The following is a 55632-nucleotide window of genomic DNA, read 5'->3' as shown; positions in this document are numbered from 1 at the left end:
TCGTCACCGATCGCCCGATCGCGCCGTAGCCCGGTCTGGACTCCTCCCCGGCGACGCCGAACGACAGCGACGTGACGATGTCGCGAACGTCGATGTCGGGTGTGTCGACGCCGTCGACCTCGCTGGCGTCGACATTGCTCAGCATCGGGCCGACGACGATGTCGTGGAACGCGGCGGCGACGTACTCGTTGTACTCGCCGAACTCGCCGCCCGCCGAGTCGAGGTACGAGATCCGCTGGTTGTCGACGAGGACGATTCCGTCGACCTCGTCTTCGAGGCGGTCGAGCCCGTACCGGGCGTTCCACGCCTGACGGCCCGCGCTGACCTCGCCGTCCGTCTGGTCGTCCTCGACCCCGCCGCGGGTGTTCGGGAGGACGGTCACCGCGACGACCTTGGTCCGGTCGTCGGTGAACTCCTTGATACCGCGGGCGATGTGCGGGCTGATCCCGCACCCGGTGCCGCCGCCGAGCCCGACGAACAGGAACGCGAACTGGATCGCGTCGGTGTCGGTCGCCGCCACCTCCTCCTCGTCGGCCGCGGCGGCGGCCCCCCGCCCCCCGAACTTCGATTCGAGGGTCGTCTGGAGCTCGTCGGCGTGGTCCGCCATCACCTCGTCGGCGTCGACGGGGTTCCGTCCGAAGCCGCCTGTTACCATCTCCTCGAAGCCGGGCTCGGTCCCTTGGACGAGCCCGTGCTGCTGTGCGACCCCGTACTGGTCTTCCGCGGGGACGTTCGAGAGGTTCTGTAAGTCCCGCATCGTCGAGTTGAACACCAGCGGCCGACCCAGCGTCGAGATGTCCGTGGACTCGAACAGGCCGAGCATGGAGTCGTCCGTGTACTCGAAGATCGCGTCGACGATCGCTCCCCCCGCTTGCCCCGCGCCGATAAACAGATACGTCATTTAGCTGGTGGTTCCTTGGTACGCCTGCTCGGGAAAATAGTTATCGAACAGTACATGTCTCTACGACAGATATTACTGGAACATCGGATTATAAAGATGGTGGACGTACCAGTACACGGACAGGCGTCAGCCGCGCAGCCGACGAAGCATCACGCTGTACTCGTTGCGCTCGTATAGCTCCTCGACGTGGTCGAGGAGGTCGCTCGCTGCGGCGAGCTGGCCGGCCGCCTGATGCGGCTGTTCGTTCCCCATGCGCCGCGCCCGGTCACAGAGCGTGTCGGCGAGGTCGAGGAAGTGCTTCGGGATGGTGTGGTTGTGGTCGGCGCGCACCGAGACGTACTCGTCGTTGACCGACGCGATCCGGTCTTCGATGTCGCGCGCCCGTCGAGCGACATCGACGCTCTCCGAGGAGCCGTCGGACCGCGAGAGTCGGGGGACGAGCGTCCGGTCGTAGAAGGTGCACTCCTGATAGATGGCGTACAGCTGCACGTCGTCGACCCCCTCGCCGACCATCGCCTCCAGCTCGCGGACGCGATCCGCGAGGTGCCGGTACACCGTCCCCTCCTCGCGTTCGAGTTCGCTGTCGAGCGAGTCGAGCCGGCGGCGGACGTCGCTCGTCCCGATATCCGCCACCGCCGCGCGGAGCTCGGCGTACTCGTCGATGGTTTCGACGGTCGATTCGAGGGCCGCGGAGAGCTCGTCGTCCGCCCAGTCGGAGCCGCCGAGCGCCGCGAGCAGCTCCCGTGACTGCGCCGTCTGCGGCCGGAGCGTGTGCTCGACCTCGTCGACGATCGGAGCGAGCTCCCCTCCGGGGGTGTCGAAGACGATATCGCCGTCTTCGAGCGCGTCGGCAAGTTCCACCAAGCGGTCGTCAGTGTCCGTCGTTCGGAACGAGAGCGCGTCCGTCCGAGCGGCCTCTTGACAGACGCTCCCGGCCGCCCCCTCGATCCGGTCGTAGCGCTGTTGGTACCGGTCCAGTTCGGCTTCGAGCTCTTCGATCTCCTTCCGGTGCTCCCGGGCGTGGTCCGTACCGGAGTCCGCCTCGGACTTCGCCTGCGAGAGGTCGCCTTCGAGCGTCAGTATCCGATCGAGCGCCGATTCGACGCCCTCGGCGAGCGGCCCGTCCTGGCGGCCGACCGAGCGCTGCGCCGACTCGACCCGCCGCTCGTCCGGCGAGCGACCGAGGTCCTCGACGGCGTCTGTGACGGCACCGGCGCGCTCCAGCCGCTCGATCACGTCGGCGAGGACTTCTTCGAGCCGCTCCTCGTCGGGCGAGCCGTCGGACAAGGCGCGACACAGCTCGGCGGCCAGCGGATCGCTCGGTCGGGTCCGCGAGGCCATCTCGTCGGCGACCGTCGTCACCGGGTGGACGGCCGACGTATCCGTACCCTCGCCGGAGGCCGAATCGCCGCTCGGATCGGTATCAGCGTCGGTCTCGGTGTCTTGCGCCGCGGGGGACGCGGTGGACGACTGCGTCGCCCGATCGGACGCGCCGGACGCGCGTCCGGGATCGTCGCGGCGGTCCCGGCGACGGCTCTTGGGGTTCTTGATCTCGCGGACGCGCTGGCGCACTTCCGAGACGACCTCGTCGACGGTGTCCGTCGCGGCCGAGCTGATCCGGGTCGATCCCCCGCCGGAGGTCTTGATCTCGAGCTCGGTGAACGTGCCGTCTTGATGCGACTGCACGCCGGTTACCTGATCGTAGTATATCTCCTTGTTGGTCCCGCCGCCGACGCCCGACCGGGACTTCATGTCGTACTCCGCGCCCTCGTTGAGGTTGATCGAGGTCTCACTGACGACGATAGTCGTGTTGTAGTAGGTGTCGGACGCTTTGACTAACAGGGGAGAGCTCCCGGAGTTGTACGTGAGGTTGTACAGCTTCGCCTCGTCGAGGTCGATCCCCCGCTTCGCGTTGCGTTCGGATTCGCCGATGAACTTCTGGACGAACGACCGGTAGTTGGCGTTGATCTCGCGGACGCCCCAGTACCACGTGATTATCCCCGCAAAAATCCCGAGAACGAAGAGCAGTCCCGGCTGATCCACGCCCGCTCCGATCAGCGTAAACACGATCGTGACGCCGATGGTGACGGCCCAGGGAGACCACCCGATCTTCCACCGGACGTTGTTGACGCTACCGTCGTCTGTCATGAACAGTACATGCCCTCACGCCGTGATTAATCTTCTGGACTGATAGGTTACCGCTCCGAGCAGTTCCCGACTCTCCGGGGCGGACGCCGCCTTCCTGTCAGCGGGTCGATCCGCGGATCGAGACCGCCGACCGGGAACATCGCCAGAATCCGACACGCGGAAGCGACGCAGCGCGGCCCGCGGCGGGGGACCCGATCTCACGGAGCGATCGGAGCGGGAGAGGCGAGGCGGTTCAGGCCATGTTCTCGCGGCCGAGACACGAGAACAGCGCCTCGACCTCGTCCCACACCTCACGGACGTTTTCGGCCTGTTCGCTGTTCCCCTCCTGTTTGAGCGTCAGCGCGTGGTCGTACATGGCCTCGATCGACGGCATCTCGGGGTTCCACAGCGTCCCCCACAGGTACACGTCGTCGAGGTACGGCGTCACGAGCTGTTTGATGTGGATGTCCACCGACTCGATCCCGGTCGAACGGCCGGCGTCGAGGAACTCCTCGTCGCCGATGATGCTCGCGAGGGTGCCGTCGCCGATCAGCTCCGAGACCTCCCGCATCTTCCCCTCGGGACCGTACATGAGGAAGGTCCCGCCCCACGCGGTCGTCGGGTCGAACTCGGCGAGCTTGTTCTGGAACAGCGCGTTCCGGACGAGCAGCTCCAGCTTCGACTCGTCGAACGTGTTCGCTCGCGAGCGACCGAGCACCGGCGCGAGCACCACCGCGGGCGAGAAGTCCCGGTCGGGGTCGCGCTGGTACTTGTCCTGGACCGGGCGGAAGCTGTCGGCCGGATCGAACACGTCGCCTTTGATCGACATCGTCGCGTCCCGGTCGAGGAACTGCGGCACCGACGACATCGTGAACGCCTCCAGAAAGGCCACGAGCGGCTTGTTCACCTCGACGTACTGCGGGGGGTTGTACTCGCCGAGCCGGTCGATCCGGGGGCGAATGTCGGCGCCCACGTCCTCCAGCCGCTTGTTGTCGAACGGGACGATCGCGTCGACGGTCCGGGAGGTGCGGGCCAACCCGACGACGCCGTTCACCTTCGCGCGGCCGCCGAACTCCGAGTACTGGGTCCCCTCCGAGGGGATCACGACGCTGCTGAACAGCGGCTTCGAGACGATCCCGTCGTCGAGCACCTTCTCGCGGAGCTTCTCGGCGAGGACGGGAGTCGCGCCACAGCCCGTCCCCTTGGTGACGCTGTGGACGAACATCACGGCCTGCGAGTCCCGGAGCCGCTCGCCCTTGAGGTCCCATCGCTCCCGGAAGGGGTCGGCGTCGTCGGCGAAGTCGGCCTCGATCAGGTCGCGTCCGAGGTCCCACCGGTAGCCGGCGCCGGCGTAGTCGTGTTCGCCGAAGCCGATGATGCAGTTCGGGAGGAGGTCGTTGCGGCTGTACCCCTTCTCCTCTTGGGCGTAGTAGGTCTGTTCGAGCTCGCTGACGTTGGTGTTCAACAGCCCGTACCCCGCTAACCCGCCCTGCCAGATCCGAGCGCGACGCTCGTTGTTCTCCTCCAGCGTCGCGCGTCGGAGCAGAATCGCGTCGAGGATGTTGTTGCCCGCGCCCCCGACGCCGACGAGGTACCACTTCTTCCCGTACGCGTCGTCCATCAGGTCGTCGCTCGGCGTCTCGGCCCCCGAGGGCGCCGGCGTCGCCGCCCGACCGAACTCGTCGGTGTCGGCCGGGTCGGCCGGGTCGTCCTGACCGTCGGCGGCCGGGCCGCCCTCGGACAGCGCCGCCTCCTTGAGGTCCGGATACACCTGCTCGACCGATGCGGGCTCGTCCGCGTGGGCCCGGGACAGGTGTTCGACTAGCGACCCGCCCGCCCACTTGTTCGAGCGCTGCATACAGATCTTACAGATGTCGGTCATGTTCGGATACGGTAGTGGGGGTGACGGAGCTACATAAAACATTACGGACGCGGCCGGTCGCGCCCGATGTCGTTTTCGGAGCCTGACAGAAGTTCGTCAGCGTTCCCCGCCGCCTACCCGCCGTGTCGTTCCGTGAACCGCTCCCGGAGCGCGTCGAGGCCGGCGGACGCGGTGGTCCCCTCGCTGAACTCGACCTCGAAGAAGCCGGGCGGCGCGTTCTCCTGAAGCGTCACCGACGCCACGAGGTCCGTCTGTCGGCGGCAGAACGTCGCCAGCGGTTCGAGCACCTCACGGCGTGCCACGGCGTCGGGGAGCAGTTCGGTCTGGTACTCGACGGCGCCGGCCCCGCCGCGACCGTCGAGCTCCCGAAGCACGAAGAGGATCTCGTCCGCGACCGCGTCCGGCGTGAGCTGCTCGCGACCACCGCCTTCCTCCCGTCCCGATCCGGCCGTCGAACAGGCCGACTGCGAGGGACTGCCGGCCTCACGCCCGGGGTCGGACCCGTCGGCGCCGGGGGGCGATCCCTCTCCGCCGGCGGACCGAGCGGAGTCGCGCGCTCCGGCCCGCGACGACTCGCCGCCGGTGACGACGAGCTCGTCGCCGTCGAGCTCGACGTCGACGGCGTACTGCCGTTCGAGGATCGGCGCGAGATCGGCGACGAACGCGTCGTCCACGCCCTCCGGGATCCCGACACGACCGCTCCCGTGGTCGATCGTTCCGGTGACCCCGCCGAGGAAGTCGACCGCCATCAACAGGTCGTCGCCGGCCCGCTCGGCGTTGCGGATCACCCGGTCGGCGTCGTCGAACGCGCAGGCGTGAAGCGTCCGGTCCGCGTTGTCGATCCGGCGCTCGATGTCGCGGACCCCCGGGAGCGCCTCGTGGCGGCCGTCGACGACGAACTCCCGCACTCGGTCGGCGAGGGCACCGTCGAAGCGTCCGGTCATCTCTCGGACATCCTCGAGCGAACGCTCCGCCTCGCGTCGCGTCTCGAGGTACGACTCCTCGCGGCGCCGGATGTGCGACTCGATATCGCCGCAGTGGTCGTGGACCACCGCGGCCGTTCGAGCGGCCTCGTGGATGTCCCAGTCGGCGAGCGCGTCGCGGACGGCCCCCTCCAGATCCGCCACGTGAACCGTCTCTCCCCCGGGCGGAACCGTCAGTTCGCGGAACCGACCCGGCAGGTTCACCACGTCGTAGGTCCCGCCCAGCGGCGAGGTCACGGTCGGGTCGAACACTCCCCCGTCGACCGCGTCCTCGACCGACTGCCGGAGGTCACGCTCCATCGCGTCGACCGCGCTGGGCGCCGCGTTCCGATCGGTCGGGAGCCGGTCACGGACCTGCGAGACCGCGTCCGGCACGACCGGTTCGAGCCGGTCCAGGGTCCGATCGCCGATCCGGTCGTCGAACGCCGATCTCGTGTCGCCGGCGTCCGATCGGTCCGCCCCCTCACCGTCCGACGCGGTCGCGCTGCTCGTTCCGGGGCCCGCCCCCCCGTTCCCGTCCGCGGTGGCCCCGGCGCCGCCCGCGGAGCCGCCGCCGGTCGGAGACGCCGAAGCGCCGCTGGATCTGTCGGTGGTCCGGCGGCGGTACACGGCCAACGCTCCGACCGCGACGGCGAGAAGCACCGCGGCGCCGGCGGCGGCGAGCAGGGTCGACCCGGAGCCGCCGGTGACGCCGACGACGCTTCCGGCGGGTTCGACACTTCGGACGGCGTCGGAGGGGACCGCAGTCGCGCCCGGTTCGGAAGCCAGCTCGGTCCGCTCGGCGATCGCCGACCGGACTCCCTCGAAGCGGTCCACGTCCATACGAGCCATGTGTAGCTGACTGGGCTAAAGACCTGTCGCCCGCGCGAGAGGACCGCCGGGAGCGATCCGAGCCGCTAACTGCGCCGAGCGTCACGCCCGGGTATGGATCGCTTCCGGAACACGGGACAGCCGGACTGGGACTGGTGGGGTCGAGTGTGGCCGACGCCGGGCGCCACCCTCGATCGGCTCGGGCTCGCGCCCGGCGACCGCGTCGTCGAGATCGGCAGCGGAAACGGCTACTTCGCGCTGCCCGCGGCGCGGATCGCCGACCCGGCGACGGTGTACGCCGTCGATGTCGACGAGTCGCTGCTGGCCGAGCTCGACGCGCTCGCGGCCGAACAGGGGATCGACACCGTCAGCACCGTCAAGGGGGACGCGCGAGCGCTCCCGGAACTGCTCCCCGAACCCGCAGACTTCGCGCTGCTCGCGAACGCGTTCCACGGTATCGAAGACCAATCCGCGTTCGTGGAGGGTGTCGCCGCCGCGCTCGCCGTCGACGGCCGGTTCGCCGTCGTAAACTGGCACGACCGACCGCGTGAGGGGACGACGATCGGCGGCGAGCCTCGGGGGCCGCCCATCGACCTGCGCCTCCCGCCGGAGGCGACCCGCCGAGCCGTCGAGGACGCGAGCGATCTGCGTCTCGCAGAAGCGATCGAGCTCCCGCCGTACCACTACGGGCTGGTCTTCGAGCGCTGAGGTCGTCTTCGAGCGCCGCGGTGTCGCCGTCAGTCCAACGCCGCCAGCGCCTCCGCCGCCTCGCGGGCCGCCTGCAGGTTGTCGCGGGCGCGTCGCGGGTCATCCGTCTCCTCGGCCGCGCGGGCGAACCGGGCCAGCGTCCGCGTCAGCGACGCCCGAGCGTCGGCGACGGTTTCCGATGCGGCGGGCTCGGCCCGTGGGGTCGGCGTCGACCCTCCCGATCGCTCGGCGTGCGACGAGGGCGAGGCCGAGGGCGCGCCGGAGGCGGGAGCGCTCTCCGCCGGAGGGGACGTGGCGCTCGGATCCGTCGCCTGCCGGCTTCCGTTCGAGGGGGGCGACTGCCCCTCCGCCGCGGACGGAGAGGCGGCCGGGGCGTCCGCCTGCGGTTGGACTCCGTCCCCGTCCGCGGTTTTCGCCTCCTCTCGGGGGGGCCGTCCCGCCGTTTGAGCCGCGGTCTCCGCGGTTCCCGTCTCGTCGCTTCCCGTCTCGTCACTTCCCGTCTCGTCGCCCGAGCCGGTCGCCTGACACGTCGGACAGAACTCCTGTCCGTCGTGCCGGAAGATGGGGTCGCCACAGTCGTCGCAGTGGCGGTTCGTCATCGTCGCGCCCTGTAACAGCAGCTCGGACATCCGTTGGGTGTGCTCGCGCTTCTGTTCGTCCTCCGCGAACTTCTCGCGGAGCTTCTCGCGTTCGGCCTCTTTGTCGAACCCGTCGCTCATACGCGGACGAACGTGACTCACGAGCAAAAGTCCGGTGGGCTCGGGACGGTGCGGGGACGCCGGGAGAGACCGGGGAGCGAGGCTACTCCTCTGTCTTCGTGCGGTCGTCGGGGTCGAGCTCACCGCGGTAGATCTTCGAGCCGTCCTGCGCGACCTGCCGCCCGAGCACCGCGCATTTCACGCGCATCGGAGAGATGTCGACGCCGAGCATCTCGGTGATGTCGTCGGTGTCGAGGTCGTCGAGCTCCTCGATCGACATGCCGTGGAGGCGCTCGGAGAGCATGCTCGCCGAGGCCATCGAGATGGCGCAGCCGTCGCCGGTGAACCGCACCGCGTCGATCGTCTCGCCGGCGTCGTCGAGGGCGACCTGCATCCGGATCGTGTCGCCACAGGAGGGGTTCTCGCCGACGTGGGTGAAGTCGGGGTCCTCGAGCTCCCCGTAGTTGCGCGGGTTCTTGTAGTGGTCGAGGATCTGCTGCCGGTACATGTCCGAGCCCAGTCCCATATCGGTCTCGAGTAGGCCCGTGCAAGTCAAAAGGGTTCCGTCGATCCCGGCGGGCCGGAGCGCCGACGGCGAGCCGCCGACTACTCCGCCGAACGAGACGCGCCCGACGACGGCTCCGGGAGGTCCGGCGAGACCGGCGTCGGCGTGCGGAGGGTCCGAACGTCGTCGTCGTCGACGAGCCGACAGAGCCGTTCGAGAATGCGGTCGTACTGGCCGCGCTCCGGACGCTTCGAGAAGAAGCCGTCCGCGCCCGCGTCGAACGCCTTCGCCGCCGCCTCGTCTCCGCGGCAGGTGGTGTGGAACACGACCGGCACCTCGACGCCTCGCGTCCGGAGCCGTTCGATCAGGTCGACGCCGGAGCCGTCCGGGAGCCGCTGTTCGGTCACGATGCAGTCGGCCGCGTCGATCTCGCGTCTCGCCGCCGCCATCCCGTCGACCGACCGGACCACGAACCCGTCGGCGAACCGCTCCGCGAACACCGCCAGCAGCTCCGCGGAGCGCGCGTCCGGCTCGACGTGAAGCAGAACGACGGAGCCGCCGTCTTCCGTCGCGTCACCGGCGGCGCGGTCGTCCCGAGAGCGGTCGTCTGCCGTCCGCGATTGGTCTGTCATACTGATTCGGCGAACGCGGTGCGTACGGGTATAAAATGGAGATCCTCACCCCGAATTTGCCCGGATTAAGCCCGTTTAACCGTCGAGTGAGGCGGGCGTGTATCTCGGGACGACGACCACGCGCCGATGCGGGAACCTGCGGCCGAGAAGCGGCCTCCAGAGTCTGGCGCGCGGAGCGCGCCGCCGAGTCAGGCGAACAGGTCGCGGGCCTCGCCGACGGCCTCGACGAGCGCGTCGATCTCCTCGACGGTGTTGTAGAGGTAGAAGGAGGCGCGCGCGGAGGCGGCGACGCCGAGTTCGTCGTGGAGCGGCTGGGTGCAGTGATCGCCGGCGCGGATCGCGACGCCGTAGTCGTTGAGGATGCTGGACAGGTCGTGGGCGTGGACGCCCTCGACGTTGAACGCGACGAGGCCGCCGCGGTCGTGGCCCGGCGGACCGTAGATCTCAACGCCGCCGAGGGCCGTCAGCTCGTCGTACGCGTACTCGGCCAGCAGGTCCTCGTGGGCCTGCACGTTCTCCATGCCGATCTCCTCTAAGTACTCGATCGCTGCCGCGAAGGCGATCCCCTGCGCGATCGAGGGCGTGCCGGCCTCGAACTTCCACGGGAGGTCCTCCCACGTGGAGTCCTCGAAGGAGACGCGCCGGATCATGTCGCCGCCGTAGAGGTACGGCTGCAGCTCGTCGAGGAGCGCCTCGCGGCCGTACAGCGCACCGATCCCGGTCGGGCCGCACATCTTGTGGCCGGAGAAGGCGAGGAAGTCGACGCCGAGGTCCTCGACATCGACCGGGCGGGTGGGGACCGACTGGGCCCCGTCGGCGAAGACGTACGCGTCGTGGTCGTGGGCCATCGCCGCGAGCTCCGGGATCGGGTTGACGGTGCCCAGCGTGTTCGAGACGTGGACGACCGACACCATCTGCGTGTCGTCGTCGATGCACTCCGCGGCGTGTTCCATGTCGAGCCGACCCTCGTCGGTCACCTCGATGAACCGCACGTCGGCGCCGGTGCGCTTGCCGATCTGCTGCCAGGTGACGAGCGAGGAGTGGTGCTCCATCTGCGAGAGGACGACGTTGTCGCCCGGTCCGAGCTCTTCGAGCCCCCACGCGTACGCGACGAGGTTCATCGCCTCGGTGGTGTTCTTCGTGAAGACGATCTCCTCGCGGCCCGACGCCCCGACGAAGTCGGCGACGGTGTCGTGGGCCTCCTCGTAGGCGACGGACGCCTCCTGGCTCAGCTGGTGGATCCCGCGGTGGACGTTGGCGTTGTAGCCGCGGTAGTAGTCCGCGATCGTGTCGACGACCTGGTCCGGCGTGTGCGATGTCGCCGCGCTGTCGAGGTAGACGAGCGGGGTGTCGTCGCCCGGCCCCTCCCCCGGCATCTCCGGATCGCCGCCGACCTTCCGGTCGAGGATCGGGAAGTCGGCGCGGACGGCCTCGATGTCGAACGGGTACTGTTCCTGAACTCCCATTACCCGTATCTGGGCCCCGAGCACTAACACACCTTCGGTCCGGTACGTGTTGCCAGTACCGCGGAGGCTCCCTCACGGCGACGAGGCGCACTCGTAGAACCCTCCCGAGACAGCGCTCACGAGACAGCACTCGCGTGTACTCGTGCGGCGTTCGGGGGACGCGAACACACGAAGTTTAATAGACGATAGGCGACGCTTTCGAGTGGATGCCCTCCAACAGAAGCGGTACGATCGTCGCGGTACTCGTTCTGATCGGTGTCGCTGTCCTCCTGTACTCGACAGTTATCCTGCAACAGATCCTCCGGGGCGCGGGGGTCGCGGTGTCGGCCTTCGTCATCGCGGCGTTCGTGTATTACGGGGGTACCGACCGGCAGACGCTCACCCGGGCAACGATCGCTGTGACGGTCGTCTACGGCGTTTTTACTCTCCAGTTGCCCCTCGCCATCATCGCGGCCTGTGTCGTCTATCTCTCCGCGTGGCTCACCGGTTCGGACGGCCCGCTCGACGCACCCGACACCGAGATATTCCCGGTCGAACGTACGGATACCGATGAGCCCGAGGACGGCGACTGAGCGGCGCGACGGCGTCACGCCCGAACTAGTGCGCTTTTGAACGCGGGGGACCTCGGTTCGGGTATGACCGATACGCTCAGGCTCGCCACGCGCGGGTCGGACCTGGCGCTCCGGCAGGCCGGGACCGTCCGCGACGCCCTGTCGAGCCGCCGCCGCGACGTGGAGCTCCGGCGCGTCGAGACCCGCGGCGACCAGATCCCGGACGAGATGATCCACCGTCTCGGCAAGACGGGCGCCTTCGTTCGCTCGCTCGACGAGGAGGTGCTCGACGGCGACGCCGACCTCGCCGTTCACTCCCTGAAAGACGTACCCACGGAGGAGATGGGCGAGATGGTTATCGCCGGCATCCCCGAGCGCGCGCCCTCCGGCGACGTGCTCGTCCACCCCGACGGCCTCGGCATGGAGGACCTCCCGTCCGGCGCCGTCGTCGGGACCGGGTCGCTCCGGCGGACCGCCCAGATCAAGGCCGCGCGGCCAGACCTCGTCGTCGAACCGCTCCGCGGCAACGTCGACACCCGGATCGAGAAGCTGCTCGCCCCGCATCTGCAGGCCGACCACGAGCGCCGGCTGATCGCCTCGGGAGAGGCGTCCGCGGCGACCGCCGAGGAGGGCGGTGACGACGGCGGCGACGACGCGGACGCGGAAGACGAGATCGACGAGGAGTTCGACCAGACGGTCGAGGAGTGGTTCGACTCGCTCTCCGACCTGGAGCGCTCGGCGATGGAGCGCAAAGTCGAGACGGAGTACGACGCCATCGTGCTCGCGGAGGCCGGGCTCCGCCGCTCGGAGCTGTTCTACGACGTGCCCACGACCCGGCTCCCCCGCGAGGAGTTCGTCCCCGCGGCCGGGCAGGGCGCCATCGCCGTCACCGCGACCGATCCGGACGTGATCGACGACGTGCGCTCCGCGGTCGACCACCCGCGGACCCGAGTCGCCGTCACCGTCGAGCGCACGGTCCTCGGCGAGCTCAACGGGGGGTGCGTCGCGCCGATCGGCGTCTCGGCGCTCGTGCAGGGCGAACACGTCCACACTCGCGTCCGCGTGCTCTCGACCGACGGCACCGAGGAGGTGGCCGACACACGCGATCTCCCGATCCGGTCGCACGCGAAGGCCGCCGAGGAGTTCGCGGCGGATCTGGCCGATCGGGGGGCCGCCGACCTGATCGAGGCCGCCCGCGAGGAGGCCGGTGCCGATGAGTGACGGGGACTCCGTCGGGACGGTGTACCTCGTCGGCTCCGGTCCGGGCGATCCGGACCTGCTGACGGTGAAGGCCGCGGAGCTGATCGAGGCGGCCGACGTGGTGCTCCACGACAAGCTCCCCGGCCCGGAGATCCTCGGGCAGATCCCCGAGGGGAAACGCGAGGACGTGGGGAAGCGCGCGGGCGGCGAGTGGACCCCGCAGGAGTACACGAACCGGCGCCTCGTCGAACTGGCTCGCGAGGGGAAGTCGGTCGTCCGCCTGAAGGGCGGCGATCCGTTCGTCTTCGGGCGCGGGGGCGAGGAGGCCGAACACCTCGCCGAGGCCGGCGTCCCCTTCGAGGTCGTCCCCGGCGTCACCTCCGCGATCGCGGGTCCGGCGGTGGCCGGGATCCCCGTGACCCACCGCGATCACGCCTCGTCCGTCTCCTTCGTCACGGGCCACGAAGACCCGACGAAGGAGGAGTCGGCGGTGGACTGGGACGCGCTCGCCGCGACCGGCGGCACCATCGTCGTGCTGATGGGCGTCGGGAAGTTGCCGGCGTACACCGCGGAGCTCCGCGACGCCGGTCTCGGCGGCGACACCCCGGTCGCCCTGGTCGAGCGCGCGACGTGGCCCGGCATGCGCGTCGCGACCGGCACCCTCGACACCATCGTCGACGCGCGCGACGAGGCGGGGATCGAGCCGCCGGCGATCACCGTGATCGGCGACGTGGCCGCGACGCGCGACCGGGTGCTGGCGTTCCTCCAAAACGGTGACGGGCAGGGCGACGGCCACGGCGATCGAGGGGGTGACGACGCGTGAGCGACGAGCCGGACGCGACCGACGCCTCCGGCCCCCCGAGCGTCGCCGTCTTCCGCCCCGCGGACGAGCGGATCGAGGACGCGGAAGCGCTGTTGGCGTCGCTCGGCGCCGACCCGGTCGCCGACCCGATGCTCGCGGTGGAGCCGACGGGCGCGACGCCCGGCGAGGCGCCGTGCGTCGTCCTCACGAGCAAGACCGGCGTCGAGCTCGCCGCCGAGGCGGGCTGGGGCCCGGGCGACGCGACCCTCGTCGCCATCGGCCCCGCGACCGCGGACGCGGCGCGGGCGGCGGGGTGGACCGTCGACCTCGTGCCGGACGAGTACACCTCTGCGGGGTTGGTGGCGGCGCTGAAGGGCCGCGTCGACGGCGAGCGCGTCGAGGTGGCGCGCTCCGACCACGGCAGCGACGTGCTCCTGCAGGGGCTCCGTGACGCCGGCGCGAACGTGACCGAGACGGTGCTCTACCGCCTGACGCGCCCGGAAGTGGCCGGGGAGTCCGCGGCGCTGGCCGCCGCGGGCGACCTCGACGCCGCCGCGTTCACCTCGTCGCTCACGGTGACTCACTTCCTCGACGCCGCGGCGGAGCGCGGCGTCCGAGAGGCGGCGATCGCGGGGCTGAACGACGCCGTCGTGGGCGCGATCGGCCCGCCGACCGCGGAGACGGCCGCCGACCACGGGATCGACGTCGACGTGGTCCCCGACGACGCCGACTTCGAGGCGCTCGCGCGGGCCGTGGTCGACGCGGCCGCCGGCAGCGGAGAGGGCGACCGCGCGGAGGCCGACGACGGGACGGCGGAGCGCCGTCGATAGCGGCCGGGACGCTCACCGGACGCCGAACGGTTGTGGGCAGCCGCGGACGGGGGATCGCCGATCGGGAGTCCAAATTGTCAGATTTTTAATACTTCGGTGAATATCACGTTCGATATCGGGGCGAGTCTTGACATCGTCTTGCGAAAACGCTCAGGCTCAGCTTAAACCCCCGGTTAAAACCTGTTTGCGAACCCTCCGGACGAGCCCTCAACCGCTCTGGTTATCAATGGAAATAACCAGTACGTCACAGTTATCCGCCGACACGTGAGAGCTGATACCATGGAACCGAGCGAGCGGTGGTCGATCCGAGTCGACGACGGGGTGATCGTCGTCGAGCTCCCACACGGGACGGGGCTCTCCCCGTCGGACGGCGAGCGACTGCTCGACCGGTGGCAGACGCTCGTGGCCGATCGACGGGTGCACGCCGTCGTGCTCGTCGTGCGGACGACGCGCCCCTGCTCGGACGCCGGTCGCCGGACGCTCCGGCGCACGGCGCGGGCGGCGGCCGATCGCGGCGTGACGCGGTTCGCGGTGGCCGCGGAGCGTCCCAAGCGGCAGTACCTCGAACGGACGATGGACGTCGAGGGGATCGACCCCGAGCCGTTCAACGACGCCGCGGCCGCGATGCGCTGGGCGAAGTGCCCGTCCGAGCCGACGGTGTCCGCCGTCTCCGAGTGAGTGGTCGCCCTCTCCGAGTAAGCGGTCGCCGTCTCCGCTCGAACTACCCGTACCCCTCTTACCGCCCGCTCTCGACGGCGACGTACATGTCCGTCGCGAGCCGTTCGGCGCGGTCGGCGTCGGCGGACTCGGCGTAGATCCGGATCTTCGGCTCGGTGCCGGAGGGGCGAACGAGCACCCACGCGTCGCCGTAGTCGAGCCGGTAGCCGTCGGTCGTGTTCGGCTCCGCGTCCGCGGTCTCGACGTAGGCGCGCGCGGCCGACAGCATCTCGTCGCGCTCGTCGTCATCTGCGTACTCGACGTTACGCCGAACGAAGTGGTAATCCTCGTAGGGAGCGACCGCCTCGCTGACCGGCGCGTCGGCGGCCGCGAGCAGTTCGAGGAACCGCGCGCCGATGTACGCGCCGTCCCGCGAGAGCCGGTACGGCGGGAAGAACACCCCGCCGTTCCCCTCGCCCGCGATGGGGACGTTGACCCCCTCCTCGTGGAGTTCGCGCGTCCGGGTGATGATGTTCGTCGCCCCGATGGGCGTGAGTTCGAGGTCGGCGTCGTTGGCGTCGCAGACGTCGACGAGCCGCTGGGAGACGTTCACCGCGCTGACGACGGCGTCGCCGGGGTCGAGGCAAGCGTCCGCCATCGCCGCGAACGAGGTGTCGCCGTCGACGAACTCGCCGTCTTCGTCGACGAACACCGCCCGATCCGCGTCGCCGTCGTGGGCGATCCCAACGTCGGCGTCGGTGGTCGCGACGAGTCGCTGGAGGTCGCCGAGGTTCTCGGGGACGGGCTCGGACTGCCGACCGGGGAAGTGGCCGTCGGGCGTCGCGTTCACGGTCAGCACGTCGCAGCCGAGTTCGCGGTAGATCCGCGGGGACGACACCGACGCCGCGCCGTGGCCGGGGTCGACCGCGACCGTGAGCCCCGCGTCGGCGATCGCCTCGGCGTCGACGGCGTCGACGGCGTCGATCAGCTGGCCGACGTAGTCGTCGACCGCGCCCTCGATCCGAGTCGTGGCGCCCGCGTTCCGCCAGTTCGCGTGGTCGTAGTCGTCGTCGAGGACCCGCCGCTCGACGCGTTCGAGCACGCCGACCGACAGCTCCACGCCGTCGTCGCCGACGAGCTTGATCCCGTTGAACTCCGGCGGGTTGTGCGAGGCGGTGACGAGGACGCAGGGGACGCCGGCGGTCTCGCAGTAGTTCCCGACCGCGGGCGTCGGGACGACGCCGAGTCGGTCGACGTCGCAGCCGACCGCGGCCAGCCCGCTGGCGGCGGCGTTGGCGAACAGCTCGCCGGTGGTGCGGGTGTCGCGGGCGACGGCGACCCGGTCGGCGTCCCAGGTCGTACCGGCGGCCTTCGCGATGTCGAGGACGAGCTCCGGCGTGAGATACCGGAGCGCGACGCCGCGAATGCCGCTGGATCCGAACAGCTCCATGGGCGGTCATGCGCCGGCCGACGGGAAAGCGGTTCCGAACCGGGCGCGCGCTGACGCGGGCGGGGGCGACGCGTGCGGTTCAAGCCGGCCGCGCCCGAACGGACTGCATGGAGCGCACGCGACGCGATCTGTTGGCGACGAGCGCGGCGACCCTCACCGCCGCCGGCTCGGTCGGGGTCGCGGGGTGTCTCGACTTCGCCGCGGGCGACGGGCCGCAGGGCCCCGAGGGGGTCCCGACGACGCTGACCTGCGAGGACGACGCGTTCGTCCGGCTGACGGCGCCCTTCGACGAGCCGGTCGAGGGGACCATCGTCGACGCCGCCGGGACCCGGTTCGAGCTGGCGACGGAGGGGAACGCCGAGACGTACGGGCAGTCGATGCGGCTCGTGTTCCGCAACACGGGCGATCGGTCGGCGACCGTCCTCGGCAAACACGCCTACTCGTTCCAGCGCGAGACGGGCGAGGGGTGGGTCGACGTTCGGGGATCGAGCTCGGGCGAGGCGGTCGAGCTCCCGCGCGACGAGGAGACGCTCGACCCGAGCGGCGCGTACATCTGGTCCATCGACCTCGAGGAGGCGGCGATCGCGTCGGCGGTCCCCGACCGGGACCTCGAGGTGTGCCCGCCGCTCGGAGCCGGCACGTATCGGTTCGTCTACTGGGGGATCCCCGACGCGCCGCCGCTGGGGGCCGAGTTCGACCTGGTCGGGTGAACGCCGGAAGAGGGCGGTGTGCTAAAACGAGATCCACTCCGAGGGTTGCCCGACCCGTCCGCGGACGCGGAACTCCCGGTCGTCCTCGACGCGGGTCTCGGCGATCACGTCGAACGGCTCGTGGAGCGTGTGGACCACTTGCTCGTCGTGGGCGGTCGAGTTGAGCACGCCGACGAACGGCCATCCCTCGCCGGACGTCTGGGAGGTCATCACGCGGGTGAACCGGTAGATCCGTTCGGGGTCCCAGTACATCAACAGCTGTGACAGCGAGTAGACGCCGACGGCGCGGTCGCGGCCGACCGACGACTCGACCACGTCGGTGAACTTGATCCCGATGTCGGTGAGGTTGCCGGCGCTGGCGACGTACTTCGTCATCGGCGTGTCGTCGCGTTTGTCGCCCTGCTCGTGGGTGACGCAGTCGATGACGACCACGTCGTCGCCGTCGTGTCCCGTGATCGACTCGTAATCCTCGCGGACCTTCTCCGCGGTGCGACCGGTGGAGATGACCACCGGCCCGGTCGACCACGCGGCGAGCAGTCGGTTGAACAGGTCGTACTTCCCGCTCATCGGCGGCCCGGTGACGAGCACGCTGTCGGCGTCGCGGACAGCGTCGGGAAGCACGGTCATGTGTCTGGCTTGAGGGGGTGTCGGGTAAAACCCTTCCGAGGGATCACTTCCGGAGCATCGACGGGAGGTCGAGCGACGACGGGGGGCCCTCTCGGGGGCTCCTCGTCAGTGTCAGTTCCGTTATCGCTCCGGGAAGCGCCGCCGAGACGGGCGAACCGCGCGGAGAGCCGGCGCCGTCGACGAGCTGGTCCCAGACCGCGTCGGGGTCGTCGGTATCGGTTTCGGCGGCGATCTCGAGCGCCTTGGTCCGGCCTTCGTCGTACGAGAGCTCGATCAGGCTTCGGTCGTACGCGTTCTCGAAGGCGTCCAGAATGCGGTCGAGCTCGGCCGGACGCTTGCTGCCGACGCCGTCGGCGACCCCGAGTGCGAACGCGCGCTCGACCGCCTCCTCGCGGTCGAGGTCGTCCCACTCCGTCCCGAAGGTCCGGTCGTACATCAGTGGCTCACCGTCGCGGCCTCCCCGACCCGGAGCCCGCCGTCGGTGAACTCGATGCCCTGAATGTCGGTGTCGAGGTCGGTCCCGCGCATCTTCAACACCTGAATCCCGCGCTGCATCCCGTCGTCTTCGAGGTAGTTGTGCATGAAGACGACGCCGTGCGCGAGGTAATGCTCCTCGGAGTAGGCGCTCGGGTCGGTCATCTCGGAGATGAGCAGGGTCGTCGCGTCGGTCCGCTTCAGCGAGGAGAGCAGCTGGATCATCGTGTCCTCGTCGTCGTCGAGGAGGAACCGCAACAGCATGGTGGAGTCGAAGACGACCCGGTCGATGTCGCGGGAGTTGATGAACCCCGTGAGCCGGTTCGTCACTCCCGAGTGGTCCCGTCGCTCGCCCGGCAGGCCGAAGAAGCGCCGACCGTCGGAGGAGAAGGAGTCGAGGAAGGTGATCCGGTCGGTGTCGAGGGCGCGGTCGAACCCGAACTCGTACCCGCTCATGTCGCGACGGATCCCCTCCTTCGTCTCGTGCATGCTGATGTACAGCACGTCTTCGCCGTTGCGGGCGCCCTGCGCGGCGAACTGCGAACAGAACGTCGTTTTCCCGCTTCCAGGAGGGCCGCTGACAACGTACAGGCGATTCTCCGGGAAGCCACCGTCGACGATGTCGTCGAACCCGGGAACGCCACTTGAGGCGCGCATACGGAGGAACGTGTCGGTTATCGGATAAGGGTTACCACCCAGTTCTCACGGGTGAGAACGATCGACAAGGATCGGTCCGGGGCGCTATGCGTCGTCCGCCTCGCCGTCGGCGTCGATGTCGGGGGCGTCGAGGGCCCCGATATCGTCGATGTCCGGCGAGACCCAGACCACGAAGCGGTCGTCGGATTTGACGATCCCGTTGACCCCCTCGTCGTCGACGGTCGTCGCCTGGTCGACATCTTCGGGCGCCACGTCGCGGACCTGAAACACCTCGTCGACCATCCAACCGACGGTGCCGCCCTCGTCGATCTCCTCGTCGTCGAACACGACGATCCGCTCGCGGGGGCCCTCCTCGTCGATCGAGAAGAGCGTCTTCGGATCGACGATCGTGGTCGTGCGTCCCCGGAGGTCCATCACGCCCTCGACGTGGTCGGGGGAGTTCGGAATGCGCGTGAGCTCGCCGGCGTCGACGATCTCGTCGATGACCCCGATGTCCAGACAGTACGTCCCGTCGCCCAGCCCGAACTCCAGCACCTTCGTGGGTTCGGCGTCCGTCTCCATGGCTGCCATGGACGTGTCTGCGGCGAAGAGGCCAATAACCGTGTCCCCTGAATTATCAGGCGTGATTACCGGGTCCGTGGATTTATGCTGATTCTGGGCCCGCTTCCCTACATGAGTAGGACGACGGATCGGCGAGACGATCGCGACGACTCCTTGCGGGCGGTCGTCGTCGACGACTCGCCGTTCATGCGAGGCTTGATCTCCGACCTCTTGACCGACGCGGGGGTCGCGGTCGTCGGCGAGGCGGGGGACGGCGCCGAGGCGCTGTCGGTGGTCGCCGAGACGCGTCCGGACGTCGTGACGATGGACGTCGAGATGCCGGGGATGGGCGGGCTCGAGGCCGTGGAACGGCTGATGGACGAGACGCCGACGCCGGTGTTGATGCTCTCGGCGCACACCGCCGAGGGCGCGGAAGTGACGTTCGAGGCGCTCGAACGCGGCGCGGTCGACTTCTTCTCGAAACCCGGCGGTGAGGTGTCGACCGGCGTCTCCCGCGAGTCCGACCGGCTCGTCGAGGCGGTCCGATCGGTCGCGGGGGCCGACCTCGCCGCGGCGACGCGCGACCGCCGCGAGCACGACGCCGCCGAGGAGAACGCGAACGCGACGGCCTCCCGAGCGTCGACGCCCGCCACGCGGACCGCGAGCGCCGACATCGACGAGCCGCTAACGGTCGTGATCGGGGCGTCGACCGGCGGACCGAACGCGGTCGAGCGCGTCATGTCGGCGTTACCGATGACCGACTGCCGGCTCGTCATCGTCCAGCACATGCCGGAGGCGTTCACCTCGCGGTTCGCCGACCGCCTCGACGAGGCCTCGGCGTACGACGTGCGCGAGGCGAGCGACGGCGCCCGGATCGGCTCCGGAGAGGCGCTCGTCGCCCGGGGCGGGAGCCACACCCGGATCGACAGCTACCGGTCGGGGCGCCTCCGCGTCAAGCTCGACGAGGACGACTCGCAGTCGGTCACGCCCGCCGCGGACGTGACGATGCGCTCGGCCGCCGAGGTCGTCGACGGCCCCCTCGTCGGGGTCGTGTTGACCGGGATGGGCGCCGACGCCTCCGAGGGGATCCGAGCGATGGCCGACGCGGGCGCGCGGACGATCGCACAGAGCGAGGACACCTGCGTGATCTACGGGATGCCGAAGCGAGCGGTGGAGACGGGCGGGGTCGACGAGGTCCACGACCTCGACGACGTCGCCGGCGCGATCGTTGGGGGTGGGGCCTGATGGACTCCCACCGCGCCGCGTTCGTCGCCGAGGCCGAAGACGGGATCACGGACCTGAACAACGCCCTGCTCGCCCTGGAGGCCGACCCGGAGGACGCCGAGGCGATGGACGACGTGTTCCGCGTCGCCCACACGCTGAAAGGGAACGCCGCGGCGATGGGGTACGAGGACGTTTCCGACTTCGGGCACGCCCTCGAGGACCTCCTCGACGCGGTGCGACAGGGCGACCGCGAGGTGACGCCGGAGCTGATGGACCTCCTCTTCGAGGGGGTCGACACCGTCGAGGCGATGGTGTCCGAGATCGCCGACACGGGCGACGTGTCGACCGACCCCACCGACTTGGAGAGTCGCCTCCGAGAGATGGAGGAGCACGGGACCGTCGGCGGTGAGGACGCAGACGAGGACGGGACCGCCGGCGCGGGCGATTCCGGCAGCGAAGCGACCGACGGGCCCGAGGCCGGCGCCGACACCGCCGACGACGCGACCGATGAGGGCGACGGAGACGCGGACGACATCTCCGTCCCCGATCTCCCCGACGAGGCGGCCGCCCTCGGCGAGCCGGTCGCGTACGCGGACGTGACGGTCGGCGAGACCGCGATGGCGGGCGTCGACGCGGCGCTCGTCTTGCAGGCGCTCGACGGCCAGTTCGGCGAGTTCGTCACCGTGCCCGGCCCCGAGGCGCTGGAGGACGGTGAGTACGAGGAGCGGTTCGACGCCTTCGTCGCCGACGCCGACCCCGCGGTCGTCGCCGAGGGGCTCGGCGCGCTCACGCAGGTCGAGTCGGTCGCGACGACGCTCGTCGGAGCGAGCGAAAGCGGTGGAGACGCCGAGGCGGACGAGTCGGGTGAAGCCGACGCCGACGCCGAAGCGGGTGTGGACGACGAGGGCGCCAACGCGGAACCCGAGGTCGAGGACGCCGCCGACGCGGAAGCGACCGACGAGGGTGCCACAGACGACGCGAACGCAACCGACGAGAGCGACAGCGGCGAATCCTCGTCCGGGACCAACTCCGGCTCCAGCACGGACTCCAAGTCCGGCGACGAGATCAAGTCGATCCGGGTCGACGTCGATCAGGTCGACGAGCTGTACGGTCTCGTCGAGCAGCTGGTGACGAGCCGGATCAAGCTCCGCCGGGAGCTGGAGGAGCTGGACGCGCAGTCGGACGCGTTAGACGAGCTCGACAAGCTCGCGTCCAGCCTGCAGGATACGGCGATGGACATGCGGCTCATCCCGTTCTCGCAGGTGTCCGACTCGTTCCCGCGGCTCGTCCGCGACATCTCGCGGGACCTCGACAAGCGGATCGACTTCGAGATCGAGGGCGACGACGTGGAGCTCGACCGCACCATCCTCACGGAGATGCGCGACCCGCTCGTCCACGTCCTGCGGAACGCGGTCGATCACGGGATCGAGTCCCCCGAGGAGCGCGAGGCCGCCGGCAAGGACCCGACCGGACACGTCAGGCTCACGGCCGAGCGCGAGCGCGACCACGTGATCATCGAGGTGGCCGACGACGGCGGCGGGCTCGACCCCGATCAGCTCCGCGAGAAGGCCGTCGACGAGGGCGTCAAAAGCCGCGAGGCGGTCGAGGCGATGGAGGACGGCGAGGTGTACGACCTCGTGTTCCACCCCGGCTTCTCCACCGCGGAGGAGGTGACCGACGTCTCCGGACGCGGCGTCGGGATGGACGTGGTCCGGACGACCGCCCGCGACCTCGACGGCTCCGTCTCCGTCGAGAGCGACCCGGGCGAGGGGACCACGGTGCGGTTCCGGCTCCCCGTCACCGTCGCCATCGTGAAGGTGATGTTCGTCGACGTGGGCGGCACGGAGTACGGGATCCCGATCAAGTCGATCGCCGAGGTCGCCCGCGCGGACGACGTGGAAGAGGTCCACGGAGACGAGATCGTGCGCCACGAGGACGACCTCTACCCGGTGATCCGGCTGAACGAGCGGCTCACGAACGGCGGCGCCGCGGCGGCCGGGTCGGGCGCCGGCGCCCCCGATGGTCCCGACGAGTCGGGCGGCGACGGGCCTGCGGAGGCCGACGCCGCGTCCGCGACGACCGACGGCGGCGTGACCGACGACGGGATGCTCGTTCGGATCCGCGAGGAGACCCGGCAGGTCGCGCTCCACTGCGACGCCGTGCTCGATCAGGAGGAAGTGGTCGTGAAACCGCTCGACGGGCCGTTGTCGGGGACGCCGGGACTCAGCGGCACGGCGGTCCTCGGCGACGGCGACGTCGTGGCCGTGCTCGACGTGGTGAGCCTATGAGCGGCGAGACCGAGACGGAGTTCGAGGGCGTCCTTAGGCAGATCGACGACACGGTGCCGTTCGAGCCCGGCTACTACAACGAGTCGTACCTCGACCGCCGGATCACCGCCCGGATGCGCCGCCGCGACACCGAGTCGCACGCCGAGTACGAGCGGCTGCTCCGAGAGGACGACGGGGAGCGCGAGGCGCTGATGGACGCGCTCACGATCAACGTGACGGAGTTCTTCCGCAACCCGGAGATGTGGGACGTGCTCCGCGGCGTGCTCCGCGATCGGACGAGCGAGCAGCGTCGGGTCCGCGTCTGGTCGGCACCCTCGGCCGACGGTCGAGAGCCCTACTCGGTCGCGATGTTGGCCTGCGACGACCCCGAGATCGACGAGTCGCGCGTCGAGGTGCTCGGCTCGGACATCAGCGAGGAGGCGCTCGACGACGCCCGCGAAGGGGTCTACCACACCACCCGGACGACCGACATCGCGGCCGAGCTCGAACCGCTCTCGGACCCGGACCGCTACGTCGAGCGCGACGAGGACGCGTTCCGGGTCCGACCGGCGGTCCAGCGGCTCGTCGACTTCGAGACGCACGACCTGATCCGCGACGGCGCTCGCGATCCCTTCGACGTGGTGTTGTGCCGCAACCTGCTGATCTACATCGACGTCGACCACAAGGGGTCGCTGTTCGACACGCTCGAATCGTCGCTCGCTGACGACGGCGTGCTCGTGCTCGGTATGACCGAGAGCGTCCCGCCGGACCGGTCGGACAGATACGAACCGATCGACAAGCGCCGCCGGGTGTTTCGGAGGGTCTGATGTCGCTGTACCAGCACGCCCGGGACGGGAACGCCGAGCGGCTCAGGGACGCCATGGGCAGCGACAGCGCCGCGGTTCGGAAGCGCGCGTCCGAGTTCCTCGGCGAGGTCGCCGACCCCGACGACCAGCCGTCCATCGACGTGCTCCTGCGCGCCGCGACCGGCGACGAGGACGCGCAGGTCCGCGGGGCCGCGGTCGACGCGCTGGACGAGATCGGCGAGGCGGCGCTCGAACAGCTCCTCTCGGAGCTCACCGGCACCAAGGGCTCCGAGGCGGAGTGGGTCACCGCCCGGAAGTTCGCTCGCGCGCTGCAGGCCGACCGCCCGGAGCTCCGGATGGCCGCCGCGAACGCGCTCGGCCGGCTCGACGACGGCAGCGGTCTCCAGCACCTCGTCGAGGCGCTCGACGACGAGGACCCCCGCGTCAGGCTCCGCGCGTGTCAGGCCTGCGGGACGTTCGCCGACCCGCGGGCGATTCCCGGGCTGACGGAGCGGCTCGACGACGAGCCGCGGGTCCGGCGGGCGGCCGCGAACGCGCTCGGGAACATCGGTACCGATCAGGCGCTCTCTCCCCTCCTGGACCTGCTCGACGACTCGGACGAGTCGCTCCGGCGCATCGCCGCCGGCGCGCTCGGGAAGGCGAACAACCCCGAACCGGTCGAACCGCTGGCGCGCGCGCTCGGCGACGAGAGCGCGGTGGTTCGGAACGCCGCGGTGTACTCGGTCATCGAACTGCTCTCGAACGTGCCGACCCAGCAGAGCCACGCGGTCCGCGATCAGGTCGTCTCCGAGCTGAAACAGGCCGACGACGCGACCGTCGTCGAGCCGCTCGTCGAGATCCTCACCGACGGCCAGCAGAGCCGCCAGCGGCGGAACGCGGCGTGGATCCTCGGCCGCGTCGCGGAACCGGAGTCGGCGGTCGCGGTCGAGGCGCTCGCTGACGCGCTCGCCGACGAGGACCCACAGACCGCGCAGTTCGCGGCCACCAGCCTCAAGAGCCTCGGCGGGCCGATCGTCGAGGACCGGCTCCTCGACCGGCTCGGCACCGAACATCCCGAGGACGCCCGCGCGAAGGCGGTGTTCGTGCTCGGACAGGTGGGCGGCCAGGAGACGCTCAACCGGCTCGAAGAGTTCACCGACGACGAGAGCCCCGCGGTCCGGAAGCGGGTGTTCTCGGCGGTGTCGAAGCTCCGAGCGGGGGGGCGGTAAATGTCGGGCGGGAGCAGCGAGTACAAGATCGCCGACACCCAGGCGCGGTTCGCGGTCGCCGTCCGCGAGGGGCGGAAGGTGAGCGACGTCTCGTGGACGCTGGGGCGCGTGCTCCTGTCGAACCGCCGGCTCATCTTAGCCGGCAACGACGGGAAGCGAACGGTTCCGCTCTCGAAGCTCGAAGGGCTCGGCGGGCGCCACGACGCCAACCAGTCGGTCGCGCGCGTCTCTAACTACGTCAGCTTCGACCTCGGCGATCAGGTGTTGCTCGTCGCCGCCTCGGAGCACGAGTCGTTCGAGCGCGACGTGTACCGAGCGCTGCTCGACCAGCGGACGGTGACGGCGAAACACCCCGCGATCGAGGGCGGCGTCGTCCAAGAGACGGAGTGGGAGCAGGCACGGGTGAAGATCGACGAGAACGGGCTCAACGCGGCCCTCGAGAGCGGCGCGTTTGTGAAGTTCGACCTCGACGACATCAGCGGGCTCGACGCCGCGAAACGCACGGTCAACGGCGAGAAGAAACCCGTTATCGAGGTGTCGCACACCGACGACGAGGGGACCAGCATCGAGACCCACATCGCCGGGGACCCCAACCGGATGCGGTTCGTCGAGGCGTGGCTCCGGAAGGGCGAGGAGCGGAGTTCGACGAACGTCGACCTCTCCAGCCGCGACCGCGAAGTGTTGATGGCGCTGTACTCCGGCGTCTCGCCGTTCGAGATCCCGTCGTTCCTCGGAATGGACGTCGACGCGGTCGAGGAGACGTTCGAGCGGCTCGTCGAGCTCGAAGTGGTCGAGGAGGTGCGGGTACGCCGCGAGGTGGCGCTGAACTCCCGCGGCCGCAACATCGCCAGCGAGGCGATGAACGAGCAGTAGCTGGCGGGCGATCGCCCGACTGAGGAGTGGCGAACAGCCGGCGCATCGGCGTCCCCGCTGCGGTGCGCCGGGCTCCCGCCTCGGCCGCCGCGGGCGTCGCTCACGTCACGAGCGGCCTGGCCGCGGTATCGGTCATAAGCGACCGGGTCGCAGGGGACGACCCGCCGCCGTCGAACCACTCTTAAGTCGGTACCGTGCGGAGTGGGGCCATGAGCTACGAGGCGGTGTTCTTCGACCTCGATAACACCCTGTATCCGTACGCCCCCTGCAACGAGGCGGGCAAGCGGGCCGCCCTCGCTGCGTTCCGCGATCGGGGATACGAGATGGACCGCGAGACGTTCGACGAGCTGTACGCGACCGCGCGGCGGGAGACGAAGCGGGAGACCAGCGAGACCGCCGCCTCCCACGACCGGCACATCTACTTCAAGCGCGCGCTGCAGCGCCGCGCCGGCGAGCACGACGCCGCCGACGCGCTGGCGCTCGGCGACGCGTACTGGGAGGGGTACGCGAGTGAGATGGCGCTTTGCGACGGGGTCGAGCGGGTCTTCGACGCCCTCGCCGCGGCGGGGACAGACGTCGCCATCGTCACGAACCTCACGACCCGCGTTCAGCTTCAGAAGCTCTCGCGGCTGGCGATCGACGAGCGGATCGACCGACTCGTTACCTCCGAGGAGGTGGGCCGCGAGAAGCCGAGCGCGATCCCCTTCACGACCGCGCTCGCGGCGTTCGACCGCCGGCCGAGCGAGGCGCTCATGGTCGGCGACAACATCGGCGCCGACGTGGCCGGCGCGAACGCACTCGGCATGGACACGGCGCTGTTCGTCGCCGACGGCGACGCCCCCGCCCGCGACGAGCTCGACGGCGACCGGCGACCGGACCATCGACTCGACGCGTTCGCCGACCTGCTGGAGGTGGCGGCGTGACCCGCGACGGCCCCGGTGCCGACACCGACGCGGATCCCGACCGCCTGCGAGAGGCGCGCGAGGCGGTGGTGGAGTACGCGCCGGCGCTCGCGGAGCTGACGCCCGGTCGGACGGGAAACCTGAGCGTCCGCGACGGCGACCGAGTCGCCGTGACCCCCACCGGCGTCCCGTACGACGCCTTCGACGCGACCGACGTGCCGGTGGTCTCGCTGGCGGGCGAGCGGGTGGCGGGCCGCATGGCCCCGTCGAGCGAGGTGCCGATGCACACCGGCATTTACAAGCACGACCGGCCGGGCGCGATCGTCCACACCCACTCGCCGTGGGCGACGACGATGGCGACGCTCCACCGGAAACTCCCCCCGGTTCACTACATGATCGCCGCCGTGGGGCGCGAGGTCCCGCTGGCCGACTACGCCCCGTACGGCACCGAGGAACTGGCCGCGAACGTGGTGGCGGCGATGGCCGAGGCCGACTCCGACGCCGCGATCCTCGCGAACCACGGACTCGTCGTCACCGGGCCGGACATCGAGACGGCGGTCGAGAACACGCATCACGTCGAGGACCTGTGTCGGCTGTACCTCCGGGCGTCGGCGGTCGGCGATCCGCACGTGCTCTCCGACGAGCAGATGGCGACCGTCGAGGAGCGGTTCGAGAGCTACGGCCAACAGCCGGACGGTGACCGATAGCGGGTGACGATGACCGGTCGGCGGCGACTCGTCGCCGCACCGCCTGGTCGTGTTACCGTAACATCGGTTCCAGCAGACGGCGAAGGCCCGGAGACGCGGTTCTGAGACTCCAGCGAACGCGCGGTACGAAGTACGTCCTCGTCGGACTCGGCATACTAGCCTTCCCGCTCGTCCTCTCGGCCCTCTACCGGGGGGCCGTCGTCCCCCCACTCCTATTCGGGATGTCCTGGCCCACGTTCATCGTCTACGCCTCACGCTACTCGTCCTCGCACGCCCGTGTGCGTTCGTCATCTCGACGCCCGTCTCGGTCGTCTCGGGAATCGCGAGCGCGGCCTAGAACGGCGTCATCCGGCAGATCTGGGCTAGCCTCGGGGTCAAGGCCGCGCTCGCGGTCGCCGTTCCGTTCGGACTGATTCCCATCTGGTTGGTCGTACTGGCGGGCGATGCCGGGATGACGACCGCCGTCACCGGGAACGCGATGCGACTCTCACGGTTCGCACCGACCGACGTTACTGACGATCTCGCCAGATCATGAGTCACACGCTGGACGGCGAATTAGCCGGGTTCAGTCGGTGTGGACCGTCGTCGGTCTCACCCTCGTCGCGCCGGTAGTCGGGCAGTTCGGCGTTCTACAGAGAAAACAAGGCGAGTGCCTCGGGGCTTGACCCCGAGGCGGTTCACGAACACACCGGTAGTATCGTTGTCCCAGCGGTCGTTCGCGGCGGCTACAACGCAGTACCGTACGTGTTCAGTTCCCTCTCGCCGGCTGACTCAATCCCGTCGGCCGTAGCCGTACAGCCACTGCTCGATAGCTGGGTCGAAATAAGGTTCCTTACAAGTGGCTCGGCTACAGTACTATTCTGTCGACAAAGCGCATGCGTCCAACGAAGCCTCAGTATGCTCTCAAAACGGATCGGCGCCGTTCCGGTGAGGGTCCTGAATGAGTGACGCCGGTCCGACGCGCGAGTGTAACGTCTGTCGGCAACCGATCGCGGGTGACCCGATAGCGAGCAATTCCGACGGGCCGTTCTGTAGTACCGGGTGTCGAGAGATTAGCCGACTGCTCGGCGATGACGCTCCATCGGACCGTCCGGCAACGAAATCGGACACCGATCGATCGGTCCCCGACGGCGTCACGCGGACGTTCCTTCGGATCGACGGGATGTACTCGCCGACGTGTGAGGCGTACCTCGAACACATCGCCGACACGCAATCCGGAGTGGTCGCCGCAGAGGCGAGTTACGTCACCGAGACGGTTCGCGTGGACCACGACGCAGACGCGGTGTCGGCAGACGACCTCCGTGACGCGTTGAGCAGAACCGGCTACACTGCGTTCCTCCGATCCGACGCGATCGCGGACGGAAACGCGAGCGGGACGCGTCGTTCGCGGGAAGCGGACGGCCTCCGGAAACGCCGGAGCGATGAGGTCCTCGGACTTCGGTATGCAGCCGGGATCGTGTTCGGTGCGTTCCTGATGGTCCCGTACGTGGCAATCATGTACCCCGCCCACCTCGCACCGTACTTCGACGCCGCGTTCCTCAAAGCGTTCGAAGGCGCGTTTCAACTGAGCGGGGGTAGCGGGTTCCTGTTCCTGAGGATTTACTTCGTGTTGACCGCGATCGTGCTGTTTTTCACCGGCATGCCGGTGTTGCGTGGGGCGTACATCAGCCTGAAGATGCGTCGGCCGACGACGGACCTCCTCGTCGCGTTCACCGTCGTCAGCGCGTTCTGCTACGGCACGGGCGCGGTGCTTCTGGGGGACAACAACATCTTCTACGACCTGACGCTCGTCGTCGCGGCGGTCGTGTCGGGCGTCTCCTTTTACGAGACGTCGATCAAACAGCGGGCGCTCGAACGGCTCACCGAACTCACCGTCTCGCAGGTGGACAGTGCCCGGCGACTCAACGACGGTGACGACGCGACGGAGGTGGCGGTCGACTCCCTGGATCCCGGCGATCGGATCCTCGTCCGCGAGGGCGAACGAATCCCGGTTGACGGGACGCTCGTCGGCGACGGCTGTAGCGTCAAGGAGGCGGTCGTGACCGGCGAGGCACTCCCCGTCGCGAAGCGAACGGGGGACTCCATCGTCGGCGGCGGGGTCGTCACCGACGGCGCCGCAGTCGTCGAAGTCGGTGACCCGGTGACGAGCAGCGTCGACCGCATCACCGATTCACTGTGGTCGATCCAGAGCGCCGATCACGGGATCCGACGCCGCGCCGACGCACTCGCGTATCGTCTCGCGACCCTCGTCGCCGGTGTCGCGGTCGCCGTCGGTGTCTGGGTCATCGTCAGCGGTGGCTCACTTCCGGCGAGCGTCATGGCCGTACTGCTCGCGCTGCTCGTCGCCACCCCGTGGGCGCTCGGGCTCGCGACGCCGCTCTCGGTCGCGACGAGCATCCGCGATGCGATGGAGCGCGGTATCGTCGTGCTCGACGACACGATCTTCGAGCGGCTCCGCGAGGTCGACGTGGTCGTGTTCGACAAGACCGGGACCCTCACGACCGGCGAGATGGAGGTCGTCGAGGTGGACGCGTCGGACGAGGCGCTCGCCGACGCCGCCGCGCTCGAACGGCGTGCCGCGCATCCGGCCGCGGCTGCGATCGTTTCCGCGATCGACTCGAAGACCGGCGACGCGACGGCACGCACCGACGGCGACCACATCGACGGCAGTGACGCTGAAGACGGCGCGACGCCGCCCGCCGGGCGCGACGTGCGCGACTTCCGGACGCACGCGACAGGCGTTTCCGGAACCGTCGACGGTCGCGACGCGCTCGTGGGGGATCTCGATCTGTTCGCCGAGCGAGGCTGGACAGTCCCGTCGGAGGTCCGAGCGAAAGCGCGCGACGCCCGGGGATTCGGCCGTCTCCCCGTCGTGATCGGCCGTGACGGGCGTGCGAACGGACTCGTCGTGGTCGGCGACAACCCACGTCAGGGATGGCTGGACACGGTCACCAGCCTTCACGAACGCGGGATCGAAGTGGCCGTCCTCACGGGCGACAACGAGGAGGCGACGGACTTCTTCGCAGAACAGGAGGCGGTCTCGTACGTGTTCGCGGACGTGCCGCCCGAGGGGAAAACGGAGGCCATCCGGCGGTTCCAACGCGATCGCCGCGTCGCGATGGTCGGTGACGGAACCAACGACGCGCCCGCTTTGGCACAGGCGGACCTCGGAATCTCGTTGGGAAGCGGGACGGCACTCGCCGCCGACGCCGCCGACATCGCCATCGTCGACGACGACCTTTCGCTCGTCAAGACGACGTTCGAGTTCGCTCGGGCGGCGCGCCGCCGCGTCCGGCAGAACGTCGGACTCGCCTTCGCGTACAACGCCATCGCGATCCCCGTCGCGCTCGGTGGCCTGTTCAACCCCGTGACAGCGGCGATCTCTGTCGCCGTCTGTGGCGGGCTCCTCGCCGTGAACTCGTCACGGGACCTATTCGCGGAATGAGAGACCGACGACGATAGCGGTGTAGCGACCATCGGCGGGGACACAAATCCCCTACCCGGAGCGGCTCCATTTCCTCTGGGGAGCCTTCCACGAGCTAACGAGCGTTATCAGCGACACCAGCCAACGAATCGAGGAACGTTTCCGCGGTACTCCTCGTATTCCCGGCCGGACTGATCACGGAGCCGCGCTTCCTCGGCGAACGGAAAGAGAACGTAGACATAATTAGTTTGAAATAAAACGCCTCACCCTCTGAGTTAACGTGACCTCGCCTCCTGCCCGGTTTTATAAATACCGAGGCGGCTACTGGATCGGTATGACTGATACGGAGCCGGCGGCCCCAGTCCGGGAGACCGCCGAATCGATCGCGACGATGGAGATCCGCGGCGCGGCGACCATCGCCTCCGCGGCCGCGGAGGCGCTCGCCGAGCAGGCCGAGGCCGCGGCCGAGGAGGCGGAGAGCGACCCCGCCGCCTTCCGCGCGTCGATGCGCGGCGCGGGGCGGACGCTCCGCGAGACCCGCCCGACCGCCGTGTCGCTACCGAACGCCCTCCGCTACGTCCTCCAGCGGATGGAGGGGGACACCGTCGACGAACTGCGCCGCAGCGTCGTGGGCGCGGCGGACGCGTTCGTCCGCCAGCTCGACCGCGCGCAGGACGACCTCGGGCAGGTCGGGGCGAACCGCCTCGCCGACGGCGACACGGTGATGACGCACTGCCACTCGACTGACGCGCTCGCCTGCATCGAGGCCGCCGTCGATCAGGGGAAGTCGATCTCGGCGGTCGTCAAGGAGACGCGCCCGCGCCAGCAGGGCCACATCACCGCCGAACAGCTCCGCGACGCCGGCGTCCCGGTCACCCTGATCGTCGACTCCGCGGCGCGGCGGTACCTCGACGAGGTCGACCACGTCCTCGTCGGCGCCGATTCGATCGCCGCGGACGGCGGGGTGATCAACAAGATCGGCACGTCGGGGCTCGCGGTCAACGCCCGCGAGCGCGGGGTCCCGATCATGACTGCCGCCCAGACGATCAAGCTCCATCCGGAGACGCTGACGGGCCACACCGTCGAGATCGAGATGCGCGACGAGGAGGAGGTGATCGGCTCCGAGGCCCGCGAGGAGATCGGCGAGATCGAGGTCGAAAATCCGGCGTTCGACGTGACCCCGCCGCGGTACATGGACGCCATCGTCACCGAGCAGGGGCAGTTCCCGCCCGAGAGCATCGTGACGTTGATGCGGGAGCTGTTCGGCGAGGGCGCCGCCGAGCCGTGGGCCGAACCATGAGCAGGGACGGCTCGGAGCGCGACGGCACCGACGACTGGGAGGAGGAGGTCGCGGAGTGGGACGAGGAGGTCTCCGAGTGGGAAGAGGGCGACGGCGCGACCGCGGACGGCGACGACCACGTCGACGACGACCCGGACCTCGACCCCGACTCCGCCGACCGCGTCCCGAAGGTGGTCTCGGCCGGCCACATCAACTGGGACGTGACGATCCACGTCGAGCAGCTCCCGGAGCCGGACGGCGAGACCCGGATCGACCTGCTCGAACAGTCCGGGGGCGGCAGCGCCGCGAACGTGGCGGTCGGGCTCGTCGGCCTCGGCGGTCAGTCGGTCGTCTACGGGAGTGTCGGCGGCGACGAGTCGGGCGCGCTGGCGCTCCGCGAGCTGGCGAGCGCCGGGGTCGACCCGGGGCAGGTCCTCGTCGACGCGGACGCCCCGACCTCGGTGAAGTACGCGATCGTCGACGGGAGCGGGGAGCTGCTAATGTTGGCGAACGACGGCGCCAACGAGTCGTTCACCGCGGCCGAGCTCGACCGCGACACGCTCGCTGCGGCCGACCACCTCCACCTCACCGGACAGCAGCCGGGGACCGCGGCCGCCCTCGCGACCGCCGCGGCCGAGGCCGGAACGACGCGGAGCTTCGATCCGGGTCGCCGGCTCGGCGACCGCGAGTTCGAAGCCGCGCTCCACGCCACCGACCTGCTCTTCCTCAACGCCCCGGAGGCCGACGCGCTCGCCGACTCGACCGACATCGACCCGTGGGAGCCCGACGACCGCGTCGTCGCGATCAAGCTCGGCGAGGAGGGCGCGACGATCCGGACGCCCCACGGCGACGTGTCGCATCCGGGGTTCGACATCGACGCGGTCGACACCGTCGGCGCCGGCGACGCGTTCGCGGCCGGCTTCCTCGGGGCGGCCCTCAGAGACCCGGACATCACCGGCGACGGATTCTCGCACGACCCCCGCGACTACCAGGTGCCGCTGCTCGTCGGTAACGCCTGCGGCGCGATCGCGACCGAGACGGTGACCGCCCGCGCCGACCTCTCGTGGGACCGCGTTCGCTCGATGATGGGCGAGTCGCCCGAGTCGGACCTGCTGATCGAGGTCCGGGTCTGAAACGACCGGCCCAGAGCGCGCTATCCGACGTAGTCGAACGCGACAGCGATGTCGGCGGCGCCGAAGAAGACGAACCGGTAGCGCCCCGGCTGCAGGTCGGGACAGACTCGTAACCCCTCGGGCTGGTTCTCGTCGGCGACGAGCCCCGACTCGGTCATCGTGAACTCCCACGCGACGGTCTCACCCGGAGGGTGTGAGATCGCCTCGTCGGTGTAGTCGAAGCGGGCGTCCTCCGCGCCGCGCACGTCCTCCCAGCCGGCCTCTGTGAACGCCTCGACGTTGTACTTCCCGTGGTTGCCGACGGACACCGGTCGGCTCGAGACGTTGGTCAGTTCGATGCGCACGTCGTCGCCGCGCTCGAACGTCAGCGCCTCCGCGCGATCCCCTCCGTCGTACGCGGGATTCACGACGCGGAGCGCGAGCGCGCTCCCCCCGTCCTCGCCGGCGCCGCCGCCGGCCCCCCACGAGACCCCGTCGGCGTAGGCGGACGGGTGACGCCCGAACGACGCGTCCTCGCAGTCGAGCGGGGCGGGCACGGTGTGGGGATCACTCTCGGGCCGGACGAACCCGTCGAGCCGGGCGGGGTCGCGGACCCCCTCGTCGCCGGTCAGCTCCGCGGTCTCGCCCCAGCCGTCCGTCACCGACAGCCGGAGCGACTCCGGACGCGGGTCGGCCGTGACGCGGAGCAGCGCGCCGGAGAAGGTGATCGCCTCGCCGCAGGCCTCGTCGTCCCCGGCGGTGTTCTCGACCGTCGCGCTCGCGCTGAGCGTTCCCGCTTCGACGTCGACCTCGTCGAACGCGATCCGGTTGTGACAGGTGGTCGGTCCGACCGACTCGACGTACGCGAGCACCGACTCGTCGAAATCGGTCGCCGCGACGAACTCACCCACCTCCGCCGGGACGTCGTCGAACAGCCACCAGCTTTCGTCCTCTTCGGTGAAGAGCACACAGAAACCGCGGCGCGACTCGCGGTTCCACGCGGGGCCGGAGAGCGCGACGCCAACCTGCTGGACCGCCGTGTCGGTGACGACGGAGCCGCCGTCGTCCCCGTCGTCTCCGTCCCCGCCATCGCCGGTCCCGTCCTCGCCGTCCCCGTCGCTCCCGTCGTCGCCATCGCCCGCACCTGGATCGGTGCCGTCGGTGCAGCCGGCGAGGGCAGCGACGCCTCCGGATCCGATACCGTATATCGCCGTTCGGCGCGTGAGTTCGGTCATGACGGGCGCTGCTACGACGGCTCCCCATAAGGGCTTCCCGTAGGCACAAAGGCCTCTCTGTGTTACGCCGGCGTCGCGAGCGATCCCCGACTCCCTTCCCCCTATCGCCGCCGATCGAACCGCCTTATCGACGATCGTCGTCAACACGCTGGAAAAGTGTGAGAGAGCTCGATGAAGAGTTAGACCGATCCTGAGCGCGTTTTGAAACGTCGTCGAGCGCCGAGAAACGTGGTGAAATCGTGCGAACCCTCTGCGGGCTATATGTGGCTACCGACGGTGGGTAGTAGTGTCCATGTCCATCCCCGCACCCACGCGCCTCGCCTCCGGCCGGCAAGTCGCCGGACTGATGACCGGAACGATGAAGGCCGCCGCCTTCTGGGCGGCGATCGCCATCCCGGCCACGTACCCCGCCCTCCTGTACTCGGGGCTCGACGGCACCACCGGACAGCTGTTCGTCGGCCTGCTGTTCGCGAACGCCCTCGCGCTGGCGCTCGGCCACGACTACAAGCGCTGAGGCCGACGCGCCCGCCGAATCGCATCGCCACGACGACCGATCGGCTCCCTCCGACGACCCGCCCTCCCTTCGCCCTCTGGCCGTCTCACGCTGTGCCGCCTTCGCGCCGCTCACCGGCTCTCCGCTCATTGGCCGACCGCCGGCGCACCGGTCTCGAAGCGCTTACCCACCGCGCGGTCCGACTGTCGGTATGACCGACGAGACGCACGTCGAGTGGCGAGGGTGGGGGGAAGCGGCCTTCGCCGAGGCCGACAGGCGGGACTCCCCGGTCCTCCTCTCGCTGTCCGCCACGTGGTGTGAGGGCTGTCACGAGATGGACGCGATCACCTACGCGGAGCCCCGAATCGCCGCCAACATCAACGAGGGGTTCGTCCCGGTCCGCGTCGACGTGGACCGCCACCCCCGGGTGCGCGAGCGGTACAACATGGGCGGGTTCCCGACGACCGCCTTCCTCACTCCCGAGGGAGAGCTGCTCACCGGCGCGGGCTACCTCGACGTGGACGGGATGCGGCAGGTGCTCGAGTCGGTCCGGCAGATGTGGGCCGACAAGGGCCGGGACGCGGGGCGGATCCCGCGCGCGCTCGACGCCGACCTCCCGCCGAGCGGGGAGGTGACGGACGCGATCGAGAGCCACCTCGCCGGCCAGATCGAAGTGAAGTACGACGAGGAGTACGCCGGATGGGGATCGGACGCGAAGTTCCCCCTCCCGCGGACGGTCGAGTTCGCGCTGAAGCGCGACCGCGACCGCGCCCTCCGGACGCTCGACGCGGTGCGCGACCACCTCGCCGACGACGTGGCCGGAGGGTTCTTCCGGTTCGCGGGGACGCCCGACTGGGGCGACGTGGCCTACGAGAAGCCGATCGACACGAACGCGGCCGTCACCCGGGCGTTCGCGAACGCCTACCTCTACACGGGCGACGAGATGTACCTCGCTCCCGCGACCGACGCGGTCGAGTTCCTCACCGACGACCTCTGGACCGGTTACGGCGTCGGCGGGAGCGTCGGCCCGGGGCTCGGTCGCGCCTACTACGCGGCCGCCGCCGCCGATCGCGAGGAGCTGGACTCACCGCGCCGGGACCTGACCGTCTTCGCGGGCGGGAACGCGCTCGCGGCCGACGCGCTGCTCGCGGTCGCCGCCTACACCGACGACGAGCGCGCCCGCGAGTACGCCGAGCGAATCCTCGGCGGGCTCGAACGCGACCTGATCGACGTCGAGAGCGGAGCGGTGACCCACTACCGCGGGAGCGACGAGGTGGGCGAGGCGGACCTCCTCGCCGACGCCGCCCGCGTCGTGAGCGCGTACACCCGCGCCGCGGGCGTGCTCGGCGAGGGCGCCGCCGTCGCCCGGGCGGTCGCGGACAGAGCGATCGACCGGCTGCACGTCGACGGCTCCTTCGTCGACGGGCCGCGGTCGGGCGCGGGCCTGCTCGACCGCCCGTTCCGCCCGCTCGACGGCAACGTGGAGATGGCGACCGCCCTGCTCGATCTGGCGGCGCTGACGGGCGAGGAGCGCTACGAGGCGGTCGCCCGCGAGACGGCCGAGTCGTTCGCCGGCGCGACCGAGCGACTGAGCGTGCAGGTCGCCGGGTACGGCAGCCTCGCGGGGCGGCTCCTCCGCGGGACCACCGTCGTCGCGGTCGGCGACGAGCCCGGCAGCGACCTCCACCGCGCCGCGTGGCGGGTCGCGGACCACGAGAAGGTCGTCGTCCCGAACGCCCACCGGTCGGACGCGCCCGCACCGCGGTCGGTACCCGCGGGCTCGGCGGTCGTGCTCGCCGGAGACGGCGCCTCCGAACCCGCGAAAACACCGGACGAGTTGATGACGCGGGTCGCCGAGACGATCGAGTAGCGATCCGGCCCCGCGATTCGTCTCGCAGCGGGCGCGTTTTTGTTCGGTATCTGCGTCGGATCCAGCTGAGAGGAGTTACACCGAGGACCACCGGCACACCGTGTAAACCGGCGACGTGTTTATACGGATCCCGACGGATGAGTCGGTATGGCATCTCTCCGCGATCTGGGGCTTTCCGAGTACGAGGCCCGCGCGTATCGGGCGCTCCTGCGCACCGGGTCGACGACGGCGAAGGACCTCTCGCGGGCCAGCGAGGTCCCGATGGGTCGGGTGTACGACGTGCTCAACAGCTTGGAACAGCACAGCCTGGTCCGGAGTCAGGCCGCCAGCCGCCCGAAGAAGTACGCGGCGGTGGAGCCGGACGCCGCGCTCGACCGGCTGTTAGAGGAGAAGAAGCAGGAGCTGGAGACGCAGGCCGAGCAGTACGAGGCGGTCGTCGACGACCTCTCGACGGAGCTCGACGCCGGCGAGCCCGTCGACGGGCAGTTCTGGACCGCGGCCGTCGGCGCGGAGGACGCCACGGACCTCCTCTTAGAGCGGATCGCGGCCGCCGAGCGCCGGATGGTCGTCGTCGCCGGCGCCCCCGCGACCGGCTTCGATCTCGGGACGGTCGGCGAGCGGGTCACCGACGAGCTGGAGGCGGCGCTGGACCGCGGGGTCGAGATTCGCGTGTTGCTGTCGCCGGAGACGGTGGACGCGCTCCCGCGGAGCGTCGGTCGGCGGTACACCGCGGACCTCTCCGACATGGCCGGGTTCGAGGTGCGCACGACCGCCGGCGTCGACGGGACCTTCTCCGTCTTCGACGGGATCGAGGTGTGCATCGAGGTGCCGCACCCGCTCTCCGGCGACGAGCCGTTCGCGATGATCGACGTGAAGGACGCGGAGTTCGCGGCGAGCGTGAAAGACCAGTTCGAGCCGCAGTGGGCGGAGGCGGAGCCGCTGACGTTCGGGTGAGCCGGTGACACCCGACGGCTGACGCGCCGATCAGGCCGCGTCGAGTTCGTCTCGCAGGTCGCCCATCGTCACTTCCCGCTCGGCGTGGGCGTTGTGCTGGTGGATCGACTCGTCGTTCGACTGTCGCATGTGGATCACGGCGTCGTCGGAGAGGTGGTCGAACTCGGCGACGGTGCCCTCGGCGAGCGCGCGGACGCAGTCCTCGACGAACTTCGCGTCGGCGTGGGCCTCGTAGGTCATGTGGTCCTCGTCCGGCCGCTTCGCCATGTTGTAGATCCGGGCGCTCATCGAGTCGCGAGCGATGTCGATCACGTCCCTGAGGTCGACTTCCGGGTGCCCGTCGGTCGTGATCGTCAGCGTCGCGTGGCCGCGCTGGGAGTGCCCCGGCTGCGGGACGGCCTCCAGGAACTCCTCGGTCGTCTCCTCGTCGACGCCGAGGTCGGCGAGCTTGTCGCGGGCGCGGGACTCGCTCATCCCCTGCGAGCAGGGACAGACGGTCATCCCGGTGACCTCGGCGCCGATCTCCTCGCGGGTCCCCTCCTCGGTCGCGGTGGCGCTGGCGACGATCGTCGCCGTGCTCTGCGTCTCGATCCCGGACGCGGGCGTGTCCTCGCGGGTGACGAGCTCCGCCGACATCGACACCTCGGCGGTGGTGGTGTAGTCGTGCTTTTCGAGGAGCCGCTCGGCGGCGTCGCCGCACACCTCCTCGACGCGGTACGCCTCCTCGCGGGTGATCTCCTCGAGGATCTCGTCGATCGTCGCGAGGTTCCGCGACATGTCGATCCCCTTGCGGCCGCTCGGGAGGTCGACGAAAACCTCGAACTCCGCCATGAGGACGATGGGGCGCATCTCTCCCCGGGCGAGCTTGACGAGCTTCTCGACGCCGGTGACGCCGACCTGCGAGAGCCCGACGGAGACGTCGGGTGCCGACGCCTGGACGTCCGGCAGCTGGTGACTCATTACACGAACGGAAGAGAGTCACGGGATTAGCCCTTTCGGAAGGGGGAGTCGTGTGGGGTAGTCTCGGCCGCCGGTTACGACCGGAACAACAGCTCCCGGAAGACCGTGGTATCGGCTCCCGTTCGAGGGCCGTAACGCACCATTTATAACCGCGGCAGCGGAAGAACGCCCAAGACCATGCCGAGTTCCAATGGGCCCCAGAAGGCGACCCGCGACAAGCTCTCGAACAAACCCCGTGACCGCGGCACGTCGCCGCCGCAGCGAGCGATCCAGGAGTTCGACGAGGGGTCGCAGGTCCACCTCAAGATCGACCCGAGCGTCCAGAAGGGCCGCTTCCACCCGCGCTTCGACGGCCGCACCGGTACGGTGGTCGGCAAGCAGGGCGCCGCGTTCAAAGTCGAGATCCCGGACGGCGGCAAGACGAAGACGCTCATCGTCGCCGCCGCCCACATGAGCGCACAGCAGAACTGACCGAGATGACGATATTCAAAGAGAAGCTCGACGAGGAGTACGTCACCACCTCCGAGGCGAAGGAGATCCTCGTGGATATCGAGGCGGAGCGCGCGGACGACGAGGACCGCGACCTGCGCTACGAGCTCGCCCGCGCGATCGAGCACGTCAACCGCTTCGCCCACCTCGACGCCGAGGAGTCCAGAGAGCTGGTCGAGGAGCTGACCGAGCTCGATCAGATCGACGTGCCGACCGCGGTGAAGATCGCTGACCTCCTTCCCGAGGACCGCACCGAGCTGCGCTCGGTGTTCGCTCAGGAGCGCTACTCGCTCGACGGCGACGAGCTCGACGACGTGCTCAACGTCGTCGCGAAGTACGCCTGACGCGGCGGTAATCGGCTTTTCCGTGCGGCCCGTTTTCGCGATACGCCCGTAGCTTGGCCGATCGGGATGGCGCGTTCGCCGTCCGGCGAGACCCCGGAACCCCTTTGCATCGGGGCGACGACCCTTACGATATGATCGACGAGACGGTCGCCGAGATCCGGGCAATGCGGACCCACAGCACGTCGGCGGTGGCCGTGAAGGCGACGCGGTCGCTCGCAGATCTCCTCGACCGCGAGTACGTGACGGTCGACGAGTTCGAGCGCGACCTCGAACACAACGCGGGGGTGTTGCGGCGGTCGAACCCCTCCCACGCCGCGCTCCACAACGCGATGCGCGAGGTCGAGCGCTCGATCGTTGGCGAGGCGACGAGCGTCGAGGGCGGCAAACAGCGGCTCGAAGAGACCATCCACCGCGTCGTCGAGGACATCGAGACGGCGAAGGGGGAGGCCGCCGCCAACGCGGCCGAGCACATCGAGGACGGCGACACCCTGCTGGTCCACGACTACTCGACGACGGTGCTGGAGTCGATCGAGGCCGCGGCCCGCGACGGCGCCCACCTGACGGTGTACGTCACGGAGGCGCGCCCGCGCACCCTCGGCCGGAAGACGGCCCGCGTGCTCGCCGGCATCGCGCGGGTCGACACCCGAATGGTGGTCGACAGCGCGATGGGGTACGCCCTCCGCGACTGCGACCGCGTCCTCCTCGGGATCACGTGTATGACCGGCGGGACGTACTACAACCGCATCGGGACGTTCCCGCTCGTCGTCACCGCCCACGAGCTCGGCGTGCCGGTGACCGCGGTCGGCTCCGGCGCGAAGCGGATCGAGGAGTTCCGGTTCGAAAACGAGTTCCGCGACGCCGTCGAGGTGATGCGCGAGCCCGTCGAGGACGTGACCATCGAGAACCCGAGCTACGACGCGACCCCGATCGGGATGATCGACACCGTGATCACCGACGACGGCGTCGTGGAGTAGCCGGATCGCCGACGACCCCGCCGCCGTCACCGAGACGGTCGTGATCCCCCGGCTCCGGGAATCGCCGTGTCGGGGACCGAGGCCCGCCATAAGCGCTTTGTACGTGTGACGTGTTAGCGTATACAATGAGCGTGAGACACGGAGCGGCGGGGGTCTTTCGGGTTCAGGGCACGGATCCGGCGACTGCGGAGTGTTCGACCCTCTCCTGTGACCTCGCCGCGATCGCGACCGATCCCGGCGTCGTCACCGCGCTGGTCGTCGCGGGCGTCGTCGCGTTCGCCGCCCTGGCGTACGTCCGCGACGCCAAGGCCGAGTGCCGCGGCGAGCGGCGGCGGGTCCTCGACGAGCGCGCCGCCTTCGAGGAGTTCGCGGACCGCGTCTCCGGGCTCGACCCCGCGCCCGCCTCGTCGACCGCCACGTCGTTCGACGGGCCCACGGCCGCGGTCCGCACGGTCCCCGCGGCCGACGGGCGGGGCGGGACCGACGACATCAGGCTCCGGCGCGTGCTCGCGGCGTACCGGGACACCGTGATGTCGCTGCCTCACTACAGAGAGGAGTACGACGAGACGATCCCCGAGAGCCTCGCCGCCGAGTTGGGGCCGGACACGGCCACCGCGCTGGCCTCCAACGGCACGCTCTCGTCCGGGGCGCAGTCGGCGCTGGTGCGGCGCAGCCGGCAGGCGGCCGACGCCCGGTCGTCGCTGGCGGACGCGATCGACGCGGAGATCGACGCGCTGTCCCGGTACGAGACCGACCTGAATCGCGTCGATCGGCGCCGCCGCCGGCTCCTCGAACACCTCGACAGCGTGGAGGGGGACCGGACGGACGCCGCGATCGACATCTGGCACCGCCTCGACGAACTCGAGGCCGACTGCAACGAGGCGGCCGGCGAGCGCCAACGCGACCTCGACGACCCGCCGATGGCCGTCGACGCCACGGGCGGAGGGGCGGATCACCAGTCCTTCCACGAGTACCTGTACGGGCCGACCGACGGGCCGCGGTACCCCGTGTTGGCCCAGATCGCAGAGCTCGCCGAGCGGATCCGGACCGATCGCGAACGCGTCGGGAGCCGGGTCGCCCGCAGCGACTGAGTCCCCCGCTTTCATCCCGCACCCACGCGTGGCGACGCCATGAGCAGGAGCTGGCCGTTCGCGTGGAGGCTCGCCGCGGTGACGTTCGGCGGCGGGCAGCTCGCGTCGTCAGGGGACCCGGCCACGTTCGCCGCCGGCGGGACCGTCGCGGTTGAGGCGGGCATCGTCGCCGGGCTCGCGCAGCGACCGGAACAGCGATCGCAGCAGCGATACGGCACCGGCGAGGAGATGAACCAATGACCGACTCCGACGCGACGGAGCGCCCCGCCCACGCGAACGCCGGCTTCCGACGGCTGTTCGGCGACGACGAACTGACGTTCGGGCTCGGATTTCCGCTAACCGGCACGCGGCGCGAAACCCCTGATCCCGCGGCGGAGGCTCGGCTCGCGGAGCGCGCCGAGGCCCTCGGGTTCGACGGGCTCTGGGCGCGGGACGTGCCGACCTACTGGCCGCGGTTCGGCGACGCCGGCGGGGCGTTCGACCCGTGGACGCTGCTCTCGCACGTGGCCGCGCGGACGGACGAGGTCGCGCTGGGGACGTCGAGCGTCGTCCTCCCGCTCCGACACCCGATCCACCTCGCGAAATCGGCCGCGAGCGTCGACCGACTCTCGGACGGGCGAGTCGTGCTTGGGGTCGCCTCCGGGGACCGCGATCCCGAGTACTCGGCGTTCGGCGTCGACCTCGAGCGACGGGGCGAGATGGTCCGCGACCGGATCGCGGCGATGCGCGCGTGCTGGCGCGAGACGTTCCCGGAGATCGACGGCGAGTGGGGCGCTCTCGACGGCGACCTCGACGTGCTCCCGAAGCCGACAACGGAGACGCTCCCGGTGTTGCCCACGGGCAACGCGCGACAGTCGACCGAGTGGATCGCCGACCACGGCGACGGCTGGCTGTTCTACCACCTCCCGGACGAGACGCTCCGGAGCTACGTCGCGGAGTGGCGCGAGCTGGCGGGCGAGAAACCGTTCGCCATCGCCGTGGGCGTCGAGTTCGCCGACGACCCGAGCGCGGAGCCGGACCACCTCCACCTCGGCTATCGCGCCGGGGCCGAGTGGTTCCGAGAGTACTTCCGCCGGCTCGACGAGATCGGGGTCGATCACGTCATCGTCGGCCTGCGCGGCGACGACCCGGAGGCGGCGATGGAGACGTTCGCGGACGAGGTCGTCGCGGCGTTGTGACCTCGGCCCCGGTGAGCCGGGGCGGCCAGAGCCGCTCCATCGCGGGAGGTTTATACCCGACGACGGCCACGCTGCAGACGGTGGCCATGACGACGTGTTACCCCCACTGAGCCCCTTGTGATGAGGGTTTTCCACCGAGCCACCACTTCGAAACCGCGAGCGACAGCGCTCCCTCGCGAGGCTGCGGCGGGACGCCGGTCGCGCCGTGAGCGCGTCCTCGGGAACGCCGTGGAGCGTAATGACGACGACGAGTGATGCCACCAACAAGCGATGGCACCGACGGGCCGTGGTGACGAGTGTCAGGCCACGGTGAAAGTGAAAACTGTGCGCACCGAGGGCGCTTCGTCGTGCGATCTCGACGAGAAACAGGCGGGTCGGCCGTTCAGTACGACGCGGCGCGCTTGTCGAGGCCGGCGGCCTCGATATCCTCGCCGTCGACGGAGGTCCGGAGCACGTCCATTCCGTCGTCGCGGTCGATGTCGAAGTTGCGCGCGTACAGCTCGTCGACCCGGTCGTACTCGGCGTCGGAGAGGGGCGGCACCTCGCTCGCCGCGCTCCACTCCGCGATGTCGTCGCTGTCGCGGAACGTCGGCGTCACGGAGGCGACCTCGTCGTGCGCGAGGAGCCAGCGGATCGCGGCCTGCGACATCGTGCGCGTCCCGTCGGCGTGGTCGGGGTCTTCGAGGAAGCGGATCGCCTCCACCTTCTCCCAGCCCGTCTCGTACCACTCCTTCGGGCGGTGCGAGCGGTGGTCGCCGTCCTCAAGCACCGTGTCGGGCGTCACCTGCTCGTTGAGCAGGCCGGAGGAGTGCGGGACGCGGGCGATCACCGAGGTGTCGGAGTCGGAGTCGCGGATCGCGTCCACGAAGTGGCGGCCCGGCTGTTGCTCGAACAGGTTGAAGACGGTCTGGACCGCGTCGAACTCCTCGTACTCGATCGCGGCGTCGCCCTCGGCGAGCCAGCCGATGGAGGGGCCGAGCGCCCAGCCGAGCGCGCGGACGCGCCCCGACTCCTTCCACTCGCGGAGGAGGTCCCGGACTTCGGGGGTAACGTCGTCGACGTTGGCGTTGTGGAGCTGGAGCAGGTCGACGTGGTCCGTGTCGAGGCGGTCGAGCGAGCGCTCGAACGCGGTCTCCAAGTACTCGCGGTCGAGCTCCTTCGGGAGCTCGCCGTGACCCGCCTGCGGGTTGTTGTAGAAGTCGTAGCCGATCTTCGTCGCGAGCGTTACCTCGTCGCGGCGACCGTCGATCGCCTTCCCGATGATCTCCTCGCTGTCGCCGTGGCCGTACACGTCGCCGGTGTCGACGTAGGTGACGCCCGCGTCGAGCGCGTCCTCGACCATCCCGACCGCCTGTTCGTCCGAGCGGTCGCCCCACCAGTCGGTGCCGACGACCCACGCGCCGAAGCCGATCTCCGAGACCTCGACGCCCGAGTTTCCGAGTTCGCGCCGTTGCATACACGGCGGTTGGCGGTCGGGACACTTATCGGGCGCGGTCGATCTCGCATCGATGGAAACCGACGCGGTCGTGGCGGTGACCGTCCCCCCTCCACGCCACGTCGTTGGATATTACGTCGTTCGTCTGCAATCGGGCGGCCATGGACGACGCCCTCCGTCGCCGACTCGACGCCGTCGTCGTACTGCTCGTCGTCATCGCGGCCGTCTCGGTCGCCGCGCTGCTGCTCGCGTTCGGTACGGCCGGGGCCGCCGCGATCGTCGCGATCGCCTTCGCGGTCGCCTTCGGCGGCCTGTTCGTCGACGCCGAGCTGTACTGACCGGATCGGGCGCCGCGTTCGCACAACCGAATCCCTTTGAGTGATGGCGCCGAAAGTGCGACGATGACAAAGCGACACGTCTCCCTCCCCGACGGTGCGGAGGCCGGGGTCCGAGGGTTCATCGACGAGGTGGACGAGCGCCTCTCCTCGGCGGAGGACACCTGCGAGGTCGTCCGGGACACGCTGATCGATCTCCACGGCGACCGCGAGCGCTGGGAGGCGTGGCAGAACGGCGAGTCGGTGTCGAAAGCCGAACGCGTGCGCCTGCAGGGGTACGACCCCTGTAACGCCACGCTGGAGTCGGAGTACTACGCCGAGAAGGACGAGGACCGGTTCCAGCGCTCGAAACACCTCCAGTGGCTCTGGCGCCAGTTCGACGCCACGCCGATGGCCGACAACGTCGAGTTCGCGCTCCGCTTCCGCCAGATGCTCGGGAACCACCTGTTCGCCGAGTGCGGCGACAACTGTCGCTTCTTCAAAGGGATCTCGGTCACCTACGGCCACAACATCGAGATCGGCGACAACGTCGTGATCCACGACGACGTGCACCTCGACGACCGCGGGCAGCTGACGATCGGCGACCGCGCGTCGATCTCCGACGGCGTCCACCTCTACAGCCACGACCACGACCTCGTCGACCAGACCGAGGTCAGGAACTTCCACACGATCGTCGAGGACGACGCCCGCGTCACCTACGACGCAATGGTCCGGGCGGGGTGCCGGATCGGCGAGAACAGCGTCGTCGGCTCGCGCTCGGTCGTGCAGGGCGACGTGCCCGACCACCACGTCGTCGTCGGCTCCCCCGCCCGGAGCGTCCGCGTGAAGCCCGGCTGGGAGGACGCCGCCGACGAACTGGAGGACGGGCGGCTCCCCGACCGGCAGGACGAACGCGAGATCGAGTACGAACTCCCCGACGATCTCGACCAGTTCGACGAGTTCCAGCGCGACCTCCGACCGCCGAATCCGCCGCAGTGAGTCGGCGGGGGTTCGCGGCGTCGCCCCCGAGACGGAGACCCATTCTTAAGTCCCGGTCGCACCCACGTCCGGTATGCACGTCGACCTCGGCAACGCCTTAGAGACGACACCGGGAGTGACGGAGGAAACGTTAACGCGGCTCGACTCGCGGGTGGCGGACGCCCACGAGCGGATCACCGCGGGCATGGCCGACGACGAGTTCGGCTACGCCGCACTGAACCTGCCGGAAACGACCGACCCGGACGCGATCCGCGCGGCGACCGACCGGTTCGACCGCCCCGAGGCGGTCCTGACGGTCGGGATCGGCGGGAGCGCGCTCGGCGCGGCGACGCTCGCGGACGCCCTCGAAAGCGACGTGGACGCGTACTTCCTCGACAACGTCGACCCGGACGCGGTCGCGTCGCTCCTCGACGACCTCCCCCTCGACGAGACCGTCGTCAACGTCGTCTCGAAGTCCGGGACGACCGCGGAGACGCTCGCGAACTTCCTCGTCGTCCGCGAGGCGATGGAGGCGGCGGGCGTCGACTGGACCGAGCGCACCCTCGTCACGACCGGCGAGGAGGGGAACCTCCGCGCGCTCGCCGACGCCCACGACCTCCCGGCGCTCGACGTGCCCGACGGGGTCCCGGGGCGGTTCTCGGCGCTCTCGACGGTCGGGCTCGCGGTGCCGGCGCTGCAGGGCCACGACATCGAAGCGGTCCTCGCCGGCGGGCGCGACGGGATGGAGAGTCTGTCGGCGTCGCTGTTCGAGACGCCCGCCTACGCCTACGGCGCGGCGACGTACGCGCTCGCCGAGCGCGGCGCGCTCACCAACGCCGTGATGCCGTACGCGGAGTCGCTGGAGACGTTCGCCGAGTGGTTCGCGCAGCTGTGGGCGGAGAGCCTCGGCAAGGACGGGCTCGGACAGACCCCGGCGCGCGCGCTCGGCGCCACCGATCAGCACTCGCAGCTTCAGCTGTACCGCGCCGGCCCGCCGGATAAGCTCGTCTCGCTGATCCGGCCGACCGAACGCGCCGAGACCGGAATCCCGGAGACCGACCTCGACGGGCTGGCGTACCTCGGCGGCTCGTCGCTCGGCGACCTGCTCGACGCCGAGTTCGAGGCGACCGAGGCGAGCCTCGCGGCCGCCGACGTGCCGAACCTCCGCGTCGAGATCGACCGCGTCGGCGAGCGGGAGCTCGGCGAGCTCCTCTACGAGATGGAGGCCGCCTGCGTGCTGTACGGCGAGCTCGCGAGCGTCTCGACGTTCACCCAGCCCGCGGTCGAGTGGGGGAAGAAGGCGGCCCGCGGGCTGCTCGGCGGCGGGGACTTCCCCGAGGCCGACGCCGTGGCCGACAAGCGCGAACTGCGGATCGACGGCTCCTGAGCCGGCGCGCAGGGCGGCGGTGCGGCGCCCGGTCGCGGACCGTTTCCTTCCGGTGCCGATAAACCGCCGCGAGTCGTATCGCCGTCGATGAGCGAGTCGCCTCCCGAGCCGGTGAATCGGATTCTTCGCGTCGTCAGCGCCGCGTTCGCGGTCGTCTTCGCCCTCCTCGTCGCGAGCGCGGTGACCGCGCCGGTCGCGCAGGTCGCGGTCTCGCTGGGGCTCGTCGCCGAGGAGACGACCGGATTGCAGGTGTTACAGACCCTCCTGCAGTTCGCCGGGTTTCTCGCCGCGGTCGGCGGCTACCTCGTGGTCACCGACCAGCGCGGGCTCGTCGGCGTCTCGCGGCCGACGCTCCGCGAGGCGGGGATCATCCTCGGCGGGGGGATCGTCCTGTTCGCGTTCCAGTACGGCGCCCTGTTCGCGCTCGATCAGGTCGGGCTCACGACCGGCCAGAACCAGGCGGTGGTCCCCGCGGGCGACCCGGTGACCTACTACCTCGCGATGATCACCGTGTCGCTGCTCGTGGTCGGACCGGTCGAAGAGGCGCTGTTCCGCGGCGCCGTGCAGGGCGGGCTCAGGCGGGCGTTCGACGCCACCCCGTCGATTCTGCTCGCGAGCCTCATGTTCGGGTTGGTCCACCTCCCCTCCGTCTCCGGGACGACGGGGCAGCGGTGGGCCTACGTCGCCGTCGTCGTCGTGCTCGGCGTCGTGCTCGGCGTCCTCTACGAACACACGGAGAACGTGCTCGTCCCGGGGCTGGCCCACGGCGTGTACAACGCCGTCATCTACGTCGTGTTGCTCGCGCAGTCGCTCTGAAGCGCGGGGTCGGTCAGTACGGCTCCTTCCCCCACCGCCGGTCGTCGTAGGTCGCCTGCTGGTCGCTGTCGAAGCGCTCCTCGAACTTCCGCCGGAGCGCCGCCTTTTCCGTCGCCGAGATCCGCGCCAGCTCGTCGGCCTTGCCGACCGCCTCGGGCGGCCCGCGGGTGGTCGCCACGTCGGCGAGGACCTGCCGGGTGAGCCGCTCGCGCACCGAGTCGTCGCGGGCGAACGCGTACGGCGTCTCAAACTTGTACGTCACGTCGGTCCGGGGGTCGTACACGACCATGAACGCCGGCTCGTACAGCTCCGGGTCGAGCTCGCGCTCGATCCCGAGGGCGTCACCGTCGGCGGCCATCGTCGCGTCGGCGCCGCCCCGGCTGCGGAACCACGTGGTGAAGGTGAGTTCGCCGTCGACGCGGGCGGGGCGGCCGCCGGGAGCGTCGCCGGGGGAGTCGCCGCCGCCCCCGCCGCCGTCCTCGCGCCGCTCCAGGAGCCGGGTGAAAAGCGCCGTGTCGTCGGGCCACGGCGGCTCGACGCCCTTCCGGGCCAACGCACGGACGATCGTCCCGCTGGAGGGGTTCTTCACGAAGCCGGCGAGCGGCACGTCGCGCTCGACGAACCGCTCGACGAGCCGGACGTACTTCTCGACCACGGCGCGGGGTTTCGCCTCCCGGGCGAGCGCGCCGAGTTCGGGGTTGCGGTCGTCCCACGTGAACAGCTCTTTGGGGTAGATCGGGCCGTCCAACACGAGCAGGTCGTCGACCCGGTCGGCGTGATCGAGCGCGTGGGTGCCCTCGGCGAGGTATAGGGCGAGCGCGTGGACGACGCCCTCCGCGTACCGGTTCACCCGCGGCGCGTGAAGCACGCGCTGACGGGTGTGACCGTCGTCGCGCTTGCGCCACTCGCCGTCGAAGTTCGCGGTCGAGTCGCCGGCGTGGACGGTCGCGACGATCGTCCGGTCGCGGTGGAGGTCCAGGTCGCTCGGCGCGCTCGCCATCGCGGCGTGGGCCACGTCGACGACGAGCCCGTTTTTGAACGTCGTCGGGTTGATCGTGCCGGAGTCGAGCCCGTGGACCGTCTCGAACGGGCGGTCGGTGAGCGCGGCGTCGTCGATGGGGGCCCGCCGGCGCTCGTGCTCGTCGACGGGCTCGATCACGACCCGGCCGTCGCGGCGGATCTCGGGGAGCCAGTCGCGCCACACCCGCCCCGCGAGGTCGTCGTGATCGGTCGTGTCCACGTCGCCCGCGATGCCGTACGCGAGCTGTGCGATGTTCTCGACGTGGATCGGATCGAGCGTCACGGCCGTACCGGGGTGCGGAGGGATATAAAATACGTCGGCTCAGGTGGACGCGAGGCGGGGCCGGCCACTCATCTGTGCCCGGAGCGGCGTTCGAGCGGCGAGCGACGGTATCAGGGGTAATATTCGGAGGGTGTAATCTTTTAAACGGCACGACGAGCGTTTAGTATGGCTGAATCAACGGTCGGGTCGAGCGGAGAGAGCTACGGCCCGTCGACCGCCGCGGGAGGCGGCCCGTCGGGGCCGGTGGCGAAGGTGAGAGAGGTGCTCAGATACGTCCCTGACGGCACGTCGATGCCGAAGGAGATGTGGGCGGGGCGCCACCGAAACATCCTGCTGTCGATCCTCGTGCAGGTACCGTTTCTCATCGCGTTAGGGCTGTACAGCGGGACCGAGTCGATCACCGGTGCGCAGATCCCGGCGACGCCGACGTGGATGCTCGGCGGGTTCACCGCCGTCATCATCGGGACGGCGGCGCTGGCGAACTGGTCGCGGTTCGGGCGCCGGACGCGGACCGTCCTCGCGGCGTTTAGCCTCATGACGGTCTCGATGGCGCTCGTCAAGCTCTCGGGGGGGTACATCGAGGCTCACTTCAGCTTCTTCGTCTTCGTCGCGGTGCTCGCGCTGTACGAGGACTGGCTCCCGTTCGCGGTCGGCGTCGGATACGTCGCGGTCGGGCACGGCGCGTTCAGCCTGATCGACTCCAGTCTGGTGTACAACCACTCCGCAGCGATCGAAAACCCGGTCATCTGGGGCGGCATTCACGCGTTCTTCGTCCTCGGGCTCGTGGGCGCGCTGATGATCAACTGGTACTCCATCGAGAAGTCCCGCGAGGAGGCGCAGCGGCAGCTCGACCTCGTCGCCGAGCAGAAGTCGGAGATCCAAGACGTCGAGGAGGCGAAGGCGGAGGTCGAACAGCGCCGCCGAGAGGTCGAACGGCTGAACCAACACCTCGAAACGAAGGCCGACGACTACAGCGCGACGATGGATATCGCCGCCGACGGCGATCTCACGGTCCGGTTGGACGCCGAAAGCGAGAGCGAGGCCATGGAGCAGATCGGCGCCGCGTTCAACCAGATGATGGACGACATCGAGGCGACGATGCGCGACGTGCAGTCGTTCGCCGGCGAGGTGTCGACGGCGAGCGGGAAGACGGTCGAGGGCGTCGAAACCGCCGAGGCGCGCAGCGAGGACGTTCGCCGCTCGATCGAGGAGATCGCGGAGGGGGCCGACGACCAGCGCGAGATGTTAGAGCAGGTCTCCGGCGAGATGAACAACCTCTCGGCGACGATCGAGGAGGTCGCTTCCTCGACGGAGACGGTCGCCGACGCGGCCCAGCAGACGGCCTCGATCGCCGACGAGGGGCAGGACACCGCCGGCGAGGCGATCGACAGCGTCCGGGAGTCGCAGGACGCGATCGGCGAGACGGCGGAGAAGGTGCGGGTGCTCGACGAGCGGATGGAGGATATCGGCGAGATCGTCGACCTCATCGGCGACATCGCCGAGCAGACGAACCTGCTCGCGCTCAACGCCAACATCGAGGCGGCGCGGGCGGGCGGGAGCGGCGGCGGGAGCGACGGGTTCGCCGTCGTCGCCGACGAGGTGAAACAGCTGGCCGAGGAGACGCAGGAGGCGGCCCAGGAGATCGAGGAGCTCATCGCCGGGACGCAGGCGCAGACGCAGGCGACCGTCGGGGAGGTCCGGACCGCCGAAGAGCACATGGAGGAGGGCGCCGAGGCGGTCGGGGACGCCGCCGACGCGTTCGCCGAGGTGGCGGCCAACGCCGCGGAGACCGACGACGGGATCCGCGAGATCAGCAAGGCGACCGACGATCAGGCCGCGAGCACGGAGGAGACGGTGTCGATGGCCGAGGAGGTCGCGGGGATCAGCCGGGCGACCGCCGACGAGGCCGACGAGGTCGGCGCGGCGGCCGACGAGCAGCTCGCCGCGATGTCGCAGGCGACCGCCGAGGCCGGTTCGGTCGCCGAGCAGGCCGAGCGGCTCCGGGCGCTGCTCCGGAAGTTCGAGGTCCGCAGCGGGTCGGTCGACGACCCGTCGGCGTCGGGATCGCGCAACGTCGCCATCGGCGACGGCGGACAGAGCAACTGACGGCGACCGCGAGAACCGCGTCGACGTCCCACCCCGCTACTCGCTTTTCGCGACCGCGTCGACGACCGCTTCGAACACCGGGAGCACCCGTTTCACCTGGGCGCCGTTCTCGACGAACACCAGCGTCCGGGGCGGACGGACCGCCTTCGGCCTGACTCGTAACCCCTCACCGCCGGCGGCGTCGGCGACGACCTCGGGGATGTCGGTGGCGTCGCTCCCGTCGTCTCTCCCGACCCCGCCGACGAACTCGACCCGGAGCCGGTCGGGCTGGACGTACGCCTCGGCGACGAGGTCCGCCGCGCTCCCGCCGTCGCGAACCACCCTATACGCGAGCGCCCCGTCGGGCGTCGGCTCGGCGTCGGGGTCGGCGTCGGACAGGGCGAGGTCCCGCAGGCGCCCCTCGTTGCCGGAGATCTCCGAGGCGAGCAGCTGGCCGATCCGGACCCCGTCGGTCAGGCGCTCGTCGACCATCACTCGGCCCCCGGGGCGCCGGTCGTCGCGCCGGTCCCCGCGTCCGCGTCGCTCGGCGTGTCGTCCGCGTCGCCGGCGGCGGCCAGCTCCTCGCGGACGTCCGCCGCGAGCTGGTCGACGGCGGCGCCGTGCTCCTTCGCGAAGAGGACCGCGGCCGCCTCGATGCTGATCGCGAGCGAGCGCTGGCGCTCGTTGATGCCCGCGACCGCGCGCTGCTTCTCGACGCCGGCGGCGACGATCGCGTCGAGCGCCGTCTCGAAGGTGGACTGCTCCCGGAGGATCGACTCGTCGGGGGTGAACCCCTCTGGAACGGTCACGTCGGCGGGGTCGAACCGCGCGACCAGGTCGCCGTCCTCCTCGGCCACCAGCCCGCGCCCGACCGCGACATCGACGAGCCGCTTCGCCTGATCCGGCGAGAACCAGTCCCGATCGAGCGACAGCGCGACGACGAACTCCCCCTCACCCAGCCGCTCCGTCGCTCGCTGTTTGAAGGGCACGGCGACGGCGACCTCGAGGCTCATGTACGGACGAGGGGGCGTCGACGGCGGTAAACCTACCGGACCGCGGTCCGAGAGCGAGGGGGTGTGAGGCCCGGAGCGCGGTCGACGCCCGTCGCTCGCGATCGAGACCCGCGCCGCCGACAACCGTTATGCCGCGCCGGCGTGATGGCGTACGCATGCAGACCCGCTCGCTCGGCGACACCGGCCACGACAGCACCGTCATGACGTTCGGTGCGATCGCGCTCAACTGGCTCGAACAGGAGGGCGCGAATCAGCTGGTCGAGCACGTGCTCGACTACGGCGTCAACCACGTCGACGTGGCCCCGACGTACGGCGACGCGGAGCTGAAGCTCGGCCCGAAACTCCGCCAACACCGCGAGGAGATATTCCTCGGCTGTAAGACACAGGAGCGGACCTACGAGGGCGCGTGGCGCACGCTCGACCGATCGCTGAACCGTCTCGGCGTCGACGCGATCGACCTGTACCAGGTCCACGGGCTCGAGTACGACGAGGAGCTCGACGCGATCACGGGCGACGACGGGGCGCTCGCGGCGTTTCGTGAAGCCAAAGAGCAGGGGCTGATCGACCACATCGGGCTGACGAGCCACGGCCACCCGGACCTCGTCCTCGACGCGCTCGACCGCATCGACGACCTCGAGTCGGTGATGTTCCCCCTGAACCCCGTCGTCGCCGGGAAGGACGACGACGAGCACGACTACGAGGCGGTGCTCGCCCGCGCCGACGAGCGGAACGTCGGCACGCTGGGGATCAAGGCGTTCGCCGGCGGCACGTGGCCGTCGACCGACGAGCTCCCCGAGTCGGACCGACCGTTCGCGAACTGGTACCGACCGGTCACCGCGCCGGACGAGATCCGCGAGCGGTTCGACTTCGCCGCCGCACAGGGGCTCACCAGCGTCGTCAGCGCCGGCGATCCGAAGCTCGTCACCATGATCCTCGAGGCCGCCGCCGACTACGACGGGATGGACGAGGCCGCCCGGCGGTCGCTGATCGAACGGGTGCGCCACGACGAGAGCCCGGTTCCCGAACAGCTGCACCACTGAGCGCGACGATGAACGTGCCGGAGACGGTCGCGACCGCGCTCGACGACCGGGAGGTTGCCGGGACGCGCTGTCTGGAGGCCGGTGCGGGCGCCGGGAACGCGACCGCCGGACTGCTCGCGAACGGTGCCGCTCGGGTGTACGCGGTGACCGACGACAGCGAGCACGCGCGGACGACGCGGCGGCGCGTGGGTGACGTGGGTGACGACACCGACGACAGCGGGGGCGGCGACAGCAATGACACCGACGACGGAACCGACAGCCGCGACGACCGGCTGGCGGTGGTGGAGGCCGACCTCCGCGCGGTCCCGCTCCCCGACGACTCCGTCGACCTGATCACGGCACACGGTCTCTGTAACGTCCTCGACCCCGCGGCGCTGTCGGCGGTCGCCGAGGAGTTCTCGCGGGTCGCGGCCGCCGGTGCACGGCTCGTCGTCGACGACTACGACCCGCTCCCGGACGGCGCCGCGATTCGCGAGCTGTTCGCCGTCGAGAACGCCGCGTCGGAGTTGGCTCGCGGCCGTCCGGCGCTCACCTTCTACCCGGCGGCGTTCCTGCGGCGGCTCTTCGCGGGGCGCGGCTGGGAGTTCGAGCGGGAGCGGACGCTTCTGGAGCCGGTACCGTGGACCGAGAGCCACGTCGCCGCCCACGCCGACGAGGCGGTCTCCATGGCCGCGGAGTGCCCCGAGGGGGCGGGTGACGCGCTGGCGGCGGCCAGCCGTGGTCTCGCGAGCGAGATCGGGTCCGAATCGGTCGGTCGGATGTACAGTCTCGCGTTTCGGCTGCCGAGGTGACGACCGCCAAGATGGGGGCGCGTCGAAGCCGTTCAGTTTGCTAGCTGCTGTCGTCGTACTCCTGGTAGATCACGTGTCCGCAGGCCTTACAGTGGGACGCGTCGGCGTCGTGGTGGTTGAGCCCGCAGTTCGGACAGGTGGCATCGACCCTGTCTCGGGAGGTCCACTCGCGGACGATTCGCCCGGCCTGCCAGGGGATGAGGAGGATCCCGGCGAGGATAGCGCTTACCGTCACCCACCGACCGCCGGTCGTGACGGGCGTAATGTCACCGAATCCGACGGTGGTGAGCGAGACGACGGTGTAGTAAAAGGCGTCCCCGAAGGTGCGAACGCCGGGGTTGACGACGTGCTCGGCGCTATAAAAGATCCCTGCGGTAGCGAACAGCAGGACGAAAATGGTGAGCACCAACTCCCCGGCGCGGAGCGTCTGCGCCTCGACGGTGCCGAAGAAGAACTTCTCGTCTTGGGTGAACCGGTAGAAGCGGAGCACCCGGACGATCCGAGCCACGCGGAGGAACCCGAGTTCGAAGGTGACGGGGCCCGGCAGCAGCAGCACCGACAGCGTCGGAAGCACCGAGAGCAGATCGATCACCGTGTGGGGGTTGGTGAGTTCTTCGAAGCGGTCCTCCGCGCCGTAGAGTCGCAGGACGTACTCGACCAGAAACACGCCGGCGATACCGACCTCCAGACGCCACAGCAGCGCGTCAGTCGCCGCGGTGTGAGGATAGGTCTCGACGACGAACACCAAGATGAACAGGAGATTCAGCGAGAGCAGCGCGATGTCGATCGCCTTCCCGATCGGCGTGGTGTGGTCGAGCAGATAGAACCGCACCACCTCGCGCGGGGTGTCCTCCCGCAGAAGCGGGGACTGAAGCTCCATACCGAATCAACGGAATCCCCCGATATTAGAGGGACTGGTCGGTACACGCCCGAGTGGGTGGTCAGAGCGAGGCCCTCGAGAGCAGAGGTAGGCCCTCGAGAGCAGGGGCGATGCGTCAGCCGACCGCCGCCGTCGACCCGTCAGTCGTCGTCGGTCGCCGCGGGCGCCGTCGCCGCGGAGCCGACCTCCGCGTCGGTCGGCGTCGCGTTCAGGCTGTAGCCGGTCGCGGCCATCGCGAACAGCACGAGCGGCGAGAGGAACGCGAACAGGAAGTACGGCGCGTACTCCAAGGTCGGAACGTCGGTGGCGCCCGCCATGAACACGGCGCCCGCGTGCCACGGGATCAGCGCGCCCGTCGGGGTCCCGGCGGCCTCGACCGCGCGTGAGAGCTGATCGGTGTCCAGGCCGAACTCGTCGTAGGTGTTCCGGAGCGTGACGCCCGGAAGGACGATGCTCATGTACTGCTGGGAGGTGAGCGCGTTGATGAGGATCGCCGAGACGCCGGTCCCCGCGACGAGCGCGCCGGGACTGCGCACGGCGGAGGTGAACGCGTGCGCGATCACCGCGAGGACGCCCGTGCGCTCCAGGATGCCGCCGAGCGAGAGCGCGGCGACGACGACCGTGATCGTCCACGCGGAGCCGGTGAGTCCGCCCGTATCGAGGAGTTCGTTCACCGTCGTGGAGGCCGACTCCGGCCCGGTCCCGGACATGAATATCTCCCAGGCGGCGACGAAGCCGGTCCCCTGGAGGAGGATCGTCGTGAGCGCGCCGGCGAACACGCCCGCGACGAGCGTCGGGAGCGCGGCGTACCCGCGCAGCGCCAGCCCGAAGGTGACGACGAGCGGGACGAAGGCGACGACGGTGATCGCGTACGTCTCGGTGAGACCGCCCTGGATCGCCGCGATCTCGCCGGCCGGGATGTCGCCGCTCGTGCGGAGACCGAGCGCGGCGAAGCCGAGGACCGCGAGA

The 55632-nt window shown here is 70.0% G+C and carries 54 protein-coding genes and 1 pseudogene (2 of these 55 only partly in view); 34 read left to right on the top strand and 21 right to left on the bottom strand.

All coding sequences use genetic code 11. From position 1 onward, the window contains the following. From DJ69_RS04700 to DJ69_RS04685, 4 genes are all read right to left on the bottom strand, one after another. Window positions 1–901, bottom strand: partial view of an FtsZ/tubulin family protein gene (locus DJ69_RS04700; protein WP_099254531.1) — the 5' portion only. It extends 383 nt beyond the left edge of the window; 901 of the gene's 1284 nt are visible here — the first part of the coding sequence; its start codon is at window positions 899–901; its stop codon lies beyond the left edge, outside the window. Between the two features lie 126 nt (window positions 902–1027). Further along, window positions 1028–3049: a hypothetical protein gene (locus DJ69_RS04695; RefSeq protein WP_099254530.1), complete on the bottom strand. Its 2022-nt coding sequence runs from the start codon at window positions 3047–3049 to the stop codon at window positions 1028–1030. 232 nt (window positions 3050–3281) lie between these two features. After that, window positions 3282–4910 (bottom strand): FtsZ/tubulin family protein, encoded by a 1629-nt coding sequence (locus DJ69_RS04690; RefSeq protein WP_099254529.1) that lies wholly within the window; start codon window positions 4908–4910, stop codon window positions 3282–3284. 113 nt (window positions 4911–5023) lie between these two features. Then, entirely contained in the window at window positions 5024–6715 is a 1692-nt protein-coding gene (locus DJ69_RS04685; RefSeq protein ID WP_099254528.1) for a hypothetical protein, read from the bottom strand. Between the two features lie 102 nt (window positions 6716–6817). On the opposite strand from DJ69_RS04685, the gene DJ69_RS04680 reads away from it, so the two are divergent. Continuing rightward, on the top strand, window positions 6818–7411 hold the full coding sequence (locus DJ69_RS04680; protein WP_099254527.1) for a class I SAM-dependent methyltransferase: 594 nt from the start codon (window positions 6818–6820) through the stop codon (window positions 7409–7411). 29 nt (window positions 7412–7440) lie between these two features. Here the strand turns inward: DJ69_RS04680 and DJ69_RS04675 are convergent, their stop codons facing one another. The 4 genes from DJ69_RS04675 to DJ69_RS04660 form a co-directional block, all read right to left on the bottom strand. Continuing rightward, the gene (locus tag DJ69_RS04675) at window positions 7441–8130 is read right to left on the bottom strand and encodes an Sjogren's syndrome/scleroderma autoantigen 1 family protein (RefSeq protein ID WP_099254526.1); all 690 of its coding nucleotides are present in this window, start codon (window positions 8128–8130) and stop codon (window positions 7441–7443) included. 82 nt (window positions 8131–8212) lie between these two features. Continuing rightward, window positions 8213–8635, bottom strand: coding sequence for a Fe-S cluster assembly sulfur transfer protein SufU (gene sufU, locus DJ69_RS04670; RefSeq protein ID WP_099254525.1), 423 nt, complete (start codon window positions 8633–8635; stop codon window positions 8213–8215). Between the two features lie 80 nt (window positions 8636–8715). Next, complete coding sequence (locus DJ69_RS04665; RefSeq protein ID WP_099254524.1) at window positions 8716–9246, bottom strand: response regulator; 531 nt, start codon at window positions 9244–9246, stop codon at window positions 8716–8718. Between the two features lie 188 nt (window positions 9247–9434). After that, window positions 9435–10712 carry an aminotransferase class V-fold PLP-dependent enzyme gene (locus tag DJ69_RS04660; RefSeq protein WP_099254523.1) on the bottom strand — a complete coding sequence of 426 codons (1278 nt, stop codon included), beginning with the start codon at window positions 10710–10712 and terminating at the stop codon, window positions 9435–9437. Window positions 10713–11032: 320 nt separating this feature from the next. On the opposite strand from DJ69_RS04660, the gene DJ69_RS04655 reads away from it, so the two are divergent. The 5 genes from DJ69_RS04655 to DJ69_RS04635 all read left to right on the top strand — a co-directional run bounded on the left by DJ69_RS04655 (window position 11033) and on the right by DJ69_RS04635 (window position 14773). Continuing rightward, window positions 11033–11284 (top strand): hypothetical protein, encoded by a 252-nt coding sequence (locus DJ69_RS04655; RefSeq protein WP_245851501.1) that lies wholly within the window; start codon window positions 11033–11035, stop codon window positions 11282–11284. Between the two features lie 63 nt (window positions 11285–11347). After that, entirely contained in the window at window positions 11348–12484 is a 1137-nt protein-coding gene (gene hemC / locus DJ69_RS04650; RefSeq protein ID WP_099254521.1) for a hydroxymethylbilane synthase, read from the top strand. Beyond that, on the top strand, window positions 12477–13286 hold the full coding sequence (gene cobA / locus DJ69_RS04645) for a uroporphyrinogen-III C-methyltransferase (RefSeq protein WP_099254520.1): 810 nt from the start codon (window positions 12477–12479) through the stop codon (window positions 13284–13286). Before hemC ends, cobA begins: the two co-directional genes overlap by 8 nt. Further along, entirely contained in the window at window positions 13283–14095 is an 813-nt protein-coding gene (locus DJ69_RS04640) for a uroporphyrinogen-III synthase (RefSeq protein ID WP_099254519.1), read from the top strand. Before cobA ends, DJ69_RS04640 begins: the two co-directional genes overlap by 4 nt. A 279-nt stretch (window positions 14096–14374) precedes the next feature. Further along, complete coding sequence (locus DJ69_RS04635) at window positions 14375–14773, top strand: hypothetical protein (RefSeq protein WP_099254518.1); 399 nt, start codon at window positions 14375–14377, stop codon at window positions 14771–14773. A gap of 58 nt (window positions 14774–14831) precedes the next feature. On the opposite strand, the gene glmM is transcribed toward DJ69_RS04635, so the two are convergent. Then, window positions 14832–16202, bottom strand: a complete 1371-nt coding sequence (gene glmM, locus DJ69_RS04630) for a phosphoglucosamine mutase (protein WP_099254517.1) — start codon at window positions 16200–16202, stop codon at window positions 14832–14834. A 107-nt stretch (window positions 16203–16309) separates the two neighbouring features. Between glmM and DJ69_RS04625 the strand changes: the two genes are divergently transcribed. After that, the gene (locus tag DJ69_RS04625) at window positions 16310–16912 is read left to right on the top strand and encodes a hypothetical protein (protein WP_099254516.1); all 603 of its coding nucleotides are present in this window, start codon (window positions 16310–16312) and stop codon (window positions 16910–16912) included. A 21-nt stretch (window positions 16913–16933) separates the two neighbouring features. On the opposite strand, the gene DJ69_RS04620 is transcribed toward DJ69_RS04625, so the two are convergent. The 4 genes from DJ69_RS04620 to DJ69_RS04605 form a co-directional block, all read right to left on the bottom strand. Continuing rightward, window positions 16934–17539 (bottom strand): DUF7504 family protein, encoded by a 606-nt coding sequence (locus DJ69_RS04620; protein WP_099254515.1) that lies wholly within the window; start codon window positions 17537–17539, stop codon window positions 16934–16936. A gap of 43 nt (window positions 17540–17582) precedes the next feature. Continuing rightward, on the bottom strand, window positions 17583–17975 hold the full coding sequence (locus DJ69_RS04615; protein ID WP_099254514.1) for a hypothetical protein: 393 nt from the start codon (window positions 17973–17975) through the stop codon (window positions 17583–17585). Further along, window positions 17975–18670 (bottom strand): RAD55 family ATPase, encoded by a 696-nt coding sequence (locus DJ69_RS04610; RefSeq protein ID WP_099254513.1) that lies wholly within the window; start codon window positions 18668–18670, stop codon window positions 17975–17977. The genes DJ69_RS04615 and DJ69_RS04610 overlap by 1 nt, the downstream gene beginning before the upstream one ends. An 84-nt stretch (window positions 18671–18754) precedes the next feature. Then, window positions 18755–19240 carry a chemotaxis protein CheW gene (locus tag DJ69_RS04605; RefSeq protein WP_099254512.1) on the bottom strand — a complete coding sequence of 162 codons (486 nt, stop codon included), beginning with the start codon at window positions 19238–19240 and terminating at the stop codon, window positions 18755–18757. Window positions 19241–19342: 102 nt separating this feature from the next. Here DJ69_RS04605 and cheB point away from each other — a divergent pair, with 102 nt between their 5' ends. From cheB to DJ69_RS04550, 11 genes and pseudogenes are all read left to right on the top strand, one after another. After that, window positions 19343–20455 (top strand): chemotaxis-specific protein-glutamate methyltransferase CheB, encoded by a 1113-nt coding sequence (gene cheB / locus DJ69_RS04600; protein WP_180271722.1) that lies wholly within the window; start codon window positions 19343–19345, stop codon window positions 20453–20455. After that, window positions 20455–22722 (top strand): chemotaxis protein CheA, encoded by a 2268-nt coding sequence (locus DJ69_RS04595; RefSeq protein WP_099254510.1) that lies wholly within the window; start codon window positions 20455–20457, stop codon window positions 22720–22722. The genes cheB and DJ69_RS04595 overlap by 1 nt, the downstream gene beginning before the upstream one ends. Next, entirely contained in the window at window positions 22719–23528 is an 810-nt protein-coding gene (locus DJ69_RS04590; RefSeq protein ID WP_099254509.1) for a CheR family methyltransferase, read from the top strand. Before DJ69_RS04595 ends, DJ69_RS04590 begins: the two co-directional genes overlap by 4 nt. Then, window positions 23528–24736, top strand: a complete 1209-nt coding sequence (locus tag DJ69_RS04585) for a HEAT repeat domain-containing protein (RefSeq protein WP_099254508.1) — start codon at window positions 23528–23530, stop codon at window positions 24734–24736. Before DJ69_RS04590 ends, DJ69_RS04585 begins: the two co-directional genes overlap by 1 nt. Further along, window positions 24737–25609, top strand: a complete 873-nt coding sequence (locus DJ69_RS04580) for a CheF family chemotaxis protein (protein WP_099254507.1) — start codon at window positions 24737–24739, stop codon at window positions 25607–25609. It abuts the gene before it with no gap. A 209-nt stretch (window positions 25610–25818) separates the two neighbouring features. Then, window positions 25819–26532, top strand: a complete 714-nt coding sequence (locus DJ69_RS04575; RefSeq protein ID WP_099254506.1) for an HAD family hydrolase — start codon at window positions 25819–25821, stop codon at window positions 26530–26532. Next, window positions 26529–27218 carry a class II aldolase/adducin family protein gene (locus tag DJ69_RS04570; protein ID WP_099254505.1) on the top strand — a complete coding sequence of 230 codons (690 nt, stop codon included), beginning with the start codon at window positions 26529–26531 and terminating at the stop codon, window positions 27216–27218. Before DJ69_RS04575 ends, DJ69_RS04570 begins: the two co-directional genes overlap by 4 nt. Before the next feature lie 337 nt (window positions 27219–27555). Beyond that, a pseudogene (locus DJ69_RS18775) lies at window positions 27556–27753 on the top strand (hypothetical protein); the annotation flags it as partial. 405 nt (window positions 27754–28158) lie between these two features. Next, window positions 28159–30663, top strand: a complete 2505-nt coding sequence (locus tag DJ69_RS04560; RefSeq protein WP_180271721.1) for a heavy metal translocating P-type ATPase — start codon at window positions 28159–28161, stop codon at window positions 30661–30663. A 313-nt stretch (window positions 30664–30976) separates the two neighbouring features. Then, window positions 30977–31942, top strand: a complete 966-nt coding sequence (locus DJ69_RS04555) for a ribose 1,5-bisphosphate isomerase (RefSeq protein ID WP_099254504.1) — start codon at window positions 30977–30979, stop codon at window positions 31940–31942. Further along, on the top strand, window positions 31939–33054 hold the full coding sequence (locus tag DJ69_RS04550) for a carbohydrate kinase family protein (RefSeq protein ID WP_099254503.1): 1116 nt from the start codon (window positions 31939–31941) through the stop codon (window positions 33052–33054). Before DJ69_RS04555 ends, DJ69_RS04550 begins: the two co-directional genes overlap by 4 nt. 20 nt (window positions 33055–33074) lie before the next feature. Here the strand turns inward: DJ69_RS04550 and DJ69_RS04545 are convergent, their stop codons facing one another. Then, complete coding sequence (locus tag DJ69_RS04545) at window positions 33075–34268, bottom strand: hypothetical protein (RefSeq protein ID WP_099254502.1); 1194 nt, start codon at window positions 34266–34268, stop codon at window positions 33075–33077. Window positions 34269–34560: 292 nt separating this feature from the next. Between DJ69_RS04545 and DJ69_RS04540 the strand changes: the two genes are divergently transcribed. From DJ69_RS04540 to DJ69_RS04530, 3 genes are all read left to right on the top strand, one after another. Further along, window positions 34561–34782 (top strand): hypothetical protein, encoded by a 222-nt coding sequence (locus DJ69_RS04540; protein ID WP_099254501.1) that lies wholly within the window; start codon window positions 34561–34563, stop codon window positions 34780–34782. Between the two features lie 190 nt (window positions 34783–34972). Next, entirely contained in the window at window positions 34973–36631 is a 1659-nt protein-coding gene (locus DJ69_RS04535) for a DUF255 domain-containing protein (protein WP_099254500.1), read from the top strand. A gap of 147 nt (window positions 36632–36778) precedes the next feature. Next, complete coding sequence (locus DJ69_RS04530; protein WP_099254499.1) at window positions 36779–37585, top strand: TrmB family transcriptional regulator; 807 nt, start codon at window positions 36779–36781, stop codon at window positions 37583–37585. 30 nt (window positions 37586–37615) lie between these two features. Here the strand turns inward: DJ69_RS04530 and mptA are convergent, their stop codons facing one another. Beyond that, window positions 37616–38545, bottom strand: a complete 930-nt coding sequence (gene mptA, locus DJ69_RS04525; RefSeq protein WP_099254498.1) for a GTP cyclohydrolase MptA — start codon at window positions 38543–38545, stop codon at window positions 37616–37618. A 177-nt stretch (window positions 38546–38722) separates the two neighbouring features. Here mptA and DJ69_RS04520 point away from each other — a divergent pair, with 177 nt between their 5' ends. From DJ69_RS04520 to DJ69_RS04495, 6 genes are all read left to right on the top strand, one after another. Beyond that, window positions 38723–39016, top strand: a complete 294-nt coding sequence (locus DJ69_RS04520) for a 50S ribosomal protein L21e (RefSeq protein ID WP_004047020.1) — start codon at window positions 38723–38725, stop codon at window positions 39014–39016. A gap of 5 nt (window positions 39017–39021) precedes the next feature. Next, complete coding sequence (locus DJ69_RS04515) at window positions 39022–39378, top strand: RNA polymerase Rpb4 family protein (protein WP_004047019.1); 357 nt, start codon at window positions 39022–39024, stop codon at window positions 39376–39378. A gap of 131 nt (window positions 39379–39509) precedes the next feature. Next, the gene (locus tag DJ69_RS04510; RefSeq protein WP_099254497.1) at window positions 39510–40352 is read left to right on the top strand and encodes a translation initiation factor eIF-2B; all 843 of its coding nucleotides are present in this window, start codon (window positions 39510–39512) and stop codon (window positions 40350–40352) included. Between the two features lie 125 nt (window positions 40353–40477). Then, window positions 40478–41443: a DUF7260 family protein gene (locus tag DJ69_RS04505; protein ID WP_099254496.1), complete on the top strand. Its 966-nt coding sequence runs from the start codon at window positions 40478–40480 to the stop codon at window positions 41441–41443. A 39-nt stretch (window positions 41444–41482) separates the two neighbouring features. After that, window positions 41483–41683 (top strand): hypothetical protein, encoded by a 201-nt coding sequence (locus DJ69_RS04500; protein ID WP_180271720.1) that lies wholly within the window; start codon window positions 41483–41485, stop codon window positions 41681–41683. Further along, complete coding sequence (locus DJ69_RS04495) at window positions 41680–42621, top strand: TIGR03571 family LLM class oxidoreductase (protein ID WP_099254495.1); 942 nt, start codon at window positions 41680–41682, stop codon at window positions 42619–42621. Before DJ69_RS04500 ends, DJ69_RS04495 begins: the two co-directional genes overlap by 4 nt. Window positions 42622–43003: 382 nt before the next feature. Here the strand turns inward: DJ69_RS04495 and DJ69_RS04490 are convergent, their stop codons facing one another. Next, window positions 43004–44077, bottom strand: a complete 1074-nt coding sequence (locus DJ69_RS04490) for an aldo/keto reductase (RefSeq protein ID WP_099254494.1) — start codon at window positions 44075–44077, stop codon at window positions 43004–43006. A 140-nt stretch (window positions 44078–44217) separates the two neighbouring features. Between DJ69_RS04490 and DJ69_RS18230 the strand changes: the two genes are divergently transcribed. The 4 genes from DJ69_RS18230 (at window position 44218) to DJ69_RS04470 (ending at window position 47551) form a co-directional block, all read left to right on the top strand. Further along, complete coding sequence (locus tag DJ69_RS18230) at window positions 44218–44394, top strand: hypothetical protein (RefSeq protein ID WP_180271719.1); 177 nt, start codon at window positions 44218–44220, stop codon at window positions 44392–44394. Between the two features lie 63 nt (window positions 44395–44457). After that, window positions 44458–45369 carry an acyltransferase gene (locus tag DJ69_RS04480; RefSeq protein WP_099254492.1) on the top strand — a complete coding sequence of 304 codons (912 nt, stop codon included), beginning with the start codon at window positions 44458–44460 and terminating at the stop codon, window positions 45367–45369. A 73-nt stretch (window positions 45370–45442) separates the two neighbouring features. After that, a complete protein-coding gene (locus DJ69_RS04475; RefSeq protein ID WP_099254491.1) occupies window positions 45443–46735 on the top strand; it encodes a glucose-6-phosphate isomerase in 1293 nt (430 codons plus the stop codon). 87 nt (window positions 46736–46822) lie between these two features. Then, window positions 46823–47551, top strand: coding sequence for a CPBP family intramembrane glutamic endopeptidase (locus DJ69_RS04470; protein WP_099254490.1), 729 nt, complete (start codon window positions 46823–46825; stop codon window positions 47549–47551). A gap of 13 nt (window positions 47552–47564) precedes the next feature. Here the strand turns inward: DJ69_RS04470 and DJ69_RS04465 are convergent, their stop codons facing one another. Further along, complete coding sequence (locus DJ69_RS04465; protein WP_099254489.1) at window positions 47565–48854, bottom strand: DNA double-strand break repair nuclease NurA; 1290 nt, start codon at window positions 48852–48854, stop codon at window positions 47565–47567. A gap of 165 nt (window positions 48855–49019) precedes the next feature. Between DJ69_RS04465 and DJ69_RS04460 the strand changes: the two genes are divergently transcribed. Then, complete coding sequence (locus DJ69_RS04460; protein WP_099254488.1) at window positions 49020–50960, top strand: methyl-accepting chemotaxis protein; 1941 nt, start codon at window positions 49020–49022, stop codon at window positions 50958–50960. Between the two features lie 36 nt (window positions 50961–50996). Here the strand turns inward: DJ69_RS04460 and DJ69_RS04455 are convergent, their stop codons facing one another. Beyond that, window positions 50997–51431, bottom strand: coding sequence for a hypothetical protein (locus DJ69_RS04455; protein WP_099254487.1), 435 nt, complete (start codon window positions 51429–51431; stop codon window positions 50997–50999). Beyond that, on the bottom strand, window positions 51431–51952 hold the full coding sequence (locus tag DJ69_RS04450) for a DUF2240 family protein (RefSeq protein WP_099254486.1): 522 nt from the start codon (window positions 51950–51952) through the stop codon (window positions 51431–51433). The genes DJ69_RS04455 and DJ69_RS04450 overlap by 1 nt, the downstream gene beginning before the upstream one ends. A gap of 155 nt (window positions 51953–52107) precedes the next feature. On the opposite strand from DJ69_RS04450, the gene DJ69_RS04445 reads away from it, so the two are divergent. Next, window positions 52108–52992: an aldo/keto reductase gene (locus DJ69_RS04445; RefSeq protein WP_099254485.1), complete on the top strand. Its 885-nt coding sequence runs from the start codon at window positions 52108–52110 to the stop codon at window positions 52990–52992. An 8-nt stretch (window positions 52993–53000) separates the two neighbouring features. Then, a complete protein-coding gene (locus tag DJ69_RS04440; RefSeq protein ID WP_099254484.1) occupies window positions 53001–53783 on the top strand; it encodes a class I SAM-dependent methyltransferase in 783 nt (260 codons plus the stop codon). Window positions 53784–53823: 40 nt separating this feature from the next. On the opposite strand, the gene DJ69_RS04435 is transcribed toward DJ69_RS04440, so the two are convergent. Together DJ69_RS04435 and arcD are read right to left on the bottom strand one after the other, a co-directional pair. Further along, window positions 53824–54663 carry an ion transporter gene (locus DJ69_RS04435; RefSeq protein WP_099254483.1) on the bottom strand — a complete coding sequence of 280 codons (840 nt, stop codon included), beginning with the start codon at window positions 54661–54663 and terminating at the stop codon, window positions 53824–53826. A gap of 140 nt (window positions 54664–54803) precedes the next feature. Then, window positions 54804–55632, bottom strand: partial view of an arginine/ornithine antiporter ArcD gene (arcD, locus tag DJ69_RS04430; RefSeq protein ID WP_099254482.1) — the 3' portion only. 635 nt of this gene lie beyond the right edge of the window; the window shows 829 of its 1464 coding nt (coding positions 636–1464); its start codon lies beyond the right edge, outside the window; its stop codon occupies window positions 54804–54806.

The sequence above is a fragment of the Halorubrum persicum genome, from assembly GCF_002727125.1.
In the GTDB taxonomy this organism is placed as follows: Archaea; Halobacteriota; Halobacteria; order Halobacteriales; family Haloferacaceae; genus Halorubrum; species Halorubrum persicum.
This window is presented reverse-complemented; position numbering and strand designations above follow the sequence as displayed.

Bases quoted from the DNA above. Each gene is read 5' to 3' on its own strand.
- DJ69_RS04615 (WP_099254514.1), bottom strand. From the start codon at position 17,975: ATGTACGACCGGACCTTCGGGACGGAGTGGGACGACCTCGACCGCGAG.
- DJ69_RS04605 (WP_099254512.1), bottom strand. From the start codon at position 19,240: ATGGCAGCCATGGAGACGGACGCCGAACCCACGAAGGTGCTGGAGTTC.
- DJ69_RS04635 (WP_099254518.1), top strand. From the start codon at position 14,375: ATGGAACCGAGCGAGCGGTGGTCGATCCGAGTCGACGACGGGGTGATC.
- DJ69_RS04475 (WP_099254491.1), top strand. From the start codon at position 45,443: ATGCACGTCGACCTCGGCAACGCCTTAGAGACGACACCGGGAGTGACG.
- DJ69_RS04575 (WP_099254506.1), top strand. From the start codon at position 25,819: ATGAGCTACGAGGCGGTGTTCTTCGACCTCGATAACACCCTGTATCCG.
- cobA (WP_099254520.1), top strand. From the start codon at position 12,477: ATGAGTGACGGGGACTCCGTCGGGACGGTGTACCTCGTCGGCTCCGGT.
- sufU (WP_099254525.1), bottom strand. From the start codon at position 8,635: ATGGGACTGGGCTCGGACATGTACCGGCAGCAGATCCTCGACCACTAC.
- DJ69_RS04685 (WP_099254528.1), bottom strand. From the start codon at position 6,715: ATGGACGTGGACCGCTTCGAGGGAGTCCGGTCGGCGATCGCCGAGCGG.
- DJ69_RS04580 (WP_099254507.1), top strand. From the start codon at position 24,737: ATGTCGGGCGGGAGCAGCGAGTACAAGATCGCCGACACCCAGGCGCGG.
- DJ69_RS04480 (WP_099254492.1), top strand. From the start codon at position 44,458: ATGACAAAGCGACACGTCTCCCTCCCCGACGGTGCGGAGGCCGGGGTC.
- DJ69_RS04505 (WP_099254496.1), top strand. From the start codon at position 40,478: ATGAGCGTGAGACACGGAGCGGCGGGGGTCTTTCGGGTTCAGGGCACG.
- DJ69_RS04560 (WP_180271721.1), top strand. From the start codon at position 28,159: ATGAGTGACGCCGGTCCGACGCGCGAGTGTAACGTCTGTCGGCAACCG.
- DJ69_RS04535 (WP_099254500.1), top strand. From the start codon at position 34,973: ATGACCGACGAGACGCACGTCGAGTGGCGAGGGTGGGGGGAAGCGGCC.
- DJ69_RS04550 (WP_099254503.1), top strand. From the start codon at position 31,939: ATGAGCAGGGACGGCTCGGAGCGCGACGGCACCGACGACTGGGAGGAG.
- DJ69_RS04690 (WP_099254529.1), bottom strand. From the start codon at position 4,910: ATGACCGACATCTGTAAGATCTGTATGCAGCGCTCGAACAAGTGGGCG.
- DJ69_RS04520 (WP_004047020.1), top strand. From the start codon at position 38,723: ATGCCGAGTTCCAATGGGCCCCAGAAGGCGACCCGCGACAAGCTCTCG.
- DJ69_RS04445 (WP_099254485.1), top strand. From the start codon at position 52,108: ATGCAGACCCGCTCGCTCGGCGACACCGGCCACGACAGCACCGTCATG.
- DJ69_RS04555 (WP_099254504.1), top strand. From the start codon at position 30,977: ATGACTGATACGGAGCCGGCGGCCCCAGTCCGGGAGACCGCCGAATCG.
- DJ69_RS04625 (WP_099254516.1), top strand. From the start codon at position 16,310: ATGGAGCGCACGCGACGCGATCTGTTGGCGACGAGCGCGGCGACCCTC.
- DJ69_RS04610 (WP_099254513.1), bottom strand. From the start codon at position 18,670: ATGCGCGCCTCAAGTGGCGTTCCCGGGTTCGACGACATCGTCGACGGT.
- glmM (WP_099254517.1), bottom strand. From the start codon at position 16,202: ATGGAGCTGTTCGGATCCAGCGGCATTCGCGGCGTCGCGCTCCGGTAT.
- DJ69_RS04680 (WP_099254527.1), top strand. From the start codon at position 6,818: ATGGATCGCTTCCGGAACACGGGACAGCCGGACTGGGACTGGTGGGGT.
- DJ69_RS04510 (WP_099254497.1), top strand. From the start codon at position 39,510: ATGATCGACGAGACGGTCGCCGAGATCCGGGCAATGCGGACCCACAGC.
- DJ69_RS04660 (WP_099254523.1), bottom strand. From the start codon at position 10,712: ATGGGAGTTCAGGAACAGTACCCGTTCGACATCGAGGCCGTCCGCGCC.
- DJ69_RS04450 (WP_099254486.1), bottom strand. From the start codon at position 51,952: ATGAGCCTCGAGGTCGCCGTCGCCGTGCCCTTCAAACAGCGAGCGACG.
- DJ69_RS04695 (WP_099254530.1), bottom strand. From the start codon at position 3,049: ATGACAGACGACGGTAGCGTCAACAACGTCCGGTGGAAGATCGGGTGG.
- cheB (WP_180271722.1), top strand. From the start codon at position 19,343: ATGAGTAGGACGACGGATCGGCGAGACGATCGCGACGACTCCTTGCGG.
- mptA (WP_099254498.1), bottom strand. From the start codon at position 38,545: ATGAGTCACCAGCTGCCGGACGTCCAGGCGTCGGCACCCGACGTCTCC.
- DJ69_RS18230 (WP_180271719.1), top strand. From the start codon at position 44,218: ATGGACGACGCCCTCCGTCGCCGACTCGACGCCGTCGTCGTACTGCTC.
- DJ69_RS04515 (WP_004047019.1), top strand. From the start codon at position 39,022: ATGACGATATTCAAAGAGAAGCTCGACGAGGAGTACGTCACCACCTCC.
- DJ69_RS04435 (WP_099254483.1), bottom strand. From the start codon at position 54,663: ATGGAGCTTCAGTCCCCGCTTCTGCGGGAGGACACCCCGCGCGAGGTG.
- hemC (WP_099254521.1), top strand. From the start codon at position 11,348: ATGACCGATACGCTCAGGCTCGCCACGCGCGGGTCGGACCTGGCGCTC.
- DJ69_RS04440 (WP_099254484.1), top strand. From the start codon at position 53,001: ATGAACGTGCCGGAGACGGTCGCGACCGCGCTCGACGACCGGGAGGTT.
- DJ69_RS04455 (WP_099254487.1), bottom strand. From the start codon at position 51,431: ATGGTCGACGAGCGCCTGACCGACGGGGTCCGGATCGGCCAGCTGCTC.
- DJ69_RS04545 (WP_099254502.1), bottom strand. From the start codon at position 34,268: ATGACCGAACTCACGCGCCGAACGGCGATATACGGTATCGGATCCGGA.
- DJ69_RS04495 (WP_099254495.1), top strand. From the start codon at position 41,680: ATGACCGACTCCGACGCGACGGAGCGCCCCGCCCACGCGAACGCCGGC.
- DJ69_RS04490 (WP_099254494.1), bottom strand. From the start codon at position 44,077: ATGCAACGGCGCGAACTCGGAAACTCGGGCGTCGAGGTCTCGGAGATC.
- DJ69_RS04530 (WP_099254499.1), top strand. From the start codon at position 36,779: ATGGCATCTCTCCGCGATCTGGGGCTTTCCGAGTACGAGGCCCGCGCG.
- DJ69_RS04665 (WP_099254524.1), bottom strand. From the start codon at position 9,246: ATGACAGACCAATCGCGGACGGCAGACGACCGCTCTCGGGACGACCGC.
- DJ69_RS04675 (WP_099254526.1), bottom strand. From the start codon at position 8,130: ATGAGCGACGGGTTCGACAAAGAGGCCGAACGCGAGAAGCTCCGCGAG.
- DJ69_RS04460 (WP_099254488.1), top strand. From the start codon at position 49,020: ATGGCTGAATCAACGGTCGGGTCGAGCGGAGAGAGCTACGGCCCGTCG.
- DJ69_RS04590 (WP_099254509.1), top strand. From the start codon at position 22,719: ATGAGCGGCGAGACCGAGACGGAGTTCGAGGGCGTCCTTAGGCAGATC.
- DJ69_RS04470 (WP_099254490.1), top strand. From the start codon at position 46,823: ATGAGCGAGTCGCCTCCCGAGCCGGTGAATCGGATTCTTCGCGTCGTC.
- DJ69_RS04500 (WP_180271720.1), top strand. From the start codon at position 41,483: ATGAGCAGGAGCTGGCCGTTCGCGTGGAGGCTCGCCGCGGTGACGTTC.
- DJ69_RS04540 (WP_099254501.1), top strand. From the start codon at position 34,561: ATGTCCATCCCCGCACCCACGCGCCTCGCCTCCGGCCGGCAAGTCGCC.
- DJ69_RS04595 (WP_099254510.1), top strand. From the start codon at position 20,455: ATGGACTCCCACCGCGCCGCGTTCGTCGCCGAGGCCGAAGACGGGATC.
- DJ69_RS04620 (WP_099254515.1), bottom strand. From the start codon at position 17,539: ATGACCGTGCTTCCCGACGCTGTCCGCGACGCCGACAGCGTGCTCGTC.
- DJ69_RS04585 (WP_099254508.1), top strand. From the start codon at position 23,528: ATGTCGCTGTACCAGCACGCCCGGGACGGGAACGCCGAGCGGCTCAGG.